The organism is Nostoc sp. CmiVER01 (genome assembly GCF_034531135.2).
Taxonomy (GTDB): domain Bacteria; phylum Cyanobacteriota; class Cyanobacteriia; order Cyanobacteriales; family Nostocaceae; genus Nostoc.
In genome coordinates, this window is the sequence record NZ_JAVRBU020000008.1 from 1 (window position 1) to 57,671 (window position 57,671).

Annotated in this window: 52 protein-coding genes and 1 tRNA gene (1 of these 53 running past the window's edge); 32 read left to right on the forward strand and 21 right to left on the reverse strand. The window is 41.3% G+C overall.

The window, feature by feature from the left end:
* Positions 1-582, forward strand: a 582-nt coding sequence (locus RMZ43_RS14545; protein ID WP_428850731.1) for a tetratricopeptide repeat protein, incomplete at its 5' end; no start/stop codon positions are given.
* A 497-nt stretch (positions 583-1,079) separates the two neighbouring features.
* Here RMZ43_RS14545 and RMZ43_RS14550 read toward each other — a convergent pair.
* Entirely contained in the window at positions 1,080-1,733 is a 654-nt protein-coding gene (locus RMZ43_RS14550; RefSeq protein WP_322653354.1) for a (2Fe-2S) ferredoxin domain-containing protein, read from the reverse strand.
* Between the two features lie 60 nt (positions 1,734-1,793).
* The gene (locus tag RMZ43_RS14555) at positions 1,794-2,048 is read right to left on the reverse strand and encodes an Asr1405/Asl0597 family protein (protein ID WP_322650364.1); all 255 of its coding nucleotides are present in this window, start codon (positions 2,046-2,048) and stop codon (positions 1,794-1,796) included.
* A gap of 489 nt (positions 2,049-2,537) precedes the next feature.
* Here RMZ43_RS14555 and RMZ43_RS14560 point away from each other — a divergent pair, with 489 nt between their 5' ends.
* The 7 genes from RMZ43_RS14560 (at position 2,538) to nblB (ending at position 11,490) form a co-directional block, all read left to right on the forward strand.
* The gene (locus tag RMZ43_RS14560; protein WP_100898647.1) at positions 2,538-3,092 is read left to right on the forward strand and encodes a Dps family protein; all 555 of its coding nucleotides are present in this window, start codon (positions 2,538-2,540) and stop codon (positions 3,090-3,092) included.
* Between the two features lie 574 nt (positions 3,093-3,666).
* Positions 3,667-6,933: a carbamoyl-phosphate synthase large subunit gene (gene carB, locus RMZ43_RS14565; RefSeq protein ID WP_322653355.1), complete on the forward strand. Its 3,267-nt coding sequence runs from the start codon at positions 3,667-3,669 to the stop codon at positions 6,931-6,933.
* Positions 6,934-7,515: 582 nt separating this feature from the next.
* Complete coding sequence (locus tag RMZ43_RS14570) at positions 7,516-8,472, forward strand: RNA polymerase sigma factor, RpoD/SigA family (protein WP_322650366.1); 957 nt, start codon at positions 7,516-7,518, stop codon at positions 8,470-8,472.
* A gap of 252 nt (positions 8,473-8,724) precedes the next feature.
* On the forward strand, positions 8,725-9,069 hold the full coding sequence (locus tag RMZ43_RS14575) for a DUF760 domain-containing protein (protein WP_322650367.1): 345 nt from the start codon (positions 8,725-8,727) through the stop codon (positions 9,067-9,069).
* 587 nt (positions 9,070-9,656) lie between these two features.
* Complete coding sequence (gene mutT / locus RMZ43_RS14580) at positions 9,657-10,079, forward strand: 8-oxo-dGTP diphosphatase MutT (protein WP_322653356.1); 423 nt, start codon at positions 9,657-9,659, stop codon at positions 10,077-10,079.
* Positions 10,080-10,255: 176 nt separating this feature from the next.
* A complete protein-coding gene (locus RMZ43_RS14585) occupies positions 10,256-10,720 on the forward strand; it encodes a CBS domain-containing protein (protein WP_322650369.1) in 465 nt (154 codons plus the stop codon).
* Positions 10,721-10,824: 104 nt separating this feature from the next.
* Positions 10,825-11,490 (forward strand): phycobilisome degradation protein NblB, encoded by a 666-nt coding sequence (gene nblB / locus RMZ43_RS14590; RefSeq protein WP_322653357.1) that lies wholly within the window; start codon positions 10,825-10,827, stop codon positions 11,488-11,490.
* A gap of 159 nt (positions 11,491-11,649) precedes the next feature.
* Here nblB and RMZ43_RS14595 read toward each other — a convergent pair whose 3' ends face one another.
* Both RMZ43_RS14595 and RMZ43_RS14600 read right to left on the reverse strand, forming a co-directional pair.
* Positions 11,650-12,309 (reverse strand): PEP-CTERM sorting domain-containing protein, encoded by a 660-nt coding sequence (locus RMZ43_RS14595; RefSeq protein ID WP_322653358.1) that lies wholly within the window; start codon positions 12,307-12,309, stop codon positions 11,650-11,652.
* A 557-nt stretch (positions 12,310-12,866) separates the two neighbouring features.
* Positions 12,867-13,385, reverse strand: a complete 519-nt coding sequence (locus RMZ43_RS14600) for a DUF456 domain-containing protein (RefSeq protein ID WP_322653359.1) — start codon at positions 13,383-13,385, stop codon at positions 12,867-12,869.
* A 248-nt stretch (positions 13,386-13,633) separates the two neighbouring features.
* Between RMZ43_RS14600 and RMZ43_RS14605 the strand changes: the two genes are divergently transcribed.
* Positions 13,634-14,545: a M48 family metallopeptidase gene (locus RMZ43_RS14605; protein ID WP_322653360.1), complete on the forward strand. Its 912-nt coding sequence runs from the start codon at positions 13,634-13,636 to the stop codon at positions 14,543-14,545.
* Positions 14,546-14,602: 57 nt separating this feature from the next.
* On the opposite strand, the gene RMZ43_RS14610 is transcribed toward RMZ43_RS14605, so the two are convergent.
* Both RMZ43_RS14610 and rpaB read right to left on the reverse strand, forming a co-directional pair.
* Positions 14,603-15,235, reverse strand: coding sequence for a cofactor assembly of complex C subunit B (locus RMZ43_RS14610; RefSeq protein WP_322653361.1), 633 nt, complete (start codon positions 15,233-15,235; stop codon positions 14,603-14,605).
* Between the two features lie 100 nt (positions 15,236-15,335).
* Complete coding sequence (gene rpaB / locus RMZ43_RS14615) at positions 15,336-16,064, reverse strand: response regulator transcription factor RpaB (RefSeq protein WP_100898636.1); 729 nt, start codon at positions 16,062-16,064, stop codon at positions 15,336-15,338.
* Between the two features lie 172 nt (positions 16,065-16,236).
* Between rpaB and radA the strand changes: the two genes are divergently transcribed.
* From radA to RMZ43_RS14640, 5 genes are all read left to right on the forward strand, one after another.
* Entirely contained in the window at positions 16,237-17,760 is a 1,524-nt protein-coding gene (gene radA / locus RMZ43_RS14620; protein ID WP_322650375.1) for a DNA repair protein RadA, read from the forward strand.
* Positions 17,761-17,884: 124 nt separating this feature from the next.
* Positions 17,885-18,613 carry a Uma2 family endonuclease gene (locus RMZ43_RS14625; protein ID WP_322653362.1) on the forward strand — a complete coding sequence of 243 codons (729 nt, stop codon included), beginning with the start codon at positions 17,885-17,887 and terminating at the stop codon, positions 18,611-18,613.
* A 223-nt stretch (positions 18,614-18,836) separates the two neighbouring features.
* Complete coding sequence (locus RMZ43_RS14630) at positions 18,837-18,986, forward strand: HNH endonuclease (RefSeq protein ID WP_322653510.1); 150 nt, start codon at positions 18,837-18,839, stop codon at positions 18,984-18,986.
* A gap of 44 nt (positions 18,987-19,030) precedes the next feature.
* Positions 19,031-19,864 carry a Uma2 family endonuclease gene (locus RMZ43_RS14635; protein ID WP_322653363.1) on the forward strand — a complete coding sequence of 278 codons (834 nt, stop codon included), beginning with the start codon at positions 19,031-19,033 and terminating at the stop codon, positions 19,862-19,864.
* Positions 19,865-20,446: 582 nt separating this feature from the next.
* Positions 20,447-21,697, forward strand: a complete 1,251-nt coding sequence (locus RMZ43_RS14640) for a serine/threonine-protein kinase (protein WP_322653364.1) — start codon at positions 20,447-20,449, stop codon at positions 21,695-21,697.
* A 154-nt stretch (positions 21,698-21,851) separates the two neighbouring features.
* On the opposite strand, the gene RMZ43_RS14645 is transcribed toward RMZ43_RS14640, so the two are convergent.
* Positions 21,852-22,760: a c-type heme family protein gene (locus RMZ43_RS14645; protein ID WP_322650378.1), complete on the reverse strand. Its 909-nt coding sequence runs from the start codon at positions 22,758-22,760 to the stop codon at positions 21,852-21,854.
* 288 nt (positions 22,761-23,048) lie between these two features.
* Between RMZ43_RS14645 and RMZ43_RS14650 the strand changes: the two genes are divergently transcribed.
* Positions 23,049-24,941, forward strand: a complete 1,893-nt coding sequence (locus RMZ43_RS14650) for a serine/threonine-protein kinase (protein ID WP_322653365.1) — start codon at positions 23,049-23,051, stop codon at positions 24,939-24,941.
* Between the two features lie 176 nt (positions 24,942-25,117).
* Positions 25,118-26,011 (forward strand): SDH family Clp fold serine proteinase, encoded by an 894-nt coding sequence (locus RMZ43_RS14655; RefSeq protein ID WP_322650380.1) that lies wholly within the window; start codon positions 25,118-25,120, stop codon positions 26,009-26,011.
* 29 nt (positions 26,012-26,040) lie between these two features.
* Here the strand turns inward: RMZ43_RS14655 and RMZ43_RS14660 are convergent, their stop codons facing one another.
* Positions 26,041-26,754 (reverse strand): peptidoglycan-binding domain-containing protein, encoded by a 714-nt coding sequence (locus tag RMZ43_RS14660; RefSeq protein ID WP_428850732.1) that lies wholly within the window; start codon positions 26,752-26,754, stop codon positions 26,041-26,043.
* Positions 26,755-27,179: 425 nt separating this feature from the next.
* Here RMZ43_RS14660 and RMZ43_RS14665 point away from each other — a divergent pair, with 425 nt between their 5' ends.
* The 7 genes from RMZ43_RS14665 to RMZ43_RS14695 all read left to right on the forward strand — a co-directional run bounded on the left by RMZ43_RS14665 (position 27,180) and on the right by RMZ43_RS14695 (position 35,974).
* Positions 27,180-28,598 carry a hypothetical protein gene (locus RMZ43_RS14665; RefSeq protein ID WP_322653367.1) on the forward strand — a complete coding sequence of 473 codons (1,419 nt, stop codon included), beginning with the start codon at positions 27,180-27,182 and terminating at the stop codon, positions 28,596-28,598.
* A 257-nt stretch (positions 28,599-28,855) separates the two neighbouring features.
* Complete coding sequence (gene rimP, locus RMZ43_RS14670) at positions 28,856-29,317, forward strand: ribosome maturation factor RimP (RefSeq protein WP_322650383.1); 462 nt, start codon at positions 28,856-28,858, stop codon at positions 29,315-29,317.
* A 185-nt stretch (positions 29,318-29,502) separates the two neighbouring features.
* A complete protein-coding gene (nusA, locus tag RMZ43_RS14675; RefSeq protein WP_322650384.1) occupies positions 29,503-30,786 on the forward strand; it encodes a transcription termination factor NusA in 1,284 nt (427 codons plus the stop codon).
* 148 nt (positions 30,787-30,934) lie between these two features.
* Complete coding sequence (locus RMZ43_RS14680) at positions 30,935-31,204, forward strand: YlxR family protein (protein WP_229482756.1); 270 nt, start codon at positions 30,935-30,937, stop codon at positions 31,202-31,204.
* 482 nt (positions 31,205-31,686) lie between these two features.
* The gene (gene infB, locus RMZ43_RS14685) at positions 31,687-34,845 is read left to right on the forward strand and encodes a translation initiation factor IF-2 (RefSeq protein ID WP_322653368.1); all 3,159 of its coding nucleotides are present in this window, start codon (positions 31,687-31,689) and stop codon (positions 34,843-34,845) included.
* Between the two features lie 104 nt (positions 34,846-34,949).
* The gene (locus tag RMZ43_RS14690) at positions 34,950-35,570 is read left to right on the forward strand and encodes a low-complexity tail membrane protein (protein WP_322653369.1); all 621 of its coding nucleotides are present in this window, start codon (positions 34,950-34,952) and stop codon (positions 35,568-35,570) included.
* Positions 35,571-35,776: 206 nt separating this feature from the next.
* Positions 35,777-35,974 (forward strand): hypothetical protein, encoded by a 198-nt coding sequence (locus RMZ43_RS14695; RefSeq protein ID WP_012412012.1) that lies wholly within the window; start codon positions 35,777-35,779, stop codon positions 35,972-35,974.
* On the opposite strand, the gene RMZ43_RS14700 is transcribed toward RMZ43_RS14695, so the two are convergent.
* Positions 35,971-36,507: an alpha/beta hydrolase gene (locus tag RMZ43_RS14700; RefSeq protein WP_322653370.1), complete on the reverse strand. Its 537-nt coding sequence runs from the start codon at positions 36,505-36,507 to the stop codon at positions 35,971-35,973. The two genes, RMZ43_RS14695 and RMZ43_RS14700, sit on opposite strands and share 4 nt — an antisense overlap.
* 472 nt (positions 36,508-36,979) lie before the next feature.
* On the opposite strand from RMZ43_RS14700, the gene RMZ43_RS14705 reads away from it, so the two are divergent.
* A complete protein-coding gene (locus tag RMZ43_RS14705; protein ID WP_322653371.1) occupies positions 36,980-38,674 on the forward strand; it encodes a DUF1565 domain-containing protein in 1,695 nt (564 codons plus the stop codon).
* 434 nt (positions 38,675-39,108) lie between these two features.
* Here RMZ43_RS14705 and RMZ43_RS14710 read toward each other — a convergent pair whose 3' ends face one another.
* Positions 39,109-39,402, reverse strand: coding sequence for a DUF3493 domain-containing protein (locus RMZ43_RS14710; RefSeq protein ID WP_322650389.1), 294 nt, complete (start codon positions 39,400-39,402; stop codon positions 39,109-39,111).
* A gap of 33 nt (positions 39,403-39,435) precedes the next feature.
* Here RMZ43_RS14710 and RMZ43_RS14715 point away from each other — a divergent pair.
* A tRNA-Thr gene (locus RMZ43_RS14715) sits at positions 39,436-39,507 on the forward strand.
* Between the two features lie 261 nt (positions 39,508-39,768).
* Here RMZ43_RS14715 and RMZ43_RS14720 read toward each other — a convergent pair.
* On the reverse strand, positions 39,769-40,206 hold the full coding sequence (locus RMZ43_RS14720) for a hypothetical protein (RefSeq protein WP_322650390.1): 438 nt from the start codon (positions 40,204-40,206) through the stop codon (positions 39,769-39,771).
* Between the two features lie 452 nt (positions 40,207-40,658).
* On the opposite strand from RMZ43_RS14720, the gene RMZ43_RS14725 reads away from it, so the two are divergent.
* The 4 genes from RMZ43_RS14725 (at position 40,659) to RMZ43_RS14740 (ending at position 42,075) form a co-directional block, all read left to right on the forward strand.
* Positions 40,659-40,889: a hypothetical protein gene (locus tag RMZ43_RS14725; protein WP_322653372.1), complete on the forward strand. Its 231-nt coding sequence runs from the start codon at positions 40,659-40,661 to the stop codon at positions 40,887-40,889.
* The gene (vapC, locus tag RMZ43_RS14730; protein WP_322650392.1) at positions 40,886-41,287 is read left to right on the forward strand and encodes a type II toxin-antitoxin system tRNA(fMet)-specific endonuclease VapC; all 402 of its coding nucleotides are present in this window, start codon (positions 40,886-40,888) and stop codon (positions 41,285-41,287) included. Before RMZ43_RS14725 ends, vapC begins: the two co-directional genes overlap by 4 nt.
* A gap of 109 nt (positions 41,288-41,396) precedes the next feature.
* Complete coding sequence (locus RMZ43_RS14735) at positions 41,397-41,825, forward strand: DUF433 domain-containing protein (RefSeq protein ID WP_322653373.1); 429 nt, start codon at positions 41,397-41,399, stop codon at positions 41,823-41,825.
* Complete coding sequence (locus RMZ43_RS14740) at positions 41,818-42,075, forward strand: DUF5615 family PIN-like protein (protein ID WP_322653374.1); 258 nt, start codon at positions 41,818-41,820, stop codon at positions 42,073-42,075. The genes RMZ43_RS14735 and RMZ43_RS14740 overlap by 8 nt, the downstream gene beginning before the upstream one ends.
* 432 nt (positions 42,076-42,507) lie before the next feature.
* Here the strand turns inward: RMZ43_RS14740 and RMZ43_RS14745 are convergent, their stop codons facing one another.
* On the reverse strand, positions 42,508-42,717 hold the full coding sequence (locus tag RMZ43_RS14745; RefSeq protein WP_322653375.1) for a hypothetical protein: 210 nt from the start codon (positions 42,715-42,717) through the stop codon (positions 42,508-42,510).
* Entirely contained in the window at positions 42,704-42,973 is a 270-nt protein-coding gene (locus RMZ43_RS14750; RefSeq protein WP_322653376.1) for a DUF2281 domain-containing protein, read from the reverse strand. The genes RMZ43_RS14745 and RMZ43_RS14750 overlap by 14 nt, the downstream gene beginning before the upstream one ends.
* A 296-nt stretch (positions 42,974-43,269) precedes the next feature.
* Here RMZ43_RS14750 and RMZ43_RS14755 point away from each other — a divergent pair, with 296 nt between their 5' ends.
* Positions 43,270-46,026 (forward strand): CHAT domain-containing protein, encoded by a 2,757-nt coding sequence (locus RMZ43_RS14755; protein ID WP_322653377.1) that lies wholly within the window; start codon positions 43,270-43,272, stop codon positions 46,024-46,026.
* On the opposite strand, the gene RMZ43_RS14760 is transcribed toward RMZ43_RS14755, so the two are convergent.
* The 6 genes from RMZ43_RS14760 to RMZ43_RS14785 form a co-directional block, all read right to left on the reverse strand.
* Positions 46,023-46,391, reverse strand: a complete 369-nt coding sequence (locus tag RMZ43_RS14760) for a hypothetical protein (protein ID WP_322653378.1) — start codon at positions 46,389-46,391, stop codon at positions 46,023-46,025. The genes RMZ43_RS14755 and RMZ43_RS14760 overlap by 4 nt on opposite strands.
* A 240-nt stretch (positions 46,392-46,631) precedes the next feature.
* On the reverse strand, positions 46,632-47,675 hold the full coding sequence (locus RMZ43_RS14765) for a M42 family metallopeptidase (RefSeq protein ID WP_322653511.1): 1,044 nt from the start codon (positions 47,673-47,675) through the stop codon (positions 46,632-46,634).
* A 13-nt stretch (positions 47,676-47,688) separates the two neighbouring features.
* Positions 47,689-48,756, reverse strand: coding sequence for an SGNH/GDSL hydrolase family protein (locus RMZ43_RS14770; RefSeq protein WP_322653379.1), 1,068 nt, complete (start codon positions 48,754-48,756; stop codon positions 47,689-47,691).
* A gap of 315 nt (positions 48,757-49,071) precedes the next feature.
* Positions 49,072-50,463 carry an S-layer homology domain-containing protein gene (locus RMZ43_RS14775; RefSeq protein WP_322653380.1) on the reverse strand — a complete coding sequence of 464 codons (1,392 nt, stop codon included), beginning with the start codon at positions 50,461-50,463 and terminating at the stop codon, positions 49,072-49,074.
* Positions 50,464-50,872: 409 nt separating this feature from the next.
* The gene (locus RMZ43_RS14780) at positions 50,873-52,438 is read right to left on the reverse strand and encodes a glucosaminidase domain-containing protein (RefSeq protein WP_322653381.1); all 1,566 of its coding nucleotides are present in this window, start codon (positions 52,436-52,438) and stop codon (positions 50,873-50,875) included.
* A gap of 155 nt (positions 52,439-52,593) precedes the next feature.
* Positions 52,594-53,352 (reverse strand): N-acetylmuramoyl-L-alanine amidase, encoded by a 759-nt coding sequence (locus RMZ43_RS14785; protein WP_322653382.1) that lies wholly within the window; start codon positions 53,350-53,352, stop codon positions 52,594-52,596.
* A 1,143-nt stretch (positions 53,353-54,495) separates the two neighbouring features.
* Between RMZ43_RS14785 and RMZ43_RS14790 the strand changes: the two genes are divergently transcribed.
* A complete protein-coding gene (locus RMZ43_RS14790; RefSeq protein ID WP_322653383.1) occupies positions 54,496-55,473 on the forward strand; it encodes a bestrophin family protein in 978 nt (325 codons plus the stop codon).
* Positions 55,474-55,569: 96 nt separating this feature from the next.
* On the opposite strand, the gene RMZ43_RS14795 is transcribed toward RMZ43_RS14790, so the two are convergent.
* On the reverse strand, positions 55,570-56,187 hold the full coding sequence (locus tag RMZ43_RS14795; protein WP_322653384.1) for a hypothetical protein: 618 nt from the start codon (positions 56,185-56,187) through the stop codon (positions 55,570-55,572).
* 267 nt (positions 56,188-56,454) lie between these two features.
* Positions 56,455-57,399: a DNA polymerase III subunit delta' gene (locus RMZ43_RS14800; protein ID WP_322653512.1), complete on the reverse strand. Its 945-nt coding sequence runs from the start codon at positions 57,397-57,399 to the stop codon at positions 56,455-56,457.
* Between the two features lie 247 nt (positions 57,400-57,646).
* Here RMZ43_RS14800 and RMZ43_RS14805 point away from each other — a divergent pair, with 247 nt between their 5' ends.
* On the forward strand, positions 57,647-57,671 hold the start of the coding sequence (locus RMZ43_RS14805) for a DUF411 domain-containing protein (protein ID WP_322653385.1). Its footprint extends 557 nt past the window's final position; 25 of the gene's 582 nt are visible here — the first part of the coding sequence; its start codon is at positions 57,647-57,649; its stop codon lies beyond the right edge, outside the window.

The following is a 57,671-nucleotide window of genomic DNA, read 5'->3' on the forward strand; positions in this document are numbered from 1 at the left end:
GAAGCACTACAAGATTTTGACCGCGCCATTGAACTTAACCCCAAAGATGACTGGGCGATCGCATGTCGCGGTGAAACTTATCGCTCAATGAAGCGTTATCCAGAAGCCCTACAAGATTTTGACCGTGCGATTGAACTTAACCCCAAATATGAGTGGGCGATCACAAATCGCGGTGAAACTTACCTGATGCTAAAGCTATATAATGAGGCTCTTATAGATTTCAACCGTGCTATTGACTTAGATTCTGACAATTGGAAATTGTACGATCGCGCTTTAACCTACCAAGCCCTTAACCAACTAGACAAAGCACGATCTGACCTAGCGCTTGCCATCAAGCTTGCTAAACAGGATTACGAAAAAGATTCTAAAGACTGGCGTAATGCCTTTAACTTAGCCCTTTACTATTTAGCTGCTCAATATACTCAACCAGCAGAGCAGTTATATCGCTATGTTTTATCTCAAGGTGCTTCCTTAGAGCGTACCCATGAAGCTATCCAAGACCTAAATGACTTTTTAACCGTGTTTCCTAATCATGTGCAGGCTACATCCATGCGACAGTTGTTGCAGTCTTCTCTAACTTAGGTTGTGTAATTTCCAACCTACCCGCCAGAAAACCCACAAGTCCCAACAACCGCCTGAGAATCAATTCCCTCTCTCACACCTAAAATCTTCTAAAAAAAACTAGAAAAGGGTTTCAGTCTACTTGAGTGGACTTGCGCTATGAGCCTGAGATTTTAATCTCTGGCGAACGCACGGGTAAGCACAAAATCCCAGCTAACTTGCCTTCAGGAGAATGGCGGCTAAACCCAATTGCATACAAATAGCGATTTTAGCCAACCCATGACAAACTGCTTTGCATCGGCGTAGCCCAACCCAGGCATCGCTAAATCCAATTGCATACAAATATTAAGCGATCGCTACTACTACTTTGTCTTGCTCATGACAAATCGTAGGCGATCGCTTAATTTGAAACTCTTACAAATACTGGGCTAAAGCCGAATGCCGAGTATTAATGGAACACACTCAATGAAGATATTATGAAGCTTTCTCATTCAAATGTCAAGATTTCGCTAAGTTTTTCAGCAAAACTTAGCATTAAATATCGCCGCTTCTTTTAAATTCTTAGGCTGCGTTTCTAAACTCTTGTCACCAAAATGCTTATCCATCAAGGCCGGAACCTGTGTAGCTTGAATTCGGCTATGGCGCGTTTTGTCGGGCATAACTAAGTTTGGCCCAGCTTTACAATTCTTCATACAACCAGTGCCCTTGATTGTAACTTGGTCTTCTAAACCGCGATCGCTTAAAGCCGCCTCCAACGCCTGACAAACTGCTTTACCACCGCGTTTCATACAATCAGACTTTTGACACACCAAAATCGTGGCTTTAGTTTTAGCTGGTTTTACCTTGGCATTATCAATAGATGGGGGTTCTTGCACTGCGGTAGCCGTCTGAATCACCATCTGAGAAGGCGCCGCCATCACCCGTTCAGCCTTCAGAGTAACAGTGCCATTCTTCAAATCATGTTTTTTGTAACCAACAACTTGCAGCCAAGTACCTGGTGGTAAGCGCAAGTCAAAAGCAGCCCGTAAATTTTTAGCAAGTTTAATATAAGACTCACCTTCATGAGTCCCCAGAATTAAGCCTTTAAGCTTATAGCCATCTTTAATAACAAAATCTATAAATCTGCCCTCAAGGCAAAATTCTGATACTTCAATACTGTGAGATGCACCCATTTTTTAACCTCCTTTTAATTAATCTAAGCTGTCAAGCGAGATATTCTCAGTAGCTAAAGATTAGAACTGTTGGTAGCGACTTTTCCAGCAATGCTCAAGAGTCCAAATCTGGTCTTGACGAGAGGCTGTTAATCGCCGTATCACACTCCAAAGTTGAATAACTGTCATAGGAGAGTCAATTTCAACTTGCAATGGCTGGTTAGCCGTACAACTACAGGGAATGTCTAACTCCTTTAGGCGTTGATAGACTTGCCAGCGATCTGCCCAATTCACCTCTACAAGGTGGCTGCTTTGTATTTCTGTAAACGATTTCAAGAGAATTGCCCTCAAACTGCAACAAACTTGCAGTAACTACTGCGAGTTAACTCCCTGCTTTTTAAAAGTCTGAGGAGTTTAGCCTCTTTAAACCAGCATACCTTAAGTGCAAACAATTCTCAGTAATTTTAGAAAAAAAAATCAAATTTTTACAGCCATCCCATATTAAAAAGGGAAGAGGTAGAGAGACGGGGAGCAGTGAGCAGAGGGGAAAGAGGTAATTTTAATTTTTTATTCTCTCCCTTGCTTCTTCACTACTCCCTGCTCTTCTTAGCAAAGATGCACATTTAAGCTAGGATGTCAATGATAATGAGAAAATTATGCAACTTGGTGAGCGTACCATCATCCAGCCGACAATAAACTTGAGATTTTTAGTAAGCAAAAATACAAAATATTGACATGGCGAATTGGCTTGCTCTTATTATTAAAATGTTAATATGTTAAGAATAAGCAGTTAAAATCTATAACTGTTAAAAAGAGAGGAACGCAATGTCTGAAACACAAACTTTGTTACGGAATTTTGGTAATGTATATGACAACCCTGTGTTGTTGGATCACAGCGTAACTGCTCCAGTGACAGAAGGATTCAATGTTGTATTAGCTAGTTTCCAGGCACTATATTTGCAGTACCAAAAGCATCATTTTGTAGTTGAAGGCTCAGAATTTTACTCTCTGCATGAGTTTTTTAACGAAAGCTACAACCAAGTACAAGACCACGTTCATGAAATTGGAGAACGTTTGGATGGACTAGGTGGTGTGCCAGTAGCAACCTTCAGCAAACTAGCAGAATTAACCTGTTTTGAACAAGAATCTGAAGGTGTATATTCATCTCGCCAAATGGTGGAAAATGACCTAGCTGCCGAACAAGCAATCATTGGCGTAATTCGCCGTCAAGCTGCTCAGGCAGAGAGTTTAGGCGATCGGGGTACACGCTATCTGTACGAAAAGATTTTGTTGAAAACTGAGGAACGTGCATATCATTTATCTCACTTCCTCGCTAAAGACAGCTTAACTTTAGGGTTTGTCCAAGCTGCTCAAAGCTAAAACTCTCATAAGCTAGATTTATCTACCTAGACTGAAAGAAAAAGTTAGCAGCACTAACTCTTAAAATATTATAAAAAATGGCAGAGATTGGTATTGGTATCTCTCTGCCATTTTTAATTTAAGTAAACATATTTTCATAATATTTAACATTGCAAATATTTAGCAATTAGATAGTTAATAACTATTTTTAGTTAAGAAATTTATTTATATTTAATAAGTTAGATAGGTATATGCCAGAATCAATAACTATCTGTTGCAAAATCTAATCAAATTAGATAATAAAGATTCGCAAAAACTTTAAAAATTTTAGCATCGCAATTAAATAAAATTAGAAATACAAAATAATTGTTAGGCATTGGGCATGAGAAAGAGGACTTGGGGACAAGGAGAATTGGGGATAAGGGGAAAGAATTGTTGGAAGCTCTAAACTTTTGTCACCTTGTCCCCTCTGCTCTCTTGCTCCCTACTCCCCTTTGTCATCAAACTTAGAAAACTTAATAATAAAAAGCACGAGAGGGGGTAAAGACCCTTAAAATAATCAGGATTTGTATTCTCGTATTCCAAGGCAACTACTATGCCCCGCCGTGATGACCTCCGGAAGATTCTACTGTTAGGCTCTGGCCCAATTGTGATTGGACAAGCCTGTGAGTTTGACTACTCTGGCACTCAAGCCTGTAAAGCGCTGCGAGAAGAAGGCTATGAAGTGGTTTTGGTCAACTCCAACCCTGCAACGATTATGACCGACCCGGAAACGGCCGATCGCACTTACATTGAGCCGTTGACACCAGAATTGGTCGAAAAAGTCATTGAGAAAGAACGCCCTGATGCTCTCCTACCAACGATGGGAGGACAAACCGCCCTCAACATCGCCGTTGCTTTAGCCAAAAATGGTGTGTTGGAAAAGTACAGCGTTGAGTTAATCGGCGCTAAACTACCAGCCATCGAAAAAGCCGAAGATCGAAAACTTTTTGGTGAAGCAATGGCAAGAATTGGGGTAGCTGTGTGTCCCAGTGGTACAGCCGAATCTTTAGAAGAAGCCAAAGCTGTTGCCCGCCAAATTGGTACTTATCCCCTAATTATTCGTCCAGCTTTCACAATGGGTGGAAGTGGCGGCGGTATTGCTTACAACCAAGAAGAATTTGAAGAAATGGCACAGGTAGGTATAGATGCCAGCCCTGTTTCACAAATTCTCATTGACCAGTCTTTACTCGGCTGGAAAGAATATGAACTCGAAGTGATGCGTGATTTGGCAGATAACGTGGTGATTATCTGTTCCATTGAAAACCTTGACCCGATGGGCATTCACACCGGAGACTCAATTACAGTCGCTCCCGCGCAAACCCTTACTGATAAAGAATATCAAAGGCTGCGGGATATGGCAATCAAAATCATCCGCGAGATCGGTGTAGAAACTGGCGGTTCTAACATCCAGTTTGCTGTTAATCCGGTTAATGGGGATGTGGTTGTAATTGAAATGAACCCCCGCGTTTCCCGCAGTTCGGCTTTATCTTCTAAAGCAACAGGTTTCCCCATCGCCAAAATGGCCGCAAAATTGGCTGTGGGCTACACCTTGGATGAAATTAAAAATGACATCACCAAGAAAACTCCGGCGTCCTTTGAGCCGACAATTGACTATGTGGTGACAAAAATCCCTCGCTTCGCCTTTGAAAAGTTCCCTGGTTCTGACGCAGTGCTGACAACCCAAATGAAGTCAGTTGGGGAAGCAATGGCGATTGGGCGCACATTCAACGAATCCTTCCAAAAAGCGCTGCGATCGCTCGAAACCGGACGCGCTGGTTGGGGTTGCGACAAAGCCGAAAAATTACCCAGTGGTGAACAAATCCGCGCCCAACTGCGAACACCTAACCCCGATCGCATTTTCTCCGTGCGCCATGCTTTACAACTAGGAATTACTGCTGAGGAAATCTACGAACTAACTGGTATTGACCCTTGGTTTCTAGATAAATTTCAACAACTATTAGATATCGAGAAATTCCTGAAGCGAACACCTTTACAGCAATTGACAAAAGAGCAACTTTATGAAGTCAAACGGGACGGATATAGCGATCGCCAGATTGCTTATGCCACCAAAACCACCGAAGATGAAGTTCGCGCTTACCGCAAGTCATTAGGGATTGTCCCAGTTTATAAAACAGTGGATACCTGCGCTGCTGAGTTTGAAGCGTTTACTCCCTACTATTATTCTACCTACGAAGAAGAAACAGAGGTATTGCCAGCAACCAAGCCAAAAGTATTGATTTTGGGTGGTGGCCCCAACCGCATCGGACAGGGAATTGAGTTTGATTATTGTTGTTGTCACGCCGCTTATGCTTTGAAGAAAGCGGGGTATGAGACGATTATGGTCAACTCTAACCCAGAGACGGTTTCGACCGACTACGATACCAGCGATCGCCTTTACTTTGAGCCGTTAACAAAAGAAGATGTTATTAACATCATTGAAACTGAAAATCCAGTGGGTGTAATAATCCAGTTTGGCGGACAAACACCGCTAAAGTTGGCTTTACCATTACAAGAATTTCTTAGAAATGACACCTCAGAACTGCTTACCAAAATTTGGGGTACATCGCCAGATTCCATCGACATGGCAGAAAACCGGGAGCGGTTTGAAAAGATTCTCCAACAGTTGAATATTTCCCAACCGCCTAATGGTATTGCTCGGAGTTACGAAGATGCGCTAATTGTCGCTAAACGGATTGGCTATCCGGTGGTGGTGCGTCCCAGCTATGTGTTAGGGGGACGGGCGATGGAAATCGTATATTCTGATGCTGAGTTGGAACGCTACATGAGCTTTGCGGTACTCATAGAACCAGAACATCCGATTTTGATTGATAAGTTTTTGGAAAATGCGATCGAAGTCGATGTAGATGCGATCGCCGATCATACTGGACAGGTAGTGATTGGCGGCATCATGGAACACATTGAGCAAGCAGGGATTCACTCAGGAGATTCCGCTTGTTCCTTACCTTCGATTTCCCTATCACCAGCAGTTCTCAATCAAATTCGCACATGGACGGTGCAGCTAGCACAAGCGCTGTCAGTCGTGGGGTTGATGAATATCCAATTTGCCGTTGTCGGCGCAAGCAGTTATTCTCCGCAAGTTTACATTTTGGAAGCCAACCCCCGTGCCTCGCGTACAGTCCCATTTGTTTCTAAAGCAACGGGCATACAGTTGGCGAAACTAGCGTCTTTAATTATGTCTGGTAAAACCTTGGAGGAGTTACACTTCACCGAAGAAGTCATTCCCACACATATTGCTGTAAAAGAAGCAGTATTACCCTTTAATAAATTCCCAGGAACTGATACAATATTGGGCCCAGAAATGCGATCCACTGGTGAGGTGATGGGGATTGACAGCGACTTTGGCCGGGCCTTTGCCAAAGCAGAAATGGGTGCTGGGGAGCGTTTACCACTAAGTGGAACTGTATTTGTATCAATGAGCGATCGCGATAAAGCTGCTGCCAGTGGTGTGGTGAAGGAGTTTATCGATTTGGGCTTTACAGTGATGGCTACCCTTGGTACACGGCGAGTTCTTCTCGAACAGGGGTTAAATATTGAATTAGTGTTAAAACTCCATGAAGGCCGTCCCCACGTCCTTGATGCAATCAAGAACCAGAAAATCCAACTTATTATCAACACACCTTCAGGAGAAGAAGCCCATACTGATGCTAGGTTAATCCGCCGCACAGCATTAGGTTACAAAATTCCCATCATTACGACAATTGCCGGCGCGAAAGCTACCGTCGCTGCCATCCGGTCTTTACAAAATACAACTTTGGATGTAAAAACCATTCAAGAGTATTGTCCGATTGCGAGGAAGTAGGGAGTAGGGAGTGGGGAGTAGGGAGCAGGGGAGCAGAGGGGACAAGGGGACAAAAGTTTAGAGCTTCCAACAAGTCTTTCCCCTTATCCCCAAGTCCTCTTTCCCATGCCCAATTTCCACAAAAATTAAGTAATTGTTATAAGAGAATGACTATAGTTCTCATTAGAGATACCTTAACAAATATGAGGAAAATTATTTGAACCTGAGAATTTCTTAAATTTACTTCAAGTCAGCCTAGAGAGAAAGGGCGACTTTGCATGAACTGGAACAACCAGGAAATTTAATGTCGCCATATAGCCAAAATATTCTCATAAATGTTACAATTGTTAATACGGCTCCAATAGAAAAATGTTTAAAAAGCGATCTTTTATCTAACTGTAGATACTTGTGCAAACTAGGAAATAGCTGTAACTTTTAGCAGTTAAGAAGCCTAAATTTGATTATTATGAGCAGCCGAGTTTCTCGGATGCGTAAGTTGTAAACCATAGCATAGGTTCCCAGCCTAACTGGGTAGTACCCTAAAAAAGCATCTATCCCTTAATGACCCTACCGCCAAACCCATCATTACCAAAGAGTAGCGCCATGAAGACCGCTCAGACAGCCACAGACCTCGTGCGGACTTACCTGCGTGAGATTGGCCGTGTGCCACTCTTAACACACGAGGAAGAGATTTTCTATGGTAAACAGGTGCAACGTTCTTGCACTTTGCATGAATCAAGAGAATCTCTTGCCACCCAGTTAGGTCGTCAACCGACTTTAGAAGAATGGGCTAAAGCGACAGAGCTAGAACCAGCAGAGTTGAATGAAGCGATCGCTGATGGTGAGATTGCCAAGCGTAAGATGGTAGAAGCCAATTTACGGCTGGTAGTCTCCGTTGCTAAAAAGTACATAAAGCGCAACGTCGATTTACTGGACTTGATCCAAGAAGGTAGCATTGGTATGCAACGGGGTGTAGAAAAGTTTGACCCTACCAAAGGGTATAGATTTTCTACTTATGCCTATTGGTGGATTCGGCAAGCTATTACTCGTGCTATAGCCGAAAAAGCTCGTACCATTCGGCTGCCTATCCATATCACTGAAAAATTAAATAAAATTAAAAAGGCCCAGCGCCAATTGTCTCAAAAGTTGGGACGCGCTCCCACAGCCGGAGAGCTAGCTGAAGAATTAGAATTGACTCCCAAACAAGTGCGAGAGTATCTAGAAAAGGCGCGTTTGCCTCTTTCCTTAGATTTGCGCTTGGGTGATAATTACGACACAGAACTTGGAGAAATGCTGGAAGATCCAGGAGCATCTCCAGAAGAGTTTGTCATGCAATCTTCCTTATCTTATGACTTAGATCGTCTGATGGGTGACCTCACGCCACAACAGAAGGAAGTAATCACGCTACGCTTTGGCTTAACTGATGGGCAAGCCCTGACGCTGGCTAGAATTGGTGAAATCCTGAACATCAGCCGAGAACGAGTCCGGCAAATTGAGCGGGAAGCTTTAACCAAACTTCGCAAGTCTAAAGCCAACATGGGTGAATATTTGGCAAGTTAGAAGTAGATACGCGATTAATCGCGTCTGTGCAAGAGTGAGGAGTTACTTAAAAACTCCTCACTTTTTACTTTCTTTATAAGGGTGAGAAAATACGCTGACTTTGGTACGGTTACGCCTACTTCCAGTCTTAAGCTTGGCTGTTACATTAGTTGACAGGAAGACAAAAGAGCTAGCTAAGTCTAATCCAAAACAGGCATTTAATATTCAAATCGCAAGCACCGCAGCTAGCAGTGGTAGTTAAGGAGCTAAAAAATGAATAACTCATCCAATCGTGTCTCAGAATTTTTCAATAGCGAATCAGAAACTAGCGATTTACTATGGCAGTATGTTAAATCCTTGAGTCCAGAAACAGTTACCCAACTATCTAAACCCAAGTCTGCTGAAGTCTTTCAGGTAATGGAACGGAATATTATAGGACTATTGGGTAATCTACCTTCTGAAAACTTTGGCGTTACTGTAACTACCAGTAGAGAAAGTCTGGGTCGGCTTCTAGCTTCTGCTATGATTAGTGGTTATTTCTTACGTAACGCTGAACAGAGAATGGATTTTGAAATCGCCTTACAAGGAACTGAAACCAACAGCAACGAAATTGACTAGAAATATAGTAAATTCAATATTCTTGTTGGGTTTATAGCTATTCAGAATCATGGCGATACGAATTTAAAATAAACCTCTGCGAAATCTTTGCTCCTAATTCCCAATCAAGAATCAGCTAAATCTTTTTAAAATATCCAAAACAGTGACAAATTAAAGTTGAATTTAAACGTATAGGCGCTTTGCAAAACCGCATATTAGGAGTACAAAGATTAGCTCAGAGGTTTAGAAGATGATTGTCTGTGAACTTGTGTAGTTTGGTAATCAGTTGAATTAGAGGTGTATTTCTAAATGATTAATACACACGCCTAGGTAAACTAACTACGATAAATGATATTCGCAATAAATTCAAACTCGGCATAGTAGTCTAAACTCTGCCGAGTTTTATTATGAGTCAAGAGCATATTTTTAATCAAGAATTAAAAGTGGAAAATTAGGAACTTTATTGTAAATTAAAAAGTTTAAGGCCTTAACTGTTATATGTAGCATTAATTCCCCTGCGATCTTGCTAGAGTCGGGATTTAAATTCTTGTCAGAAATGTCTAAAATGTTTGAATTTTGAATCGTTAACTTTGTCTATCTACCCATATATGAGTAAAATCAACTCTCTCCTACCCCATAAAATCATTGGTGTTGCAGTAATTTGGAACGAGCAAGAGCAAATTTTAATTGATCGCCGTCGTCCAGAAGGAGCAATGGGTGGTTTGTGGGAATTTCCTGGCGGTAAAATTGAGGCTGGTGAAACTATCAGCGAGTGTATTCAACGAGAAATTTCCGAAGAACTGGGAATAGTAATTGAAGTAGGAGAGCATCTGATTACTATTGACCACACATATACAGACTTGCGCGTTACCCTCACAGTACATCATTGCCGCCATCTTACAGGTGTTCCCCAACCTTTGGAATCTGATGAAATTCGCTGGGTAAGTTTGGAAGAATTGGAGGAGTTTACTTTTCCTAAAGCAAATATTCAAATTATTGCTGCTTTAAAGGGGATGGGGAGTGGAGGATGAAGAGGATGAGGGAGAAATCAATTCAAAATTCAAAATTCAAAATTCAAAAATTTATTTCTGCCCCATGCCCCATGCCCCATGCCCAATACCGTAACAATCTATTAATTGCATCAGGTTGAGTGCCGCAATTTTCTACAATAAGCGGAGGGACTTTGATTAAAAGTGTAAATAAATAAATGCCTAAAACCGTTGCCGATGTAATGAGCCGCGATCCTATTGTTGTCCGGGTGGAAACTCCACTGAATGAAGCTATCCAAATTCTCGCAGAACGCCACATCAGTGGACTACCTGTTGTGGATGATGTCGGTAAATTGGTGGGTATTATATCAGAAACTGATTTGATGTGGCAAGAAACTGGTGTTACTCCACCTGCGTACATCATGTTTCTTGATAGCGTTATCTATTTAAAAAATCCTGCTACTTATGAACGTGATTTGCACAAGGCTTTAGGGCAAACCGTTGGTGAGGTGATGAGTAAAAACCCGATCGCTATTTCCCCTGATAAAACTCTAAGGGAAGCCGCTACAATCATGCACGATCGCAGCGTTCACCGCTTGCCAGTACTTGACGACACGGATCAAGTAATTGGTATTCTTACTCGTGGTGATATTATTCGGGCAATGGCAGCAAGTCAAGATTAGTCAAAAATAGAGACGCGATCAATCGCGTCTGTACAAAAGTCAAAAGTAGAGACGCGATTAATCGCCTCTGTCTTTTTTACACCTTTGAAAATCAGGATAACTAAATGAGTATTACTCCGGAATCTGTTAAGCAATTGCTCAGTTCTGAGAATTTAGGCGATCGCTTACGTGCAGTAAATCAAATCCGCGAACTGGAACCTGCGATCGGCTTTGAATTAATTCAAAGTGCTATTGGCGATAGCAATTCCCGTGTTCGTTACTCGGCGGTGAGTCAAATGGATACACTCGGAACACAAGATTTACAGTTATCCTTAGATATCTTACGCGATCGCTTACTTCATGACTCCGAAGTAGATGTACAAGCAGCAGCAGCAGACTGTTTGGGCGCTTTGAAGTTACATGAAGCTTTTGAAGACTTGCAACACCTTTACCATACAACCGATGAATGGTTAATACAATTCAGTATCATTGCTACATTAGGAGAGTTAGGCGATCCACGAGCCTTTGAACTACTCAAAGAGGCACTCTCATCAGAAAACGAATTAGTCCAAACTGCTGCTATTAGTTCTTTGGGTGACTTGGGAGATTTACAAGCAGTTCCTTTGTTGGCTCCCTATGCAACCAATCCAGATTGGCAAATTCGTTACAGAGTTGTACAAGCCTTGACTCGTTTGGGTAGTGCAGAAGCCAAATCTATATTAGAAACTTTGGCTAATGATGAAGTAGATGCGATCGCAACTGAAGCGAAACAATCTTTGCAATCAGTTTAAATCTATTTCAGGTTAAATAAATTCACCTTTAAATAGATTTGTGTGACAAAAGAAAAAATCCAACTTGGTTGAAAAATTTTGCATTCCAACCAAATCGAATTGATAAATTAGAGTTACTTTTAGCAACTAAAAGTAACTTTTTTATATTTAGAATTAGGTCTATTGAAGGAAACTTTTGCGTCGGCGAGACATAGCCATTACTGCACCTACTGCACCCAAGCCTAATAATGCGGCTGGTTCGGGAACTGTACTTACTGCAAGACCTGTAAAGGTTGCATCAAACGTTTTACCACTATTGTAAGTTCCTTCTGCATCAGTATCTTGAGTAACAAAAGTGATGTATCCCTCTGCATTGGTTTTGTTACCAAATCCATCGTCAAAGAATCCAAGGTAATTCACTCTTACATTTGTTCCTGCACTCTGTATAGAGAATGTCGGGGTATTGAAAGATGTCAAACTAAATGTATTTGCTCCATCTGTGAGAGTGCCAGGGGTTGCAAATACACCTAAGTCAAGAAAAAGAGAACCAGATGCCAAAGGGTTAGTAGTAACGTTAAATATGCTAGCTGCGTTGAATGCTGTAAAATCTCCACTTCGTAATGATAGTGAGGCTAAACCAGGGCTAGGGTCAAATTTTAAGAATGTTTTTGACACTGTAACCGTAGTAGCAGGAAACCCAGCACCGCCGTAATTAAAACCACCATTGAGTGCAGCAGCTTGTGCAGAACCAGCAGAGGTAAACAACCCAGCAGTAGCTAAAGGGAGTGCAGCAGTAACTGCTAGAGTTGCATTTAGTAATCTAGATTTAAAATTAATCATTATCGTTTTAGACTTGTAGTAATAACTTTAAATCAAAGCAATTGCTTTACTTTTAATCTCAGTAATTTATAGAAAATACTGTCAGTGAAAGCGAAACTTGCGTGATATATTTCTTATCTCCATAAAATCACATAGACTTAGAGCCTGCAATATTTACTGAGTGGTCTTCATCACATCTTTAAAGCATTACTATCCTTCATGAAATTTTAATTTTTTATATATGCGTACTTCGTATATTTCAGGCTTTGTAAGCTTTAGATTGTGTGGCGATCGCTCTGGCTTTAAGAAAGGCTGTTTACATAGTCTCAACAAAATACTAATTTTATATACTTAGAATTACCCAACCATATTTTAGATAAATGGAGTATGCAGTGTATCTTCTATAATCTCTCTAGTTACAAATACTTAGTTAAACGATTCCTCTTGTAGAATAAACGAGAGGAACCTCTGGGCTTGTTTATTATGGATAGTCTTTTTTATCAAATTGCATGTTTTGAATAAACAGCTAATTGCTAGCTATTTATTACTCTTCTCAAATATGCTAGACCTTTGAAATGCTAAGAGCCAAATACCTGCGGCCAAGTTGTCACAACGAAAACTACAACTGCGGCGATCGCTAACAGCCCTTGAATCAAATTTCCAACCAAAGAGCCGACTACAATCCCTATACCCGCTTTCAGCGCCAACCCGAATTCACGTCGGTAAAAATACTCACCGAGAATTGCTCCCAAAAGCGGGCCTAGTAAAATTCCTAACAGTGGGCCACCAAAAGGCAATGTTGGTAATAATCCCAAAAATCCCACTACTAAACCGACAATTGCGCCAATTTGCCCCCACTTGCTAGCTCCAGCTTGTTTTGCTCCCACATAACTAGCTAAAAAATCCACTCCGACACTGAGCAGTAAAACTATAACTGTCACAATTAGGGGAATCTTGATAGCTGCAAAGGAACTACTAACGATTCCCCAGACGATAATTGCAATTAAAATTAAGCTGCTACCAGGAATGGCAGGAACTACAGCACCAATGATACCCACAACCATTACAGCCAGTAATAGCCAATAAATAATTTGCATAGATAGAATTGTAAATTTCTAAATTTCCTACTAGTAGGGGCGTACAGCTTGCTGTGCGTCCCTATTGCATATTGTATCTGGGCAAGATGGTGATAAATACTTAAGACTTTCAACCTGAACGAAATATGATTTATACTCAGGGACAATTCATGAATTCCAAACCCATAACCATAGGCGTAATAAAGGTGCAAGCCGTTCGTACTGAGTAACTGAACTTCCTAAACACTCCAAGATAAAGCTCAAAACCCATGACGAGAAAAATTTTAACTGGACTGAGTTCAGCAACTTACGAACACCCTTTTGATCGTAAAGCCTTGGCTTCTTTGCAAAATATGCCCGGTGTCTCTCTGCTACTTAAAAAAGTTAACGAATACGGCATTGATCGCTTACTCAGGCTGCAAAGCCTTGGTAGTGAAATCAGAATTTCATCCCGTAATTTTCCTCAATTGCATGAAGCATTTGTAGAAACCTGCCAAATTCTTGATGTTGCTCCACTTCCTGAATTGTATCTGTTTCGAGGTACAGGTCACATTCAAAGCTACATTGTTGGGGTAGAAAAACCCCTTGTTGGTATAAATCTAGATGCAATGGAATGGCTTGGCACAGATGAGTTGATTTATATTTTTGGACACGAAATCGCTCGCATCAAGAGTCAGCACATGGTTTATCACCAAATGGCAATTGTTATGCCAAGTTTGAAAAATTTGTTGAACAGTACCACACTGGGGGTTGGTGGCTTAGTAGCTAGTGGCATGGAACTGGCTTTGTATAATTGGCGAATGATGGCTAGGTTCACTGCCGATCGCGCTGCAATGCTTGCTTGTCAAGATATTGATGTAGCAACCACTACACTGATGAAACTCGCAGGTTTGCCAGATGAGTATTTGACTACTGCTGTAATTGAAGATTTTCTTGTCCAAGCCCGTGAGTTTGCATCGAATAATTTTGACAGTATTGATAAAGTTACCAAAATATTAAGCTATACAGAACCCGGACTTTCGTGGGTAGTGATGCGGGCTGGCGAGTTGTTGAAATGGGTTGATTCAGGAGAATATGAGAATGTAATTCAACAGAAAAATTTAGAGACACCGGAAGAAACGGAAGAACAAGGAAAAACACTGGAAGAAAAAGAAGGGTGGAATTTTTTGACTTCTTGGTGATTGAATTTTAGATTTTAGATTGCTGATTTTAGATTAAATTCTAAATTAGCGAATCAGCTAAGAGCCGAGAGTAACGGCTAATTTATCAGCAATCCCAGCAATCCAGTTTTCATCTTGTTTGGTGTAACTGCGAGGAGCATTCGCGCCCAAAATTAGAGCGCCTTGATTACCAATAGGTTGACAAATTACACCTTGAGTGTTTTCTGGTAAATAATCAAATTCAAATCTACCTGGATATACTTTTAGCGCAACTAAATAAATCGGCTTTTGTTTTTCAAGTACCTGTTTTAAAATTACTCCTGGGACAACCTCAGATTTAGTACCCAGAATTCCGCGACGCAACAAAACTTTACCTTGATAATAAACCACCAGCGATCGCGTTACTGTATTGGTCAACAATAAACGAGATGCCCAAGCTAGCTCTGTTTTCACGGCTTCAGGTAAATCTGCTGCTAGTACAAAACCTTCTTCTCCAATTAGTTCTACAGTATCAGGCGATCGCGGCTGAACTTGCTGCCAAATTAAACCCGTTAAAATTAACACCGCACTCAAAATCACGCCAACCACATCACCACGCGATTGAGATTGGGTTAGTTCTGGTGTCAATAAACGGTTAATCAGCAAAAGTACAGCGCCTAGCCCACCTACGACAATGGGTAGACGCCGCAAAACTCGATTGTCATTAGTCATTAGTCAGTAGTCATTTGTCATTTGTCATTGGGAATTAACTTAGTTATTCTTTCTCTCCCTGCCCCCCTGCCCCCTGCTCCCTGCCCTCTACCTCATCTCCTCACTCCTCCCCTGGTTCAATAATTCGCTGGAAAAGATAACCAGTACCCCGTGCTGTCAGAATCAATTCTGGGTTGCTGGGATCATCTTCTAACTTTGCCCGCAAACGGGAGATATGGACATCTACTACGCGGGTATCAACATGGCGCTCTGGTGTGTAACCCCAAACTTCCTGCAAAATTTCTGAACGAGAAAAAGCTTCTCCAGAGCGACTAACTAACAACTCTAGTAAGCTGAACTCCATACCCGTCAATCGAATCCGCTCATCGCCTTTGTAGACTTGTCGCTTATTCGTATCGATTTTAATGTTAGCGACATGAATTACCCCAGAACTGGGAATGCCAGAAGCACCGTTCTTGTCTACTCGCCGCAACACTGAACGAATCCGAGCTTCTAACTCTTTGGGGGAAAATGGTTTAACTACGTAGTCATCAGCACCCAATTCTAGACCGGTGATGCGATCAGCTACATCCCCTAAAGCTGTTAGCATAATAATGGGGACATCTGATTCTTTTCGTAATTCTTGACATACACCATAGCCGTCTAGCTTTGGCATCATTACATCCAAAACTACCAGGTCAGGATCAGTTTTGCGAAAAATATCTAATGCTTCTTCCCCGTCGCCAGCCGTCACTACATCGTAGCCAATCATGGAAAGGCGCGTTTCCAAAATCCGGCGAATGCTGGCTTCGTCGTCTACCACCAAGATTTTTTCTTTATGGCTTTCCAAGTTTCTCAACGCTCCTTCACTAAAAATTTACATGATTAATTTTTAATACCATAATATTAAGATATCATTCCATCAATTAATTTAGAAAAAGCTCTAAATACTACTATCATTATTGGTTTTTAGTTTTTTTTATAATTAAGTAAATATTAAGATTATTTAATAAGATTTAAGAATGCCAAAGCCAAAAACCTTTTTTGTATGTAACGAATGTGGAGCAGAATCGCCCCAATGGTTTGGTAAATGTCCAGCTTGTGGCACTTACAACTCTCTAGAAGAACAAATTTCTATTCAATCCTCAGTAGATGTACCCAGTCGGGGGGGAGTAAGTGGTTGGCAATCAACTCAAACTAATGGCAAATCTCAGGCTAAACCAGCTAAAGCGCGAGCCTCTTTAACATTTAACCAAATTACCGATCGCCAAATTGCCCGGTGGGAATCTGGTTATGGAGAATTGGATCGGGTGCTTGGGGGCGGGGTTGTCCCTGGCTCTATGGTCTTGATTGGTGGCGATCCGGGTATTGGTAAATCGACTTTATTACTGCAAGTATCAAATCAATTAGCACAGAAATATCGCATCCTTTACGTAACTGGTGAAGAATCGGGACAGCAGGTAAAATTACGCGCTTCTCGTTTAGGAGTATCAAAAAGCGTAAATTTAGTTAATGATGAGAATACCACTGTGGTGGTAGATGCGACGCTTCCCATAGACCCTGACAGTATAGGTGCAGATTTATATGTACTGCCAGAAACAGATTTAGAAGAAATTTTACGGGAAATAGACTCCCTAAAGCCAAACGTGGCGGTGATTGATAGTATCCAAACAGTGTTTTTTCCAGCGCTGACTTCTGCACCAGGTTCGGTGGCTCAGGTACGAGAATGTACAGCAGCACTAATGAAGGTGGCGAAGCATGAAGATATCACCATGCTGATTGTAGGACACGTTACCAAAGAAGGAGCGATCGCTGGGCCAAAAGTTTTAGAACATTTAGTAGATACGGTGTTGTATTTTGAAGGCGATCGCTTTGCCTCTCATCGGTTATTACGGACAGTGAAAAACCGTTTTGGTGCAACTCACGAAATCGGCATCTTTGAGATGGTGACAGATGGACTGCGGGAAGTTGCCAACCCCTCAGAGCTATTTTTAGGCAACCGTGATGATCCTGCACCTGGTACTGCCATTGTCGTTGCTTGCGAAGGCACTCGCCCGATAGTTGTAGAATTGCAAGCTTTGGTGAGTCCCACCAGCTATCCCTCACCCCGTCGTGCTGGTACTGGCGTAGATTACAACCGCTTGGTGCAAATTCTCGCTGTCTTAGAAAAACGGGTGGGAATTCCCATGTCGAAATTGGATTCCTACGTTGCTTCTGCGGGTGGGTTGAATGTGGAAGAACCTGCGGTAGATTTGGGAATTGCGATCGCGATTGTTGCCAGTTTCCGCGATCGCATCGTCGATCCCGGTACAGTATTAATCGGTGAAGTTGGATTAGGCGGACAAGTGCGATCGGTTTCTCAAATGGAACTGCGGTTAAAAGAAGCAGCTAAGTTGGGATTTAAACGAGCGATCGTCCCTAAAGGACAAAAATTCCCCGATCTTGATATCGAGATTTTACCAGTTGCCAAAGTAATAGATGCGATTATTGCCGCCATCCCGCATCAAGAATTGACAGCCGACGATTTAGAACCCGATGAAGATTAGTAACTATTGGGTACTGGGAAATTGTTCCCAAATTTGGCAGGGTTCAAAGCAAATTCCATAATTTTTACAAGTAATAAACCTAGTCCCCAGTCACTTTTGCACACTAAAGGACAAACAATTCACCATGACAGCCCTCACCCAAGACTACCAAATCACTTGGGAAAAACTACCCGATGATTACAAACTCCCAGATGATCCGGTGGACAACATCAACCAACCAGCTTTAGCTGCTGCACTCACGGAAAGCCTACAATTAGCCGGAAAAATTTCAACTAACACTCTAACAACAACTAATTACGGTATTTGTGCCACCGTAAACAACAAAATGGTCATAAAAGCCCCTGATTGGGCTTTTATTGCCAAAATTAATGTTAGTAGAGAAGAAGTAACACGCAGTTATACACCTCAATTACAGGGTGACATTCCCTTAATTGTGATGGAATTTATTTCGGATACACAGGAAACAGAATATTCTATCAAAGCGACATATCCCCCAGGAAAATGGTTTTTCTACGAGCGCATTTTAAAAGTGCCAAACTATATCATCTTTGAGCCAAGTAGCGGCAGTATCGAAATGTATCGCTTACAAAACACAGAACAGTACATTTTGCAAGAGCCTGATGAAAATCAACGCTACTGGATAGCAGAAATGAATCTTTACCTTGGGGTGTGGCAAGGTACTCATGAAAACCGTACAGGAAAGTGGTTACGGTGGTGGGATGAACAAGGAAACCTTTTGCCTTGGGGTTCTGAGTTAGCCCAACAGGAACGCGAACGCGCCCAACAAGAACACCAACGCGCCCAACGACTAGCAGCACAATTGCGGGCGGCGGGGATTGAGCCAGAGGTTTGATGAAATGTTTTAGAAAAAATTGAAAGCCAATGATCCCCGGCTTGTTTGACAAGGTTTAACAACTGCGATGTCTACGACGGGCTACGCCTACGCCATAGGTTAATTACGATTGAATATACTGCTTATATTAACCTCGCCTGCCTAAAACTTAAATTCTGCGGCTCATAGCTCAACAATGATGATTGATGCTACTAAATAAATTGTCCGTAAACGCGCAAATTATCTGTGCAAATATAGCCATTCTCCAGAACCCATTTCCACAACAAGATTTACAGTAGACCCTTTGATACCAAAGTCTATTGGTGGTTCTGATGAACTTAATAATTTAGCCTTGGCTTGTCGTCGTTGTAATGAAGATCCAAGGGCAAAGTAATCAATAAAAATAATAACTAAAAAATATCAAACCCAATTTTTATTATGACTTCTTCTCCCCATTACATTCCTCAATCTGACCCGCCGCTTCCTCCTTGGGAAACGCTACCAACAATGTATGATTTACCAAGTGACAACCCAGAGGAACCAGGCTTGCCAGACGATTTTCACTTTTTACAACCCTTACTTTTATACTTAACTTTCCAGCCAATTAACTGGAATCCCGAACTAGTTTACAGTGCTGCTGACCTTAATCTCTATTATGATTTACAGCATCCTTTATGGTATAAGCGCCCAGATTGGTTTGGTGTAGTAGGCGTAGGAAAATTATACAAAGGGCAAGACTTACGCTTAAGTTATGTAACTTGGCAAGAGCCAGCAAATCCTTTCGTGGTTGTTGAGTTATTGTCTCCAGGTACGGAAGACGAAGATTTAGGTACAAGAAGAGAAAGTACAGCAGATAAACCTCCTAGCAAATGGGAAGTTTATGAGCGAATTTTGCGGATTCCTTACTATGTTGTTTTTAGTCGCTACACTAATGAACTTCAGGCTTTTCGGTTAGTTGGCGGTCACTATGAACCGATGAATTTGACTAATGGATACCTACTAATGCCAGAGATAGATTTAAGTTTAGGCTTATGGCAAGGTTCATTTCGAGATATTGAAAGGTTGTGGTTAAGGTGGTTCACCTTAGCAGGAGAATTAATTCCCGCACCTACAGAGGAAGCTGTTGCTGCAAATGAACGAGCTATGATTGCTGAACAAGAAGCTACAGAAGCTAAACAAGAAGCTGCTCAAGCCAAACGAAAAGCAGAACAATTAGCAGAACGTTTGCGTCAATTAGGTGTGAATCCTGATGAACTAAATGAATTATTTTAGCTTCAAGAGTATCTTTTTATACTTAGTATAATTTTATGCTGTTGAGGAATTACTTATACTAAAAAATTTTATAGCCGATGCCGAAGCAGTTATTTAATAACGATATTAGCTCCCATAAAGATTAATTTTTGAGAGCGCTCGCATATTCAGCACTTGAAATACATATAATAATTTTTTCGGCAAGTCTATAGCAACCTCAGTTTCTTTGAGAATCTATCATATAACGCTATATCCTTACTGTTCCAAAGCTCAGTGCCAATTGAGTTATTAGGGATAAAATATGGCTCATCTACGAATCCAAAAGACGATGCCCAAAGCAGTCGCAGAGATTAATGCAGACACTGATTATGTTCTGGCTGCTAAAATACGTAAGTATGAGTAGTATGATCGAACTACCCAGGTAAAAATTGTCTATTTGGTCACACAAGACCGTCGAAAGATTGTAGAAAAGTGTATTTCCTTGTCTTGACACTGATGCTAATCTCAATTTTAGGGATGTTATAAGCCAATATCAGCTAGAGTTTCTGACTTTCAGCAAACTGAATAATTTATCAATAATAAAATCGCAAGGAGTGCGATGAGATGTCACAGTCCCCTATGACAAGACCAGAAATAGCTGCTGGAACTCTAATCGATAACCGTTATATTATCCAAAAACTTCTGGGACAGGGAGGATTGGGGCGAACTTACTTGGCCTTTGACACTCGGCGGTTTAATGAAGCTTGTGTTCTCAAGGAGTTTGCACCCATTGGCACAGGGGAGAGTGGACTGGAACAATATCGCAACTTATTTAAAAGAGAGGCAAAAATTCTTCATCAATTGCAACATCCTCAAATTCCCAAATTTTTAGCTTGCTTTGAAGGAGATGGTCGGTTATTCCTGGTGCAAGAGTATGTTGATGGTAAAACATATTCTAGGGTGCTGGGAGAACTTCAACGTCAAGGCAGAAACTTTTCCCAAGAGGAAGTTATAGAATGGCTAAAAAATCTGCTGCCTGTTTTGGAATATGTTCACCAGCACAACATCATCCATCGAGATATTTCGCCTGATAACATCATGTTACCTGATGGTAAGGATTTGCCAGTGCTGATTGATTTCGGGGTAGGCAAGCAAATTGCTGACATGAATGAGAGCAGAAGTTCTAACAACCAGGTGACTTTTGTTGGCAAAATGTCCCTTGTCGGCAAAGTGGGGTATGCTCCCCGCGAACAGATTAGCTTGGGTTTATGTTCCCCCTCTAGTGACCTTTATGCTTTGGGAGTAACAGCTATTGTATTACTCACAGGTAGAGATCCATCCTTACTAATGGATCAGTACTCCTTAGAATGGAACTGGCGTTATTATACATATATTACTGATGAGTTCGCTCAAGTACTTGATCGAATGTTGGCAGATAGACCTAACAAGCGATACCAAACAGCTAATGAAGTTCTTATAGATTTAGAGCGCATTGGAGAACCAGAACTGGTAATGTCTCCTGCAATCATGCTTGATGATTTGCCCGCTACCGTATTTAATCCTGAATTTCAACCTATGTCGGCAATATCGCCGTCATATAACCAACCTGGAGAAACAGTTTTTAGTTCACCTACTTCACCGGCTATTTCGCAAATTGGGCGAATCAAAGAACAGCAACTTTCGCTCCAACCAGCATTTATCAAACATTGTCACCAAGAGTTAGCTTACCATATAGGGCCAATGGCAAATCTAGTCATAGAAGAAATATTAGATCAAAACCCTTACATTTCACCCGACCAATTTATTGAACTCATAGCTAGAGAAATTCCTGACTTTCAAGCAGCTTTTGAATTCAAAAAAAGTATATTCTCGTAAAGAGCAATTTAGCGCAGCCAGTTTTGTAGTTGAATCTAAATCTACGCTGCATAACTTGAATGGCAAATTATGAATTACGTTAGCGGTAGCGTTCGCGCAGCGTCTCGTAGAGAGGAACGAGCGTCCGCAGGAGCGTCACAAATTACGGATTATTCTAGTCCCCTATACCTCCCTGAGTGCGTTTGATTCTTTTCATTGCCATTTCTAAACTTAACTGCATCCGTTTAAAGGCTTTAGCTAAATTACCAATTTCATCATTAGACATTTGCTCGAATTCAACATCCATGTGTCCAGTACTAACTTCTTCGGCAATGCGAGTCATGCGTTTGAGAGGCATCACAACTTGTCGATTCAAGAAATAGTTTACTAACAGGATAGTAGCTATAAAAATAGTTGATACAATTAAAATAATCAGTAAGGAAGACTGATGGGCTTTGTTGATGACGTTATTTGCTGGTACTGTAATAATCTGAGCGCCGACAATTTCATTCAGCTTCCACCCAAATCCATTAGCTGTACCATAAAGGTTAATCATACTTGGAGGTGCAGCTTCGGGTACACTATGACAGACTAAACAACTTTGTTCAGTAATTGGTAACGGACGAGCAATATAAAAGATATCTCCACCAGGAATTGAGCGAAATCCACTCACTTCTTTTAGGTCTGATTTATTTCTGAACCTTTCTACAATTTCCGTCTCAAAACCGTCAGCCTTATCCCGAAGATTTGTCGGATTGAGAGTTGCTTCTTTGTAAAAGAAGTCGCGGTAATCTGGTGTTTTCCGTAAAATCTCAAATACCTCCCGTGCTGAGTATGCAGGTACACTTTGCGGCAAAAACTCAGTTGCCAATTTATCAGCTAGTTCTGGATTAACTTGAGTATTGGTATATTTACGAATAGAACTCATGGTTTGCATGAGCATAAGACCTGTTGAGCTAATATCTTGTTTAGCATTCTCCCTAAGCAGAGAAGAAAGAGCAAATCCACTCAAGCTTAGACCGAATGTCAGAATTATCAGTAGGAGAATTGTAAACTTTTGTTTCAGCTTCAGATTCTTTAGCATAATTTTACATTACCTACAAGTCAAATTATTATGACCAAATATCGCTAAAGTCATCGTTTACTTTAGCATGAACAATTAAATAAAATTTTGGTGTAAAAGTATAGTTTAGCTAAAAATATTAGGGTATACCCAACTCTATATTAGTGATTATTGAGGTTAATGAAAATGTTGTCTAAGTAAGTAATGCAAAAAGCTACAACAGCAAAACAAAATTGAATTTCCAAAAATTCGTGTTGGCTGTTCTGATACCGTGCCAAAATAAATACCAGGAATTGTCAAATATTACTAATGGTGTGGAATGCAGGAAAGTCTTTATTCGGTGGACGGTACATTATTGAAAGCCAACTAGGTGAAGGCGGAATTGGCATTACTTATCTTGCCAGAAATCAACGGAATCAACTGCGAGTGATTAAAACTCTCAAAGAAGAAATCCTAAATCACCCCGCCTGGATACTCCACCGAAACAAGTTACGGCAAGACTTCCGTGATGAAGCAGTACGGCTGGCTGTGTGTCACCATCTTCATATAGTACAGATAGAAACCATCTTTGATGAGGGAAATTTGCCCTGCATGGTGATGGATTATATCGAAGGCGAAGACTTAGGACAGCGCCTAAGACGGATGGGAGTGCTATCAGAAGCAGAAGCGCTACTATACATCAGGCAAATTGGCGACGCTTTGACGATAATTCACTCTAAAGGGCTACTGCATCGGGATCTCAAACCACGTAATATTATGATCCGCATTGATAAATCAGAAGCAGTACTGATAGATTTTGGCATCGCTAGAGAATTTATTCCCAATATGATCCAAAGGCATACAGTCTATCGTACTCCTGGTTTTGCCCCACCTGAGCAGTATGAATCAGAAGCGCCACGAGGAGAATACATTGATATATACGCCTTAGCTGCTACTTTGTATAATTTGCTTACCGCAGTTATACCGACGAGTGCAGATGATAGACGTCACAATGTTAATTTAGAACCACCACAATATTTTAATCCTAAAATCAGCGACAAAGTTAATCAGGCTATTATGTGCGGCATGGATTTGGAGTCAACATATCGTCCCCAGTCTGTGCAGGAGTGGTTAGATTTATTGGGTTCTGATACTGGTGGCGATAAAATACCACCAATATCATCTAACTTGGTGATAATGCCTAGACTTAAACCACCTCCACCTGTTGTATTAGATCAACAGAAGTGGCAATGTGTACAGACCCTCAAAGGTCATTCTAGTATGGTTCATGCGATCGCCATTAGCTCAGACGGGCAATTTATTGCTAGCGGTAGTAATGACCATACTATTAAACTTTGGCAACTAGGTACTGGTAAGCTAGTGCGTCAACTAGGTCGTTGGTCTTCTGGTCATTCCAGTATGGTTCATTCCGTCGCCTTTAGCCCAATCTCTTCAAAGCTTTCTTATCAAAAGGAGTCAGGCAAATCTGCGCCAGTTGCAGACCTGAACTCGGAAATCTTAGCTAGCGGTAGTTGGGATAACACCATCAAATTGTGGGATGTCAACACAGGCAAAGAAATTCGTACTCTCACTGGTCATACTAATTGGGTGAATTCCGTTGCCTTTAGTCCTGATGGTAAATTTCTGGCTAGTGGCAGTGTTGACTGCACAATTAAACTGTGGCAAGTACATACAGGCATAGAAATCCAAACTCTTATAGGTCATTCTGACTCAGTTTCGTCAGTTGCCTATTCTCCAACAACGCCTGCAACGAATAGCAAGGATAGACAGCTTGTAGCTAGTGCCAGTACTGATTACACCATTAAATTATGGCAAGTATACACAGGCAGAAACATTTGCACATTATTAGGCCATTCCTTCTTTATTAACTGTATCGCCTTCAGTAAGGATGGGGAAATTATCGCCAGTGGCAGTGGTGACAACACAATTAAACTGTGGGATGTAAATACAGGCAGAGAAATTCGGACTCTCATTGGTCATTCTGATTCAGTTTGGTCAGTTGCCTTTAGCCATGATGGTCAATTTTTCGCTAGTGGCAGTTGGGATAAGACTATCAAACTGTGGCACGTACACACTGGCAAAGAAATCAGCACACTTATAGGGCATTCCAGCTATGTTCGATGCGTCGCCTTTAGTCCCGATGGTCAAATCCTAGTTAGCGGTGGTGATGACGATACTATCAAGATTTGGCGACGGGGATAAGAAATAATTCGTAATTCATAATGACGCTCCTACGTCGCTACCGCTACGCTAACGTAATTCGTAATTTTTTTGTCTAGTGTAGTTCGATAGTTTTAAATCTACAGATAGAAATGCGATCGCCCAAAAATTGTCACAATAATGACGGCAACCGTTATTTTTGAGCAAAAATTAATATTATGGGCTTTGGTATTGGTGATTTATTCTGGATTTTCCTGCTTCTGACTTCTTTGCAACCCCTTTGGCAAAAACGTCAAATAGAATATCGCCGCTTGCGTGCTTTACAACAATTCCAGCAGGAACGTAAAAGTCGGGTAATTTTGCTCATTCATCGTCAAGAGTCTATTAGCTTCCTGGGAATTCCCTTATCTCGCTATATTACTATCGAAGACTCAGAACAAATATTGCGAGCAATTCGCCTCACACCCCCAGATGTGCCAATTGACTTAATTTTGCACACTCCCGGAGGTTTGGTTTTAGCTACTGAACAAATCGCCAGAGCATTAATTCGCCACCAAGCAAAAGTTACAGTCTTTGTACCTCACTATGCTATGAGTGGCGGTACCATGCTTGCCCTTGCCTCTGATGAAATTATTATGGATGCTAACGCTGTCTTAGGGCCAGTTGATCCCCAATTGGGTAACTACCCAGCAGCAAGTATCCTAAAAGTAGTCGAAGATAAACCCATCAGTGAGATTGATGACCAAACTTTAATTATGGCCGACCTCTCACGCAAAGCAATTGGGCAGGTACAGAGGTTTGTACGGACTCTGCTAAAAGATAGTATACCTAAACAAAAAGTTCTACCAGAAAATATCGAATCGATTATCGAAGCCTTGACAACCGGCCGCGTCACCCACGACTATCCCATCACTATAGAAGAAGCAACAGAAATGGGGCTGCCCGTAACTGTCGGACTGCCCCATTCTATTTATGATCTCATGGATTTGTACCCACAGCCACAAGGAGGCCGACCCAGCGTCCAGTACATTCCTATGCCTTACAATGACCCCCGTCCAATTCTACCTATACCCAAGGGCAGACCCTTAGAAGAACCAAATCAAATGATTTAAGGAGGTTTGGGGTAGGAGTTTTCTGGCGATTAGGGTGTAGTCGTTGGTGTAGCTGTTGGTGTAGCTGTTGGTGTAGCTGTTGGTGTAGCTGTTGGTGTAGCTATTGGTGTAGCTGTTGGTGTAGCTGTTGGTGTAGCTGTTGGTGTAGCTGTTGGTGTAGCTGTTGGTGTAGCTGTTGGTTTAGCTGTTGGTTTAGCCGTCGGTCTAGCGGTTGGTTTAGCTGTTGGTTTAGCTGTTGGTGTAGCTGTCGGTGTAGCTGTTGGCTGACTGATAACTGTCTTTGCTTCTTCATTCAGCTTTTGGCGGAGTGCTAAATTAGCAATTCCAGTTTCTTGCAACTGATATTTCTTCTGATACTCCTTCACTACTTCTTCCGTGCGGGAACCATAAAAATGATCTCGCGGCAGGGGAGGATTTGGCTTTACCACTGCATTCAAATTTGTGTGCAAAATCTGAACGATGTTAGCAGCAAATTGTTGGGTTTTTGGCCCTGCTATTCCATCAACTGGTTTTAGCTTATAACCCGTCTGAAATTCACGAATAGCCTTTTTAGTTTGGTCATCCGTCAAAGGGCCATTTGCTAACTTGACGTTATAGCCTAACCCTCGCAACACAGCACGGAATTGCTGGGGGGTATAGCTACGTTGAGAGGCTGCAAAACCTGTATCTGCAATTACGACACTAGCAGTTACCAGGCAAGTAACAGCAAAGTTCACGCTTGATTTTCCAAACCCACACCACATACTTAAAACTCCTTTGAGTTAAATCAGCAGGATTATAAATGTTAACAGCTGCATTTTAAGTTTGTTTAATAACTTTTTTTGCAATTTTTTAATGTTTTTTGAATAATTCGTGATTTATTTTGTCAATTTTGACTTGTTATACAAAAACTAATTTGTGTCATCCATCAAAAGAAGTATCTTGTATTAGCAGAGATACAGCATTATTTAAATCGAATCCACCCATTGAACACTAAATTACAGTAGTGCATACATCTGTCACTTGTGTCAAGCTAGAGCGAGGGTAATTGGAGATGCTGCCTGAAGGGGGTTTATGACCTTCGTTCAAAATTCATTCTGTTAGCGGATAGCTAAGAGCTGACTTCTGTTTCGATAAATGAAAGAGCTTATATTCTAAATACCCAAAAATGTATAATATATGACAAAAAATGAAAAATATAAAATCTTCTAAGCGGCGAAATCTTTGGTTTGAAAGAATTATGGCAATTACTGCCACCGTAAATCTAGGTTTAGTTTTGTTTAATTTAAGTTACGTACCTTGGCGAGATTTCTACTTGCGAAAACTTCCCCAAATTATTCAGATTTATGACCCAATAAAAGGTATTGAACCCCATCGAGATACAAAAAGTTATCTAGAAGCAGTAGACGCATTAGAAGAACAAGTCAGGCAAACAGGGTTAGAGTCTTCTCAGGTAAATAGCAGGCTAATACAAATAAGTCGTCTTAGTAGCGAGATGATTGACAGTAACCCGTTTGCGGGAGTCAATAAGAGTGGGACTCTGGAAAAAATCAAAAAGCGGATGCGATCGCACATTGGTAATGAATCTGCAAAACAGTCCTTTGCCACTTTTTGGAGTCAGCCTTACCTATCACAAAATGGCTGGGATCAACAAATTATTTTTTTTAATGAGAGCATCCGCCCTTTGATTGCCTCTAACTACTTCCGCCAAATCGGTGAAAATGGCGAATTTATTGATAATTTCTGGATTATTGACTTCCCCTTTGTGATTTTATTTAGCGTAGAATTGCTGGGGCGCACCTTCTTAATTAGACGCCGATATCCTGGTCTAAGCTGGGTTGAAGCAGTATTATGGCGTTGGTACGACCTATTTTTAATACTGCCATTTTGGCGGTGGTTGCGAATTTTACCTGTAGTAATCCGCCTCGATCAAGCGCGGTTATTAAATTTACATCCAGTGCGAAAGCAAATTCATCAGGGGATTGTTGCCAACTTTGCCGAAGAACTCACAGAAGTTGTAGTGGTGAGAGTAATTAATCAGGTTCAGGGTTCAATTCAGAAGGGTGAGTTAACGCGCTGGCTACTGCAACAAGAAAATTTACGCCCCTACATAGATATTAATAATGTAAATGAGGTAGAAGCGATCGCAGGTCTTTTAGTAAAGACAATTGTCTACCAAGTGTTACCCGAAATCCAACCTACGATCGTAGCCATTTTGCGCCACAACATCGAAACCGTCTTCCATCAAATCCCCGTTTACCGAGACCTCCAGAACCTCCCTGGCGTGGGACAAGCCCAAACCCAGTTAAGCGAACAACTGGCAACTCAAATCACAACTAATCTTTACAAAACGTTAGTTAGTGCTGTTGAAGACCCTGTGGGCGCAAAACTCACCAGTCAGCTAGTAGAAACCTTTAGCAAAGTTTTAGGATCTCAAATAAAGGAAAAACACGTACTTTCAGAAATTCAGAGTTTACTTTTTGACTTCTTAGAGGAAATCAAAATCAACTACGTCCAGCGTTTGTCCCAAGAAGACATAGACCAAATTATCGAGCAAACCAGACAATTACGAACACAAGTATCAGTTCCAGCAATAGTGAAAAGATGAGGCAGGGAGCAGGGGAAGCAGAGGAGGCAGGGGAGCAGAGGGGACAAGGGGACAAGGTGACAAAAGTTTAGAACTTCCAATAAGTCTTTCCCCTTGTCCCCAAGTCCTCTTTCCAATGCCCAATGACCAATGACTATTCAATAAATGCGCTAAACTACGAATTAGGCGAATCATAATTGATTCGTCACAAGACTTCTTGGAAGATATACCTATCGCAGGAAGTGGGTCAGTACCCACTTTTTTTATTGAATTTTCTCATGGTTCATCCTTTAGTTCCACAAATTATTGATTTGGCGACACCAGTAGCAGAAGAACTGGGATTGGAAGTGGTTGGCGTGGTTTTTCATACTAACCAAAGTCCACCAGTTTTGCGGGTAGACATTCGCAATCCTGAGCAAGACACCGGGTTAAATGATTGTGAAAGGATGAGCCGTGCTTTAGAAGCCTCCTTAGATACTGCCCAAATCGTTCCAGATGCATACGTCTTGGAAGTCTCTAGTCCTGGGATTTCGCGGCAACTGGTAACAGACAGGGAGTTTATTTCCTTTAAAGGATTTCCTGTCATCATCTCCACTTCGCCACCCTACGACGGACAACCAGAGTGGACTGGTCAGTTAATTCGCCGGGATGAGACAGCACTTTACTTAAACCAAAAAGGTCGTGTAGTCGAAATTCCCCGTTCCCTAATTACTAAGGTGCAGCTAGACGAGCGCCGATAAACAAGTGATTAGAGGCTAGGGACTAGGGACTAAGGGATTGGAGGAGCATAGGAGCATAGGAGCAGAGGGTAAGTTGCTGCAAGTCTTTTGCCATTGCACCCAATGCCCCATGCCCAATACCCCATGCCCAATGCCCCATGCCCAGTCCCTAGTTCCTAGTACCTAATTTTTAAAGGAGATTGCTTATGTCAATGGTTACTTTACCTGGATTAAAAGAATTAATTGAAAGTATAAGCCGCGAGCGGAATTTACCTCGTCTTGCAGTTCAATCAGCTATAAGAGAAGCACTACTCAAAGGCTACGAACGTTATCGTCGCGCCCAAAATTTAGAACGTAAACAGTTTGACGAAGATTATTTTGAGAATTTTGAAGTAGAACTCGATATTGAAGAAGAAGGATTTCGGGTTCTTTCCACCAAAACCATTGTCGAAGCAGTCAATAACACAGACCACCAGATTTCCCTAGATGAAGTTCAACAAGTAGCTCCCGAAGCGCAGTTAGGGGACTCTGTGGTGCTAGATGTGACCCCCGACCAAGGAGAGTTTGGTCGGATGGCAGCGATGCAAACCAAGCAGGTACTAGCGCAAAAATTACGGGATCAACAACGCCAAATGGTGCAAGAAGAGTTCCAAGATTTAGAAGGAACTGTTCTGCAAGCAAGAGTTTTGCGGTTTGAGCGGCAATCAGTAGTTCTGGCAGTTAGCAGTGGTTTTGGTCAGCCAGAAGTAGAAGCCGAATTACCAAAGCGGGAACAGCTGCCCAACGATAATTATCGGGCAAATGCCACCTTCAAGGTATATCTCAAAAAAGTCTCCCAAGGTCAGCAACGAGGGCCACAGTTGCTTGTGTCTCGCGCTGATGCTGGTTTGGTGGTTTATCTGTTTGCCAACGAAGTTCCAGAAATCGAAGATGAAGTGGTACGGATTGTTGCCGTAGCGAGGGAGGCAAACCCCCCTTCTCGTTATGTCGGCCCCCGGACTAAAATAGCAGTAGATACCCTTGATCGCGATGTAGACCCGGTAGGCGCTTGTATCGGAGCCAGGGGATCGCGAATTCAAGTGGTAGTTAACGAATTACGTGGTGAAAAAATAGATGTAATTCGTTGGTCGCCAGACCCAGCAACATACATCGCCAATGCCTTAAGTCCAGCACGGGTAGATGAAGTACGCCTAATGGACCCAGAATCCCGGCAAACTCACGTACTAGTGGCTGAAGACCAATTGAGTTTAGCCATAGGCAAAGAAGGACAAAATGTCCGTTTGGCAGCCCGTTTGACTGGTTGGAAAATAGACATCAAAGACAAAGCTAAGTATGACTATGCCGGAGAAGATGCTAAATTTCTGGCTGTAAGAACAAAATATCAATCAGAGGAATCAGAGGAAGACGATCTTGAATATGAGGAAGAATTCGAGGATGAAAATCAGGACGGATTAGAAGAGGATAGTTTTGATAATGACGATGATGAATAATTCATTAAATTTGTAAAGTTTTGATACTGTAGATTGTAGTCTCAGTCTCAAGGATTATTTTCTCAAAAGCTACTTGGTATCAGTAAAAAATAGTAGTAATCAACTTATTTTTACATCCAGAATGCTGGACTGAGATCACCCAGAAACGATGAAACCAAATTATCGGCGCTGTATTAGTTGCCGGAAAGTAGGCTCAAAAGATGAGTTTTGGCGGATTGTCCGCGTCTTTCCATCGGGAAAGGTACAATTAGATCAGGGCATGGGGCGTTCTGCCTATATTTGTCCGCAAACGAGTTGCCTACAAGCAGCTCAAAAAAAAAATCGACTAGGGCGATCGCTACATGCATCAGTGCCAGAAACACTGTACCAAAGCTTGTTGCAACGTCTAGCCCAGAGCAATACCCAAAACCAAATTTAATTGGAACAACTTTGTGACGTCATCATCAGAGGAATAGTGCGAAAACCGAAGTCGCGCTTTCATGACACCCTCTGTTGATCGTTAAGGTTAGTGCCAAAATAGTAAATGGGTGTAAAAGGCATTCGGCTCTCCAATAATTAAGAGGGGCGAGGCACGATTCCCAGAACAAGATGTAATCGATTGTGTTGTGGAAGGCTCAGAATCACCAAAACAAGAAACTACAAAATGGCAACCTGGTAGCGCTCAGGCGCAGTTCGGCGTCAGGGGTTCCTATAAAAATCTTTTATTTAAAAAATTTTTATGGGTGTCCCTCAACCATCATTCCTGGTGGGGATGCCATTATTAAACCGAAACATCTCTCTTTCCTGATTGGAGGCACCGGCAAAAACTGAACGGCAGTCTAAAAACAGTAATCCAAGGATGGAGATGTCGCACTCCCAGGCAACCATCCGCTAAAACTGTACATTAAAGGGGAAGAGTGGATGAACAACGGCAAAGTTAGAATCTATGAATTATCAAAGGAATTGAACTTGGATAACAAAGAGCTACTAGCAATTTGCGACCAGCTCGATATTGCGGTCAAAAGTCATAGCAGCACGATTTCAGAATCCGAGGCAGAAAGCATCCGCACGGCTGCGGAAAAACTCGCAGCGACGAATGGCTCCGCCAAAAAAGAACTACGTACAACCAGCCATAAACCAAACTCACCAACAAACGGCGGATCTGCCCGACCTGCTGCACCCCACAAACAGCAAATTTTGGAAATACGCAAACCCAAAATATTGAGAAATACTACCCCCAACGCCCCAGAGGCGTCAGTTGCTACCAATACCCAAGCTGCCTTGTCTGAAGCTAATCCTCCCTCTCCACCACGGCCTTTCGCTACACCAGTCTCACCCACCAAGCCGGCAGCACCAACTCGACCTGTGCCCCGGACTCAATCTGAGACTCAAGAGCAACCTCCTGTAACGAACTTGGAACAAACGCCAAATCAAAATCAGGCGTCGGAAAAAACAGCATCCCAAAAACCAGAAAAAATAGTTCCACCCAGACCGAAAGCGGAAAAACCAATCAAACCGCAATTAGCTGCCCCACCGCCAAGACCTGCGGCAGAAGTTGCCCAGGTGGCAGATGAGCCAGTATCTCAGGCAGACAAACCGATTCTTAAACGCGACCAACGGCAACGACCCGTCGAAGGCGATCGCGAACAAATTAAGCCTAGAGCTAAACTGCCAACTGACCAGTCTCCACCAGGTGCGCCACAAAGAACAAGTCGTCCTACCCCTGCACCCAGCAGACCAGAGCAGAGGGTCAATAGACCAGCTGCACCATCACAACTAGGAGAGGGGCAACGACCCAGGCCAGCCCGCCCTGGTGAAGCAGTAGCAGCCGCAATGCCGATCGCTACTCCACCCAGGCAGATGTCAGGAATAGCGGGCAAATCTCAAGGATTGGGTGATGAGCCAGTGGTCGCACCCGATCTCCTCGATTTGAAACGCCCAACTCCACCTCGCCCGACCAAAGGCGGCAAAAAGTGGGTAGAAGAGGAAATAATTGACGAAGTTAAAGAGAAGGCTAAAGCTGGCGTAAAAGGCAAGCGGATCAAGCCGATATTGGATGATGAGTTTGAAGAAGATTTGCTAGATGATGACGATCTAGACTCACCAGCCACCGTCCAAGTCAGCCTTTCCATTGCCCGTCCTCCGAAACCCAAAGCGACTCGACCTGTACAGATGCCAGGTACAACCCTTGCTAGCGCCCCAACCGCTAGAGGAAGTAGAAAGCCTGGTTCTAAATCTGGTTCTAGCCGTGACCATCACAATAACCGTCGCCAACAACAAGAAGCTGACACCAAGCGCGATCGTCCCGAAAAGGTCACGATCACAGGCCCCTTGACTGTGCAAGAACTGGCTGACGTTTTAGCCGTTCCTGATACAGAGATTGTGAAAATCCTGTTCCTCAAAGGCATGGCGGTGAGTATCACCCAAAATCTGGATATTCCCACAATTACCCTGGTAGGAAAAGAACTAGAAATAGAAGTCGAAACCGTCGAGCGAGAAGCAGAAGCTCGGAAAATTACAGAAATGGTCAGCGCAGAAGACCTAGATTATCTGCACCGCCGTCCGCCAGTCGTGACAATTATGGGTCACGTAGACCACGGTAAAACAACTCTACTCGACTCAATCCGCAAAACCAAAGTGGCTGCTGGCGAAGCTGGTGGGATCACTCAACACATTGGTGCATACCATGTGGATGTGGAACATGAGGGCAAACCACAGCAGATAGTCTTCCTGGATACTCCTGGTCACGAAGCCTTTACAGCAATGCGAGCCAGAGGAGCGAGGGTAACAGACATTGCCGTGTTGGTAGTAGCTGCTGATGATGGCGTCCGTCCCCAAACCATTGAAGCCATTAGCCACGCCCAAGCTGCGGGAGTGCCAATTGTTGTGGCAATCAACAAAATTGACAAAGAAGGGGCACAGCCAGAGCGTGTTAAACAAGAACTCACCCAGTATGGTCTGACCTCAGAAGACTGGGGTGGTGAGACAATCATGGTTCCGGTAAGCGCCATCAGAGGTGAAAACCTAGATACGCTCTTAGAAATGATTCTCTTAGTAGCAGAGGTTGCAGAACTATCTGCCAACCCAGATCGTACCGCTAAAGGAACTGTAATTGAAGCACATCTGGATAAAGCCAAGGGAGCAGTTGCTACCCTGCTAATTCAGAATGGCACCCTGCATGTGGGAGATATCTTAGTAGCTGGCTCGGCTTTCGGTAAAGTCCGGGCGATGGTAGATGACAGAGGCAAGAGAGTAGATATTGCTTCTCCTTCCTTTGCTGTCGAGGTACTAGGTTTAAGTGATGTGCCAGCAGCAGGCGACGAGTTCGAGGTCTTTGAGAACGAAAAAGAAGCCAGAGCGCTTGCTAGCGATCGCGCCGACAGACAACGCCTATCCCGTTTGTTACAGGGACGTGTTACCCTTACAACCTTGTCGGCTCAAGCACAAGAAGGCGAGTTGAAAGAACTCAACTTAATCTTGAAAGGAGACGTACAAGGTTCCGTAGAAGCCATTGTGGGAGCGCTCAAGCAAATCCCGCAAAACGAAGTCCAAATTCGGATGCTCTTGGCTACTGCTGGGGAAATCACCGAGACAGATATCGACTTAGCAGCTGCCAGTAACGCTGTAATTATTGGCTTCAACACCACCTTCGCTAGTGGCGCTAGACAAGCCGCCGATGAAGCAGGTGTAGATGTTCGAGAATACAACGTAATCTACAAACTCCTAGAAGATATCCAAGACGCCTTAGAAGGTCTTTTGGAACCAGAGTTGGTGGAAGAACCCTTGGGCCAAACCGAAGTCCGTGCCGTCTTCCCAGTCGGTCGCGGTGCTGTTGCCGGTTGCTACGTTCAATCTGGCAAGCTAGTTCGCAACTGTAAAGTCAGGGTGCGACGCGGTGGTAAGGTGATCTATGAAGGCGTCCTTGACTCCCTAAAACGGATGAAAGAAGATAGCCGGGAGGTCAACGCCGGTTATGAATGCGGTGTCGGCATAGATAAATTTAATGATTGGGTTGAAGGTGACATCATCGAAGCCTATCAGATGGTTACGAAGCGCCGCACTCTCACCTTAACGAGGTAGTGTTAGGGGTAAAATGGTTAGAAGTTAGGAGTGATAAATTAAGAGTTAGGAGATAAAGCCTGCTAATTCTTAACTCCTAACTCTTAACTCATAATTTTTTATATATGCATTCATTTCGCTCCGAACCTATTTTGTGGATTCACGTCGCAGGATTAGCGACGTTGCCTGTTTTTTTACTTCTCTGCTTATTCTTCCTGTCTGTAGGCGAGCCGTTTTTACCAGTGTGGATGGAGCTATTTTTAGTTGCTGCCATTGGTATTCTGCCTTTGCTATGGATGCAGTTGCGTCGCCCTTTTTATATATTTGCTCTTTTAGGAATAGCCCTAAAGCCAGAAAATCTGACCGAACGACAGCGAAAAATTCTCTGTTTAATTAATACAAAGGTAAATCGTATCCTGGCATTAGTAGCGGCAGTATTGTCAGTTTGTGTGCTGTGGCAGCTTTACCAAATTGCCCCATTAGTAGCAAATTCAGCTAAATTTCTTCCACAATGGCGTAGCGTTGCACTAGTGCTTGCAGGATTAGCGTTTTTGGGCAGCAATCTATTTTTACAAGTACCTGTGAGTGTAATGCGAGTTTTAGTGACTAATGACACAGAATTCGCTGGTATAGAGCCATTATCTTTAGAAAAGATTAAGCAGGATTTTACAATTTTAGGAGTACGGGTTAATCAAATCGTGCCTCGATTGTTGGAATCTTTGTTTAGGATTAATACAGATTCATAGCAGCCCGTAAAGTATATTATTTAACTTTAAAGGGCTAAATATAAATTAGGTACCAGAGGAGCAGAGGAAGATGAAGAAGCAGTTCTTACTGGGGCAAGGGAGAGAATAAAAAATTACATTTTTCCCCTCTGCTCCCTGCTCCCTGCCCCTCTGCCTCTTCCCAATGCCCAATTACCGTTGAAGTTAAAATAAAGGAATGAGAAACTATGGCTCAAATTCCAGCTTCTAGCGATCGCCAATTTTCTGCTGATACTGAAATTTGGTATAGCCTCAAATGTGCGATCTCCACTAGTTCCGGTTTTCAACGTTGGCAACTAGAACGCGATGCTCAATTACACGGAATTCGCTTGGAACAGCAGGTACAACGGTATTTAAGGGAAACTTTAGAAACTTTAGCTTACTAAACACCAAATAAATCTTGTAGGCTTGTTTGCAAGCGGCGAAGTTGACGGTATGCACCCTGCAAGCGTTTTCCATCAACTTCGACTTCATTTGTGGGATAGTTCTTAATAAGTTCGATGAGCGACACCTGCCCGTCTTGACTCGCAGAAAGTACCAAAGCGGCTCGCAAAGCTTGCCGATCTGCTCTGTGAGACGGTGTATAAATAACTTGACTAATTTGATCCAAAATAATATTACCAATTCGGCTATTTAGAACTCTATCTAAAAATACAAGGTTTACCTTCATCGGCTCCTTTAAATACTGACGGATGGCTTTAGGATCTTGTCGCGCCAAAGCCAAATTAACTCGTAGTGAACTTGAAAGTTCACCTGTTTGGGCAAAGGTAGATAGCTCCTCCACTGAAAGTGATTCACGAAAGATACCATAGTTTAACACCACTTGTTCCGCAGCAAAGACAGGAGCGGACAAAAATAGAAGGCAGGTAATGCTTACTAAAAGTAAGGCGCGACGCAGCCCTAAAAATTTAAAACGCATTTATTCTCATTTGCAATAGGTTTGCTTTTCCTATGATGATATTGCAGGAACATTATTTGCAGCATCTGGCTTTAGGGAATACTAAAAAATAAATAATTCACTAGAGAGGATGAGCGCTTAAACAAGCTAGCGAGAGACTTGTTGATAGACATACGCCTCATCCCGAAAATCCCCAGTACAACGGGCGCGAAAATCCAGTTACCATCTCCTCTTTTCTCTGACTCTGTGTTCTCTGTGCCTCTGTAGTTCGTTGTTTTACCCTTCAAAGTTGGCTTAACAGAGTACTGGTAGAATTTTCTGAATAAAAAAATATAACTAATGTATAAGTTCTGTGATCTATCTAAGGAATTTAGCTGAATCAGTGCTAATCATCCAGTATAGTTTTGCATGGGTTTTACAGCAGCTACAAGGCTGCTTGCTATCTTTAACCTTGTTCGACACACTGTAATTCAGCACATCACAGACGAAAAAAATGAAATACCGGGGTTTTCACGTTTCTCCATTGGAGATTTTTCGCCTTTTTTCTAGCAGTCATCTCAGATATACTTTACGCGTGGGAGCCGGATTAACGGCAATGCTTGTTGTCTCTAGTGGGTCAATACTACTACCTGATGAGGTTAATGCTGATGCTACTCACCCAGAAGGTATCGCCCCAATCACAGCGCAAGCTCCTGCAACTGCCGCAGTGATTTACGTTAATCCAGCAACTGGTACAGATAGTGCTGGTGCTGGTACAACCTCAACTGCACCCTACAAAAGCATAAGTTTCGCTCTCAGTCAAGCCCAACCAGGTGCAGTTATTCAATTAGCACCTGGGAACTATAACCAGGAAAGTGGCGAAACCTTCCCGCTCTTACTGAAACCAAGGGTGACACTGCGGGGTGATGAAGCTACTAAAGGTCAGGGGATACTGATTACAGGTGGAGGTTTCTACACTAGTCGCACCTTTGCCAGACAGGACATTACCATGCTCGCCGACCAAGATACCACGATCGCAGGTGTCACCGTCACCAACCCAAATAGCCGGGGTACGGGTGTGTGGGTGGAGTCAACTAATCCGATTATCACAAACAGTACTTTTACTAACAGTGTTAGAGAGGGTGTTTTTGTCACGGGTACAGGCAATCCCAAAATCGAAAGTAATGTCTTTGTACAAAACAAAGGCAACGGGATTTCAATTGCTAGAACTGCCCAAGGAGAAATTCGGAATAACTTATTTCAGGATACTGGTTTTGGTTTAGCGATTGGTGGCACTTCCACACCCCAAATTGTGGAAAATCAAATCATCGAAAACCAAGACGGTCTTTATATTTCCGAATCAGCAAAGCCCGTATTGCGTAAGAATGTCATTCAGAACAATAAACGGGATGGTGTAGTAGCAACTGTCAATGCTCAACCCGACCTTGGCACCAACGAAAATCCTGGTGGAAATCTTATTCGCAATAACACTCGTTATGATGTGAACAACGCCACAAAAACTAGTCAAATTGTCGCTGTTGGCAACGATATCGATCAGAAAAAGATTTTCGGCTCAGTAAATTTCGTTGCTGCAACTGTTAACGTACCGCCTGGAGGGTCTGTCGCATTTAAAGATGTGGCAGCAAATTATTGGGCAAAAACCTACATCGAAGCTTTAGCCTCCCAAAATATTATTGCTGGCTTTCCTGATGGCAGCTTTAAACCCAATGATCCTGTAACCCGCGCTCAATTCGCCACTATTGTCACTAAAGCCCTAACACCACCAACCAAACGCCCAGCAATTAAATTTAAAGATGTAGCAAGCAATTTCTGGGCTAACGCTGCAATTCAATCTGCCTACCAGAGTGAATTTGTTTCTGGTTATCCCGATGGAACCTTTAAGCCACAGCAAAAAATTCCCAGAGTGCAGGCGTTAGTATCTTTAGCTAATGGTTTGGGCTTAACTGCGAGTAATAATCAGAATGTCCTTTCTTTTTACACCGATGCTGCCCAGATTCCTAATTATGCGATCGCTCCTGTTGCTGCGGCAACTGCACGGCAACTAGTCGTAAACTATCCCACAGCGAAGCAACTAAATCCTAATCGTGAAGCGACTAGAGCTGAAGTTGCTGCCTTTGTTTACCAAGCACTTGTCAATGCTGGACGTGCCCAAGCAATTCCTTCATCCTATTTGGTAACAGTTCAGTAAATACCTAGTACCTCTGCGCGTAATTCGTAATTCGTAATTCGCAAGGATTCTAGATATTTGAAAGGGGTAGTTTATTTCCGCCGTGCTGTACTAGTTAGCAAATTGGAAGCGCCAGACTAATAATTGTTAGTCTGGCGCTTCCAAAATTGGAAGCTTTTTAATTTTAGGAGTTTTTAAATATAAAATTTGGGGTCTTTAAATATGGCTGACCCCATTTGAATGTGATTTGTTTTATGGTCAGGGTCTTTATATAGGCTGACCCCGTTTCAACAACTTCTAGTTTCTCAGAAACTTTTGCTTTTTGAGATTTCCTAATAATTTTTTTATTTTTTCTTTTTTGATATTTTCATCTTCATCAAAGCATTAATAAATTTGAAGAATATAAAGATATATAAAAGGAAAGCAATAAAAAATTAACCACTAAAATTTTTCCTTCAGGAATTAGAATTTTTACCCGATTGGGTGCTTCGTTGCCGACGCTGTTCCCAGCGCCAAAGGAAGACCATTAAGGCAACTATTCCTACTTGGAGAGCTAAACTTGGCAAAGCACTCTCAAGATTGCGTCCGGCAAGCACTTGGAAGAAGAAGACGAATGCACCGAGTGAGCCAGAAGCACCGAAAGCGATGTAGAAAAATTGTCGTAAGCCACGATAAGGAGCGGCTATTTCTGCTTTGAGGCTGGCGTATTGTTCAGGGTTAAGGCGATTTTTGCGATTTTGATCTACCATAATTAAATCGTGTTATACTCTTAGATTGTGTACGCCGATGTGGCTCAGTGGTAGAGCAGCTGATTCGTAATCAGCAGGCCGTGGGTTCAAATCCCATCATCGGCTTTGATGAAAGTATTACTTAACACTAAAGTTTGACATAAATCAATTGTACAGTGACTAATTATTTGTCGTAGGTGACAGATTAACAAGCAGTGGGGTTTAAGTCTCCTGCTTCTATCAAGCAGCGCGTTTTGATCCCTAAGCTAAATCCTTGTCACAAAATGTAATTGCGTTAGCGTAGCGGGGCGTTCGCTTTTAGCGTCTCCAAGAGTTGCCCATTGCGAATTGTTTTAACACCCTACTCCGATTTTCAAGCTAGGTGGATTATTGCAGCAAAGGAGTTGTGCCATTACCGTTAGTTGACGCATTGACAATTGCAGCTTGAGTAGGTTGAGTAGTAAGAACCGCTACAACTGGAGTAACTTTTGAAGTAGATTGTTTATTTCGTTTGCGATTAGATCCGCCAGCCTTGGAATACTCTATACTGTTTCTGCCGTAAACAGTTGCAACTCCACTTAGCATTCGTTCAGACATTTCGGAGAGAGCTTTATCCATCTGGGTTACTGTTTTGCGCGATTCTTCCAGATTGGACACCAGTCTATTATTAGCTTCTACCATCGCACGGGTAGTGTTGATTAAGTGGTTGTAGGCTTCAATAGTTAACCCATGTCCCAAATCCAGATTTTCATCAATAGATTTAAGCAAGGCGAGACGAAGTTGTGCTTTGTCAACAGCAGCAGAACCACGAGTTTTTAAAGACATGAGATATCCTTTTTTAATAATTCCTTTTTCAAGATAGTGGAGTATCCTTTTGCCTGAGATGGGTAGTTTTGTGGATTTATTTAATTAAAAGTTCAACGAAATAATTACGAGGTTGCCTGTATTTTTACTCACTTTTCATATCGATTTGTTGTTTGAGAATAAATGTAATCAGCAACAGTAATCACAAAATTAATAAATTAGTACCCCGAAATAACAAATGAGTACCCTGAAATAACAAATGAGTACTCCGAAATAACAAATGAGTACTCCGAAATAACAAATGAGTACTCCGAAATAACAAATGAGTACTCCGAAATAACAAATGAGTACTCCGAAATAACAAATGAGTACTCCGAAATAACAAATGCGTTGGCGTAGCCCAAGCCAGGCATAGCTAGATTAACTTTTGACTATGAAAGTAAAATGAACTTATCCACCACCTGAGCTACATCATGATTGTCCCAGAACTCGAACAACAACTCCTTCAGCTTTCACCTGACGATAAATTGTACATTATCCAACTCCTGGCACAAAGCCTGACTACATACAAGAACAATACTCAACCTGTGCAAACAAGCAAAATATCAGAATATCCTCTGCCTCAATTTTATGGATGTATCCAAGATGAAACCTTCTTCCGTCATCCCCAAGGACAACAACCAGAACGCGAAACAATCCTGTGAAATTCCTGCTCGATACTAACACCTGCATTATCTATATGCGTGGTAAAAATTCCACTTTAAAACAGAAACTAGAATCCACTGCGACTAAAGATATTGCCGTTTGCTCAATCGTCAAAGCTGAACTATTTTATGGCGCAATGAAAAGTGCCAATCCACAACGGAATCTTACTTTACAACAACAATTTTTAGCCCAATTTAGATCGCTACCCTTTGATGATTTAGCAGCAATGACATTTGGGACAATTCGCTCTCAACTAGAAGCATTAGGTACTCCCATTGGCGCGTATGACTTACAAATTGCCGCTATCGCCCTGACAAATAACTTAACCCTTGTCACCCATAACACTAGAGAATTCCAACGCATTAAAAACTTGTTGATTGAGGATTGGGAGATATAGCGATCGCCAAAATAATAACTGCGTTGGCGTAGCCCAACCCAGGCATTGCCAAAATCACAAACGATAAATTGAAACTGCTACAGGGCGATCGCTTAAAATAAAGCAAGTAATGAAAAGTCAATTCATTGAGCTTCAGCAAATGCCTTCCTACTTGGTCAATTTACCTGTTCAACTACAGCAAGAGATAGAGCAATGGGCAACTAGCCAAGGAATTTCCCTCGATCAATTTATTTTGTGGGCAGTAGCAGAAAAAGTTGCCTCCCTTCGCCATCAACTGAATGACCCCTCCTTTCCCTTGATTAGCTATCGCATTGGAAGCAGTGGCCAAAAAGTTCCCGTTGTTAGTGGTACAGGAATTAGAGTGCAAACTCTAGCGATTGCTGCTCATCAGTGGGGCTGGTCTTGCGGGCAAATTGTTCAACAGTATGGTATTACTGAAGCTCAGATCAATGACGCACTGGGTTTTTACACTGCCCATCGTACCGAGATTGATGAAGCGATCGCTACAGAACAAGCGATTGAAACTGCTGGTGTCTAAACTCCTGCTCCATTTAGATGCAGACACTTCCATTAAAGCATTGCATACGGCTCTAGTTGCTCGTGGTCATGATGTGACTCGCACTCTCAATGAATGGATGCCGAAAATGCTAGCTAGCGATGAAATGCAACTGCTGAAAGCCACAGATAACAAACGGTGTATTTTTACCTTCAACATCAAAGATTTCTTGTCCTTGGTTATTCAGTATCCGCAGCATAGAGACATTATTTTAGCCGCACAAAATAGTTAGAATTTGCCTGACCCCACTCAAGCATTGGATCGCTTGCTATCAGAAACTCAAGCAGAGACTGGCCTGGGCAAATACATTGGTTGAATCAATGGCGATGAGAATAGCATATCAATTGAAAAATAGAATTTTGCGATCGCTAAAATCGCAAGCAATTGCAGTCACAAAATCGATAAATGCGTTGGCGTAGCCCAACCCAGGCATCGTAAAAACTATAAATGCGTTAGCGTAGCCCAACCCAGACATCGCCTAAATCACAATTGCGTTGATGTAGCTCACACTATTTTGTAGGCTTGATATCTGCGGCGATTACTCTATTAATTGAATTAGATATTGACTAAGATTATGTAATAGTTTTTTATGCCTTTCTGTTGATATTGTGCCAATTATACTGTTACGAGTAATGACACCTAAAAAACTTAATCTAATAATAGATTAACGAACTAAACCACTGGATTGAAAATCATCATCATTAGGTGAAATGATTTCGTCAAAATTAGGAATATATTGTTTTAATTGTGTACTAATCCCACATATCAAAAAGTCTTGATATTTTGGCATTTCTCTCAAAATCAGCGTAGGACGGTTTTTTATTTCTCCATTTGCTTGAGGAATAGGAGTTAGTATGATATTACCTTCTTTCATAATTAGGGTTATATTCTTTAATTGATTCTATAGCATATTCAGGTTCATCTTCTGCATAACATTGATTTAAGTTATTTAAAGAGAAAGATTGCCAATTTTCTCTTTGTTCTGTATTGGTTTCTAAAACGGTTACATCTTCGACTTGTGGAAGTGTTGAAGATTTAGTGATTAAATATTCGGCATAATGTAAAAGTTCAATTTTCAGGGAACTGGGCAAATTTTCTATGATTTTCCATAGGGCTGTTTCGGTACTCATAATTACTCCTTTTGGAATTTAGAAGGATTAATATTACTTATTATTTTGATTGTAAGATACAAGATCGCAATCGCACTATTTTGTAAGAGTGATGTCTGCGACGAGGAAGGCGATAAGCCTAACGGCATAGCTTCTCTACGAGACGCTTCGCGAACGCTTACCGCAAAATCAGTATATTGTCTGTTCACAAGTAAAAAACGCTCATCCCCGAGGTTCTTTCATTGTCAGAAACACATCATTTGTGATGAAACTCTACGCTTTTCTGGAATTTAGGGTGTTGGTGTTGAATTTATCTCATGATAAAGTTGCATCTCACACCCTTACCCATGAATGAGCAGCGTCAGCAAGCTTATCTCAACCTTATTCGCAGCCTGTTAGATTCGCCCAGTGGTGAAGAATCAGAGATTTTGGCAGCAAACCAAGAGTTACTTGATGCTGGCTTTGTGCAGAAGGTAGAAGAAGTAGCACAGATGTGTTCCCAAAACGGAGATGAGAATACAGCGAATTGGTTGCAAAGTTTGGCAATGCAACTAGGGGAAGCGTTGAATCTAGATAATAAAGTCGATTTGCAATCTCTCAGTGAGGAGGAGATACAGACATATTACCAATTCTTGATGGAGGTACTACAAGCAACCGCAGACAGTATAGCTAATTCCCAGGTTGTTTACCCCTTGCTGGCAAAGAATACAGACAAACTCGACGGAGTGTTAACAGAAATATTGCGCCGTTGGGGGACAATTACACTTGGGGAAGCGAAAGCAGATGAGGCGGAAAACCTAGCAGAAGATATTTTCAATTTTAGCTCTCTAATTCAGCAATTCCCCTTGGGTAACAAAGCCAGCAATATGGAAATTGCCATCGCTGGCTATGAAGTCGTGCTAAAAGTCTTCACCAGGGAAGCTTTGCCTATTGATTGGGCAGCAACGCAAAATAATCTCGCAAATGCCTACAGGGAGAGAATTAAAGGAGACAGAGCAGATAATATTGAAAATGCCATCGCTGCTATTACTGCTGCTTTAACTGTCAGAACCAGAGAAGCTTTGCCTGAAGATTGGGCAATGACGCAAAATAGTCTCGCTGTTGTGTACGGGGAGAGAATTAAAGGAGACAGGGCAGATAACATCGAAAATGCGATTGCTGCTTCTACTGCTGCTTTAACTGTCTACACCAGAGAAGCTTTGCCTCAACAATGGGCAATGACGCAAAATAATCTCGCAATTGTCTACAGCGACAGAATCAAAGGAGACAAGGCAGAGAATATCGAAAATGCGATTGCTGCTTCTACTGCTGCTTTAACTGTCTACACCAGAGAAGCTTTACCTCAAGAATGGGCAGAAACTTTGTGGATGCGGGGAATTGCTCATCAAGATACAAACAAGTTTGACTTAGCATACAATGATTTTAAGTCTGCCATTATTACTGTAGAATCTTTACGAGAAGAAATAGTATCTGGAGAAGAAAGCAAGCGTAAACAAGCGGAACACTTTAACCAAGTTTATAGCCGCATGGTAGAAGTTTGCACAGAATTAAATAAGATTACCGAAGCAATTGAATATGTTGAACGTAGTAAAACCCGCAATTTAGTTGAACAAATTCTTGAACGTGACTCTAAAACCATCTTCCCTCCAGAAGTATTCACTCAATTAGAAAAATATAGGGATGAAATAGCCGTAGGACAATATCAAATCCAAAATGGCAAAGCTGAAAATCCAAAAGTCCTTGCACAACATCTACAACAATTACGACAACAGCGAAATGAATTGCAAAACCGCTACTTACCTGTTGGTTACGGTTTCAACTTTGAATCATTCCAGGCTACTTTGGATGAGCGTACAGCTATTATCGAGTGGTATATTCTCAACGATAAAATTCTGGCGTTTATTATCAAACCTAAAGGAGAAGTCGCTGTTTGGCAATCTCAACTCGAAGACCGAAAAGCTTTTGAAAATTGGGTAAATCAATATTTGCAGAATTACTACAATCAACAAGACCAGTGGCACAAGAGCTTAGGGGAAGAACTTAAACAATTAGCCTCCATTCTGCACATTGATGAAATATTAAACCAGATACCAAAGCACTGCAATCAACTCATCCTAATTCCCCATCGGTTCCTGCATTTATTACCTCTTCATGCACTCCCAGTCAATCACAATGCTGAAAATTCGCGCTGTCTTCTGGATTTATTTCCTAATGGTGTGAGTTATGCACCTAGTTGTCAACTACTGCAACAGGTACAACAGCGCAAACGTCCTGATTTTCAATCTCTATTTGCAATTCAAAACCCTACAGGCGATTTAAACTATACAGATTTAGAAGTACAAGTTATTCAAAGCCACTTTAATCCTGCCAACGTTCTGAAAAAAACAGCAGCGACACTCACAGCAATCGATAATTCCGACTTAAATACTTACCATTGCGCCCACTTTAGCTGCCACGGGTATTTTAACTTAACAAATCCCGGTAAATCAGCCCTAATTTTGGCAGATGCGCCTATCGCAGACACACCAACAAAACCCGACTCCGAACGTTATCTAAATGTGCGAGCAGGGGAAACTAACGATTTAGATAAATGCCTTACCTTAGATAAAATCTTCACTCTCAAATTAGATAAATGTCGCCTCGTCACCCTTTCCGCGTGCGAAACTGGATTGATTGATTTTCAAAATATTAGTGACGAATATATAGGTTTACCTAGCGGTTTTCTATTAGCAGGTAGTCCCAGTGTCGTTAGTTCTCTCTGGAAAGTAGATGACTTATCCACCAGCTTTTTAATGATTAAATTCTACAAAAACTTAGTCAAACTTAATAACCTGGAAGCAGGAGATATTGCCATAGCCCTGAAACAAGCTCAAAACTGGCTGCGAAATCTGACTATTAAAGAACTAGACAGATTTTTGGAGGAACACAAACCCCAAATTGAAAAAGTCCTTGCTCAACTAAGAGTAGGACAACGCATCAGGTTTCAAGAATCTTTGAAACAAATTAAGCAACGTCAACCCCTACCGTTTGCAAATCCCTACTACTGGGCTGGATTTACAGCTTCTGGGCTTTAAACACTAGATTCCGGTACGTTACAAAACTTTCTCGCACCTAGTTTAAACACCAATATGCTAAGTGCAGTCGCAGTACCCAGAGGAATGCCTGCACTAACAGCCAATGGTTCTACAATTGGAGCAATTAATCCAGATTTCAAAAATTCTCTGACTTCCTCTTGACAAATGAATTGACGGCATTTTTCAAGCAAATCATTTAACGATCTATCTGCTTCCTGTGCAGTTTCCCGCATAACCAACAGTGGAACAGCATCGTCTAAATAGCCTTCACACTCTTCTATGGCATCTAAAGCTACTAAAGCCTGGGGAAGATCCGCCAACTGGCTGCGAAACTGACTAATTTCCTCTGCTGTAAGAGTAATCATTTAATAGTTTTAACTGGTAAATACACGAAGCATTTAGAAATTATACATTTAATGCCGAATTTAGAGATATGGCGCTGACATTACATCAACAGTAAGAGTAATTTTGGTGTGCGATGTCTACGATGGTCACTGAGCTTGCCGAAGTGCGGGCTACGCCTACGCGCATTTTCAACAACCAGAAAAATTCACGCTATTTCGGGTTAATATGCGATCGCTGTTTCTAATAAAAGCCTGAAATTATCACTCAAATTCAGTTTCGCAGAAAGCTTTTAACAAATCAATACAATTAGCGATCGCTCCTAAATGAGCAATTTCATATCCATGTGTATTTTGTGTAGGAAATGCCAAACAAGCAGCACGTCCAACATGTCCAAATTTCATGGCAATTGAAGCATCACTACCAAACCCACTCAGAGTTGTTAACTGCACCGGCATATCCAACTGTTTAGCACTATGGCGTAGTTGTCCATTTAACCCTTCATCATATATCCCATAAGCATCTTGAGATAAAAGTACAGGGCTTTCGCCATCTTTAACAGGATATTCTTCAGATAATGGACAAATTTCTAAAGCAATTAAAGCATCCAAAGGCTGATTTTGAGTGAAAAATAGCGCCCCAATTGCTCCCACTTCTTCTTTTGCCGAAGCTACTAAATAAACATCAACTACTGGCTGCTTCAGGTTTTCAGCCAAAGCTAGCAAAATCGCCACAGAGGCTTTGTTATCCAAAGTGTAACCAGCAATATGATTCTTTAACCTAATTGGACGCTTGCGATGCTTGCCGATTACCATTCTAGTTCCAGGTCGAATGCCAGCTGCTTCCAATTCAGCCGTAGTCCGTTTCGTTTCAATCCAGGCATTTTCCCACTTAACAGTAGTATCTTCCTGCTGCACTTTCTGAGGCGATTCATGAGAAACGTGGCGGGAACCAAAGCTGAGAATACCGTTAATGGTTTCGTTATCTCCGAGTAAATCTACAACGCCTTCGCCGTAAACCCACGGGAAAGAACCGCCGAGTTTGCTGACTTTGACACGACCTTCATCACCAATCTTCTTGACAATTGCGCCAATTTCGTCTTTGTGTGCCGTGATAGCGATCGCTCTGTCTGGACTTTTGCCTGGAATCTTGGCAATAATATTATCGGCGCGATCGCACCAAACTTCCACACCCAGCGCCGTAAATCGTTGCATCAACAACTGGTTAATCTCAGCTTCTGCACCACTAGGAGAATGGTGCATGACTAATTCTTCAATAACTTGAAATAAGCGATCGTAATCCCACATCAATACAGTTAGTTCAATTTTCAACTGTTATATGAGACAATTGTGCATCAAAAACCTGCTCTGCTGACCTTTTTTGTTGACGCTTTAGCACTCCTACCGCACCAAAAGCACCAAGGGCTAAAATCCCCAAGTTTATCGCAGGTTCCGGGACAGACTTAGCCTCAATTGCCGCCAGTGCAGCATCTGCAACTAACTTATGAGCATTTGTTGTTGGATGTACAGAGTCAAAGAACAAATAATCGTTTGGTTGAGGGCATACACTGATAATTGTCTGAAAATTCCCTACTACACAAGGGGCAGTCACATTTTGAAACCCAAATTTCCCAGGATTTGCTTCTACTTGATTAAATAGGGAAAACACATCTACAGAGATCAGATTCAAATCCGAGTTACTGCTAAATTTGCTTAGTTCCTCTGCTAATCTCTTGTTATGGTCATTTGTCAAACCAGTCAAGTTGCTAGATAAACCTGTAGCGAGTGCAAGTGGAATCTTGCCCAAATCAGGCAAGTTAAAGACTAAAATATTTTTTGCGCCAGATGAAGCAAGTAACCCTACTGCATCTGATAAATTCTGGACTGTTTGAGCCGCATTGGTAGCTTGACCAAACACATAATCATTTGCACCTCCCCATACAGCATAAAGAGCATTTGGATCAAGCTTCTGATTAGCTTGTAGAATCGGTTGCGTTAATAAGCCAACTTGCTCTAATACTCCTGGTAACGGCGCACTAGGAACAACAGCATTACCCTGGCCAGAACTAGCGCCGCCCACAGCAAAATTAATACCTTGATTGGGAATAGTAGGATTTGAAATTAAATATGGGGTAGGATTTAATCCTAGCTGATTTCCCAGGTAGTCTACCCACACCTGATCGTTAGAAAAACGCCCTTGAAAGTACGGTGGATTTTGCGGAATGGCTGTTTTTGGAGCGACTAAACCATTAGTAGCAGTGAAAACATTGCCAGTATCAGAAAGACTGTCGCCAAATACATAAAATTTGGTAAAACTCGCAGCACTTGCTTTGAGCGGTAACATGAAAGATAAGAGAACAAATCCTACCGCTATAGCTTGTTTTTTCATCTTCGTTTTACCAGTGGTATTTTTAATTTGTTTAAAAGTAATGAAAAGGCAATATTCTGACAACTTGTCATTTGACTTACTTCAAAACTAAGTACGTCTATTAAGTAATTTACGTTATTTTACTTAACTATGCCTCAAAATTTCATCAAACCCGGGTAAAAACGCTGAAAATACTTAGATTTACATTTTATTGATAAAAAATAGCTGTATTATAAAGAAATGGCAAAATTTACATTCAAAGGTGAGAATTTCCCACTTGTATGATATGTACAGCATAATCGCAACAGAATAGTCTAGCTCATCGTAGGCATCGCTTTAACTTCGCTTTAATTTCAAAACCTCAGCAGCCGATATACCCTCACCCTGACTGCCGAAATACCACAAAGCCATAGCAGCCTCAGCACGAGTTACTGGTTTTTTGGGTTGAAACAGAGTTGTATAACCAAACACCCGCCGAATATTTGATTGTTCGGCATTTTGGTAATCAGCCAACACTGCTTTTAAAGCCTTGGGGTCAATTCGCGCCGCATCTTGAAAACCCCAGGTCTGTTTGACTGCATCTAAGTTAGCAGAGGGTAAAGCTTGGCGAGTATCTAGAGGTAATTTCCACAGCAGCAACTGTTCTCGCGTCAGAGGTGCATCAGGACGAAACAAGACTACTGTAGAATCTCCAGACAAAGGACTGGGAATTAACCCAGCCTCGGCTAATCCTTGAATAGCTGGAAAATCAGGGTCTTTTGCAGACACATCACTAAAAGCTGGTTGAGTAGTTTCTGATGCCAAGCGAATTTGTTTAGCTGGATTGCTGGCATACATAGCATTATTAGCAGCAATGAGCCAACGAGCATATTCCCGGTGTGTAATGATTTTAGCGGGTTCAAACTGTTTACTTGTAGTAGTATTGCTCTTAGTTGCTTCTGGTTCTATAGACAAAACACCTAATGCAGCCAAGTCTTGGATATGTTGCCGCCATTCTTGCGGGACTTTATTTAGATCGTTGAATTCCTGAGATTCAGCTGTGGCTGTAGAAGTTGTTTGGTTATTAACTGTACTTTGTGACTGTGCTGCCAAGTTGGTAGGTGGTACGGGGCCAATGAACTGGGAATCTCCTGATTGAGGGACGGCGTTAGTTGTTTCGGTAGGATTTGTAGTTGTGGTAGATTGTGCCGTTGCAGTACTATTCGGTACGTAGTCAATTAGTAATTCGGTGGCTGTTTGGGGTTGATCAGGTGTAGCGTTAGTAACTGATTTAGGCTGAATAGAAACCTTCAACAGCAAATCGTTACGACGTGCCTCAAACACACCTCCTGCATCATCTGTTGGCTGTTGTAAAATCTGCCAGTTATTTGTTTTAAACTGGCTACTATAAAAGCTAGCAATAAAGTTACTGGGGTCAGAACTCAGCCAACGAGTTGAGATTCTATTTTCTGAACCGCTAGCAGGTGTCACTTCCTGTAGTTTGGCATTGGAATATAAGGGGATATCTTTGGGAAAATCAGATGGTAACTGAACTGTTGATTCGTTCTGCTGTGCTTGTGATTGGTTACTCTGAGATTCTCCAAAGACAACTGGATTGCTTTGCAGTTTCGGATCTGCCGCCAAAGATTCCTCAAGGTTTTTGGCAACTGGACTGTTAGCACAGGCTGTTAACGAAGTCAGTAGAACAGCCCAAATTAGAAATACAGCTGGACGTTTGCAAGGAAGCACAGGAAATCACAAATTGAGTTTCAATTCCTACCCTAGCGCAGACTGTTCATTAAATGGGAATGGAGAATGGAAAATGGAATATTGAAACAAACCCATTCCCTCTGCCTCTACGCTTCTTTAAGTCTTAAATATCACCAATGGACAATATTAATTCACTATGTCCTCTTGGTAAATGTCTCTTTTGGTGAAGATAATGATATCTATTTGTTTTAGCTAAAAATGAGTAAACGGTAGCAAAAGCTACCGTATTGTCTTTGTATTACAGCCATTAGGTTTGATAATTCCCATGCTTATTTATAGAGTTCCCTAAAATTCTGGCAAACTAACATTTTGCGGAAAAAAATATGAATCAATCTGAAATACCTGGTAGATAAGAGTTTTGTGATTTAATGCATCAGTTTACTAAAAATTAGCTTTTCACTGGTGGGTTAATTTCAAAATGAATATGATTATCGTGACCACTCAGAGGAACACAAAGTCTTTCTCTAATTAGCTGTTGATCGTTGAAAAACACTGTTCGTACCAACTTTTGCTTACCAATGGACTTGAGAATAGCTCGTGCAGCATCTTGATCGTATTCAGAACTCGACCAAACGATGCCACCAAAATTTCCATTTTTTTGAGGTAAGTAAACATCGCACATCATACCAGTTTCATGTCCATGATGGTCGGGAGTGTCGCCTCCATAAGGAAGACTAACATCGTTAATTGCGAATGGAGCAGCTGTAGGGTGAGTATTACGATAACTGTTTTGATAATCTTGAGCAATTTTTTGAATAACATTAGCTAACCAGTGTGTTCCAAAATCGTGTTTATCTTGGATGTCTTCTAGTTCACCGTTAACGAAACCATTATCACGATCGCTTTTTGGCATCAACTCCCATCGTGGTGCGTTAGCTGCTTGCAACCATCGATGAGTGATTCCCCCAACATCAACTCTACCATCACCGTTAACAGTACTGCTACCAGCAATAATTGACTGAAATAGTTTGATTGCGTCAAATAGTCCTCTGTCTCTGTCTGCACTGTTAGGATTACCTACCCATGTGTAGCCTAGCTCATGCAATCGCGCTTTAATAGCTTTAACATCATCAGCTTTATTGACTCCGCCAATTCCCACACTACCAGCGAGTTTAATTACCTTTGCTCCTGGTAAACTTGATGCTGTAGGTTGTTGAGTGTTCTCATCGTCCTTGTGATCGAAAGGAACAACAACTTTAATGCGGATCTCTAAAGTTTGCTCATCAATGGCAATTATCATGCGGCGATCGCCTGCTTGTTTAAAAACGAAATCAAATTGCCATTTGCCGTCCTGATTAATTGTTACACTTGCGACTGGAAATTGATTGTCGATTATAATCGACAAAACTTTGCCACCATCAACTAAACGTGCTACGCCTTCAACCCTGAAATTTTGCCCTAATTCAACTTCTTTTGGCGCACGAATTAACTGTAATTGTTCAACTGAAGCGGAAATGGTAACTCCACCTGCATTAACCAGTAACTTTTGCGCCTCTGGAAGTAAATCCACAACTTTACTCACATATTTAGGATCGGACGAATAGCCTTTAGCTTTGAGAAAGCCAAGGAAGTTTTCTGGCGTATTCGTATAATCTTCTAAGCCTTTATAGGGGGTACGAGTTAAAAACTTCCAATAACCAATAATAAAAGCATCTATATCTGTAAATTTACAGAACTCAACTTCTTCTAGCTCAGAAGGGACTCTGATTTTCAAAGGTTCAGCAAATCCTTTCATGTCAGGAAATCGCCATTTTAATCCAGCAAAATTGTAAGCATTGACAGCAAGATCGCTTTTCCCTCTAGCAGACTCTAATAACCATTGTGCCAGGGTAACTTCTTTTAAAATTTGCCGATTAATATTGGTTATTTTTCCACTTTCAATGCCAACTTTTATAAATACTGCCGCTAAATCTTTGTTAGAGTAATTGTTGATTAAATCATCTATTAATGACATATATTTTTCTATTAAAAAGCTTTTGATATACCCAAGTCTTTATAAAATTTGAGAGTTTTTTGATCAATGAATTAGATTGGAAAATCCAGGAGTCAAAAGTTAGAATACACAATTTAATTCTGACTCCTGACTGCTGGATTCTGTTTGAGAAATAGCTAATCTTTTTCTATAACTTTACTGTATCCAGCAAAAACAAAATGCTCGTTTCGGTTTACTTTAGTTTTATCAGGCCATTTAACCCAATAATGATTTTCCTCAAAACGGACATCTAAAACAGGGTAACTCCCTGGCTCAATATCGAATAAAGCTTCTTTTGGTAGCTCTGATGCCTGTTCTGTAGAAGGCTTTAAAACTGTTTTTGTTGTAACTTGCAAAATGTAACTTTTATCAGGTTTAGCTTCATCTTTTGACTCACCAATTAATCCATCTTTAATTGCTTCAGCCATTTTTTCGGCATCAAAGCGATCCATATCTGTTTTAGAATCACAGAAGCAGCACTCAATTAAAATGGCTGGCATTTGTGTATTCTTTAGAACAAAGAAACCTGTATTTTTTACCCCTCTACTATGAAAACCAAGTTTAACAATCTCTTTAAGAACTGATTGAGCAATACCTTGTGATGCATTACTAATGGCAAAAACTTCTGTGCCATTGGCTATACCGTTAAATTTATTAAAATGAATCGAAATATAGACATTAACGTTATTGGCATTCGCCTTATTAGTTCGTTGTCTCAGAGAATCGGTTACACTGCTAGCGCTTGTAGGAGTGCAATCAATAGCGCTATGGCCTGCTGCTTTGAGTTTTTGTATCAATTGTGTCCCAACTGCTTTAGTTAAAGCATCTTCTTGTTTTATACCTGTTGCCCCTGTATCTGGAGGGCAATTATGCCCCATATCAATACCAAATTTCATAGAGTTGATGTCCTTTTTATAACTGAGAGGTACGGTTTAACTTAACTATACTGTATTAATTATTAGCCCAAGTGCGTAGGGGTAGCCTGCACTTCTCTACGAGAACGGCTGCGCTCAGTGACCGTCGTAGACATCGCTCTGTCAGTGACATAAAATGAGTTGTTACTGTAAAAAAATGTAATATTTGACGCAAAAATCCCATTAAAAACAGAAATCTCATAAGTTCAACCTATAAATAAACCAGGCTAACCCATGACGGCACAAAAGTCACTGAATCTAGCCGATACTCTTTTATGCTCTACTTTTTGGCAAAGAGTCAATGACGTTCAATCTGTAGTTTGGTTAGAAAGTTTGCTAAGAAGCACCTATGCGGAAATTGCGGTGCAGATAAGTTATTAACATGACTACATCAAACAAGTCGGTTTTCAGTTGTGGCGATCGCTTTCTTAAGTACTTGGTGAAGAGGTGTGTAAAAAAATATCCAATCTGTTTGGTGTCGCAGTTGGACGTTTTAGACTAATATTCTCATGAAGGTTAGCGATCGCCACCATACCTACTTATCTAGTAATTAAAGATTGTTGTCAGAAATTTGATGAATCTCGTATTTTAATCTCTAAATCTCCATCACTGCATCTTGATGCAATCTTTTAATTTGCCTCTCAATTTATAATGCTATTTCTACCATAATAGAACTTAATTCTTGATTGAAGTTGTGGGCTCTCAAGCTCAAGACAAATAAAGCATAAATTAACAACTGAATCGTCAGTGCTCTATTTGTGAAAGATTTTAGACATAACAATTTTTAGAATATTTCCTTACTTTATGCCCTGTAAATGATAAAAAGTGAGTATTTACTTAAATAAAGCTAAATTTAGCCTGATTATTGCATAAAACAGTTAAATACCACGAATTTTAACCAATATAGCCATAAAAACAAGTTTATGGTGAAGAATTAAAATACAGTCATAGATTTCCCTATCTAAAGATGGTTCACAGAAATAAATTTAAATGTTAATTTATGTTAATTATAGTTGCACAACTGTCGCTATCTGGAAGCATACATTTTTCACCTATGCTGCTTAAGCAAGATTTTAGCTAAAAAAATTAGTTTGCTAATTGATCTAATCATAAAATCTTACAAATATGAAACGACTTAACTATTTTCAAATTAATTCTAAAAACACTTTAATAGAAAAGTATCACCTTTACAAAGGCGAAAAATTGAATTGGTTTCAAGTAACTCTTCGCCTTGAAAGGTCAATTATTTCTATCATTCTTCCTTGGGTAATTTTGTGTACTGTTTATGGTATTTTTGTATCATTTTTATATCATTTAGGATTACCAATAGCATTCGCAGATTCAAACAGTATTATTACTAATGCTGTTTTAAGTTTTAATATCGGTTTCACATTACTATTAGTTTTTCGGACAAACACAGCCCATGATAGATTTTGGGAAGGTCGTCAGCTCTGGGGATCTTTAGTTAATACATCTCGTAACTTAACTCGTGGAATTTGGATAATAGTTAAAGAAAAGACACCGCAAGATAAAGTAGAAAAAGAGGCAATACTTCGGTTAGTAACTGCTTTTGCATTTGCAATGAAGTTACATCTAAGATCATCACCTTTAGACACTCAGTTAGCATCGTTAATATCTAAAAAACAATATTTTCAACTACAAAATACTAATCATCCTCCCCTACAAATTGCTTACTGGATAGGAGATTATTTGCAGTATCAACATGACCGAAATTGTCTCAATGTCTATCAACTGACTACTCTACATAACTGTGTAGATGATTTAGTAGATATTTTAGGTGGTTGTGAACGTATTTTAAAAACGCCACTGCCTTTGATATATACTATTAAACTCAGACAATTATTATTAATTTTTTGTCTGATATTACCTTTGGAAATTGTTAGCTTGTTGAATTGGTGGACTGGTATAGCAATGGCTTTTGTAAGTTTTACCTTATTAAGTATTGAACAAATTGGTTCAGAAATTGAAGAACCTTTTGGGTTTGATCCCAATGATTTACCTTTAAATACGATTTGCAATACCATCTCAAACAATGTTGAAGAATTAATTAGACTATCTTCTAATAATGTTCGTTCTTCCTAAATTTATAAATAAGTTTTATCAGAGAAAATTTATCCTTACTTAAGAATAGATAATCCTTGGATTAAAATGCGTAGGCATAGTCGTTGGAGACATCGCTTAATAAATGTTTCGCCAAGCTTTCACTGTTCCTTTGCCAATTTCGCTATCAACAGTTTGACCTCCTTCCAAGATTAGTCTGATGTTTAAGTTTTCATCTGGAGCATTTTTCAAAGCAGTGGCTAATTCTTGACTGATAGCAAATGTGCCAGTTGAACCGTCTAATTGAAAAACTTTTTCTCTGATCTTAAGTAAAAGTTTATCAACTTTCTTGGTAGTGACAAACCTAAGAAGTTCAGGTCTAGGATACACACGGCCCGCGGTGTAGAAAGGAGAGCTTGCTTCACCTGAATTGACAGTTACGAGAACTCGAATACTCGAAGGAGTCCACAAACTAATAACTTGTGTTGAACCCTCACGAAACAAATAGCCACCTAATGAATTGCGGTCGAAAACCCCAAGAAACTCCCCTTCAAAAGGGTCAACGATTCTCACAGCTTTTGACCAAGGCACATCCATATCGGGGGACAGTCCTGCTGATTTGACTACTGGTAAATCACTTGATGCTTTGGCAAGGCTAGCTACCTTTTGAACAGTAAAAGCAGGACAAACTTGAGGTGATACAGCCAAGATAGTCCCTAAAAAAAGAACTGGAATTGTCTGCGGTAAGTTCATCATTAGTCAGGGGTACAATCTTCAAAAAGAATAATCGGACAGTGTTTATTTGTCATCCCCCACAGGACTTTTATTTGCTATGAAGCTTTGACAATTTAGCAAATTCAAGTTTTTGGGGCAATTTCTTAACTCGCTGCATCCTCTATGAGACGCTTTGCGTAGCTTACTATTAATAATACACAAGTACTAATAGTTACGGCTACTTAAGTAATATCATTTAATATTGCTAAAAGGCTTGAGGTTTTCATGTAAAAGTTAGTAGATGGAATTTTATTTTTGACATATAGATAAAAGTAGACATTCCCAAACTAGCCGTGGTTGAGCGTAAGAAAGTAAGTATTTACGAGATTGTTCCAGCTGATTGATGATGCTGGGTTGATGCCACTGCTGCCAGTAGAATTGCTGAAGATAATCAACTAACCACAGTTGGGCTTCTGCATCTAAATCCTTATCAATTTTCTTGGCTAATTCTAAGGCTTGGCGGTAAGAAGCAGGAGCTTTTTTTAAGTCTTTGAGTAACTCAGAGGGAATAGCTTGTAATTGCTCGTAAGATGCGATCGCACTTCCGGCACTGCCAGCTGCTATGCTCAATACTGCCTGATTGGACAAAATTTCTTGATGACCAGTTTGTGTGAGTACAACAGCCAAAGACTGTGCATCTAAGCGATAAAAAGGAATGCGTTGACAGCGTGACACCAAAGTTGGCAAAACAGACTCAGGTGTAGACGCAATTAAAATTAACGTCGCCTGTCCCGGTTCTTCTAAAGTTTTAAGTAAAGCATTCGCTGCTGCTTCTGCCATTGTTTGGGCTTCTTCTAGCACTACTACATTTCTTGGGGCTTCCAAGGGTGGACGACTGAGAAACTCGGTAATTTCCCGAATTTGCTCTAGGCGAATTACAGGTGGTGCTTTCCGCTTAAGTCCTTTTTCAGCCGCTTCTGCTGCTGTTAATCGTTGTCCCTGGTATTGGTACGTCGGTTGCACCCACAACAAAGCTGGATGGTTCCCTTGACGCAAACGGTTTTGTAAAGCCGCAGTGACTCCCATCTCACTAGAAAATAGCAATTCCACAAAACACCTAGCTGCTAAACTTCTTCCTACACCATCTGGCCCCACAAATAGATACGCTGGAGCAACCCGATTTTGAAGGGCAGCCTGAGTGAGTAATTCTATGGCTTGCTGTTGTCCTACAAGTGGTGCAAATGGATTAATAATTCAGTACCTTCACCAAAACAAGAATATATAAAATAGAAGGCTGATGTAGTAAAGTTGTTGTCTTCTATAAGCACAACTTAAAAGCTACAAAATGCCAATATTTGACATACTAGCACTGTTACAATGATTTTTACCGCGTAAGAATTGTAGCCTTTTTAAAAGCAAAATAGGCGCATAGATACGCAAAGTTTTTTTGAAGGAAATTTGTTACAACAAATTTATGTAATCTTTTACTTAGGAAGTTTTAATGTCGTACAAACAATTTATTCATT

Excerpts from the sequence above, each read along its gene's own strand:
- RMZ43_RS14695 (WP_012412012.1), top strand. The coding sequence starts at position 35,777 with ATGGCTCAAATTCCAGCTTCTAGCGATCGCCAATTTTCTGCTGATACT.
- RMZ43_RS14680 (WP_229482756.1), top strand. The coding sequence starts at position 30,935 with ATGAAACCAAATTATCGGCGCTGTATTAGTTGCCGGAAAGTAGGCTCA.
- RMZ43_RS14780 (WP_322653381.1), bottom strand. The coding sequence starts at position 52,438 with ATGTCATTAATAGATGATTTAATCAACAATTACTCTAACAAAGATTTA.
- RMZ43_RS14790 (WP_322653383.1), top strand. The coding sequence starts at position 54,496 with ATGAAACGACTTAACTATTTTCAAATTAATTCTAAAAACACTTTAATA.
- RMZ43_RS14605 (WP_322653360.1), top strand. The coding sequence starts at position 13,634 with ATGACGAGAAAAATTTTAACTGGACTGAGTTCAGCAACTTACGAACAC.
- RMZ43_RS14705 (WP_322653371.1), top strand. The coding sequence starts at position 36,980 with ATGAAATACCGGGGTTTTCACGTTTCTCCATTGGAGATTTTTCGCCTT.
- RMZ43_RS14640 (WP_322653364.1), top strand. The coding sequence starts at position 20,447 with ATGTCACAGTCCCCTATGACAAGACCAGAAATAGCTGCTGGAACTCTA.
- RMZ43_RS14690 (WP_322653369.1), top strand. The coding sequence starts at position 34,950 with ATGCATTCATTTCGCTCCGAACCTATTTTGTGGATTCACGTCGCAGGA.
- RMZ43_RS14575 (WP_322650367.1), top strand. The coding sequence starts at position 8,725 with ATGAATAACTCATCCAATCGTGTCTCAGAATTTTTCAATAGCGAATCA.
- RMZ43_RS14725 (WP_322653372.1), top strand. The coding sequence starts at position 40,659 with ATGATTGTCCCAGAACTCGAACAACAACTCCTTCAGCTTTCACCTGAC.
- RMZ43_RS14655 (WP_322650380.1), top strand. The coding sequence starts at position 25,118 with ATGGGCTTTGGTATTGGTGATTTATTCTGGATTTTCCTGCTTCTGACT.
- RMZ43_RS14760 (WP_322653378.1), bottom strand. The coding sequence starts at position 46,391 with ATGATTACTCTTACAGCAGAGGAAATTAGTCAGTTTCGCAGCCAGTTG.
- RMZ43_RS14755 (WP_322653377.1), top strand. The coding sequence starts at position 43,270 with ATGATAAAGTTGCATCTCACACCCTTACCCATGAATGAGCAGCGTCAG.
- RMZ43_RS14710 (WP_322650389.1), bottom strand. The coding sequence starts at position 39,402 with ATGGTAGATCAAAATCGCAAAAATCGCCTTAACCCTGAACAATACGCC.
- RMZ43_RS14560 (WP_100898647.1), top strand. The coding sequence starts at position 2,538 with ATGTCTGAAACACAAACTTTGTTACGGAATTTTGGTAATGTATATGAC.
- RMZ43_RS14595 (WP_322653358.1), bottom strand. The coding sequence starts at position 12,309 with ATGATTAATTTTAAATCTAGATTACTAAATGCAACTCTAGCAGTTACT.
- RMZ43_RS14650 (WP_322653365.1), top strand. The coding sequence starts at position 23,049 with ATGGTGTGGAATGCAGGAAAGTCTTTATTCGGTGGACGGTACATTATT.
- RMZ43_RS14665 (WP_322653367.1), top strand. The coding sequence starts at position 27,180 with ATGAAAAATATAAAATCTTCTAAGCGGCGAAATCTTTGGTTTGAAAGA.
- RMZ43_RS14745 (WP_322653375.1), bottom strand. The coding sequence starts at position 42,717 with ATGAAAGAAGGTAATATCATACTAACTCCTATTCCTCAAGCAAATGGA.
- RMZ43_RS14570 (WP_322650366.1), top strand. The coding sequence starts at position 7,516 with ATGAAGACCGCTCAGACAGCCACAGACCTCGTGCGGACTTACCTGCGT.
- RMZ43_RS14645 (WP_322650378.1), bottom strand. The coding sequence starts at position 22,760 with ATGCTAAAGAATCTGAAGCTGAAACAAAAGTTTACAATTCTCCTACTG.
- RMZ43_RS14625 (WP_322653362.1), top strand. The coding sequence starts at position 17,885 with ATGACAGCCCTCACCCAAGACTACCAAATCACTTGGGAAAAACTACCC.
- RMZ43_RS14735 (WP_322653373.1), top strand. The coding sequence starts at position 41,397 with ATGAAAAGTCAATTCATTGAGCTTCAGCAAATGCCTTCCTACTTGGTC.
- nblB (WP_322653357.1), top strand. The coding sequence starts at position 10,825 with ATGAGTATTACTCCGGAATCTGTTAAGCAATTGCTCAGTTCTGAGAAT.
- RMZ43_RS14770 (WP_322653379.1), bottom strand. The coding sequence starts at position 48,756 with ATGAAAAAACAAGCTATAGCGGTAGGATTTGTTCTCTTATCTTTCATG.
- RMZ43_RS14610 (WP_322653361.1), bottom strand. The coding sequence starts at position 15,235 with ATGACTAATGACAATCGAGTTTTGCGGCGTCTACCCATTGTCGTAGGT.
- mutT (WP_322653356.1), top strand. The coding sequence starts at position 9,657 with ATGAGTAAAATCAACTCTCTCCTACCCCATAAAATCATTGGTGTTGCA.
- RMZ43_RS14795 (WP_322653384.1), bottom strand. The coding sequence starts at position 56,187 with ATGATGAACTTACCGCAGACAATTCCAGTTCTTTTTTTAGGGACTATC.
- RMZ43_RS14660 (WP_428850732.1), bottom strand. The coding sequence starts at position 26,754 with ATGTGGTGTGGGTTTGGAAAATCAAGCGTGAACTTTGCTGTTACTTGC.
- rimP (WP_322650383.1), top strand. The coding sequence starts at position 28,856 with ATGGTTCATCCTTTAGTTCCACAAATTATTGATTTGGCGACACCAGTA.
- nusA (WP_322650384.1), top strand. The coding sequence starts at position 29,503 with ATGTCAATGGTTACTTTACCTGGATTAAAAGAATTAATTGAAAGTATA.
- RMZ43_RS14585 (WP_322650369.1), top strand. The coding sequence starts at position 10,256 with ATGCCTAAAACCGTTGCCGATGTAATGAGCCGCGATCCTATTGTTGTC.
- infB (WP_322653368.1), top strand. The coding sequence starts at position 31,687 with ATGAACAACGGCAAAGTTAGAATCTATGAATTATCAAAGGAATTGAAC.
- RMZ43_RS14700 (WP_322653370.1), bottom strand. The coding sequence starts at position 36,507 with ATGCGTTTTAAATTTTTAGGGCTGCGTCGCGCCTTACTTTTAGTAAGC.
- RMZ43_RS14785 (WP_322653382.1), bottom strand. The coding sequence starts at position 53,352 with ATGAAATTTGGTATTGATATGGGGCATAATTGCCCTCCAGATACAGGG.
- RMZ43_RS14720 (WP_322650390.1), bottom strand. The coding sequence starts at position 40,206 with ATGTCTTTAAAAACTCGTGGTTCTGCTGCTGTTGACAAAGCACAACTT.
- RMZ43_RS14765 (WP_322653511.1), bottom strand. The coding sequence starts at position 47,675 with ATGTGGGATTACGATCGCTTATTTCAAGTTATTGAAGAATTAGTCATG.
- RMZ43_RS14750 (WP_322653376.1), bottom strand. The coding sequence starts at position 42,973 with ATGAGTACCGAAACAGCCCTATGGAAAATCATAGAAAATTTGCCCAGT.
- carB (WP_322653355.1), top strand. The coding sequence starts at position 3,667 with ATGCCCCGCCGTGATGACCTCCGGAAGATTCTACTGTTAGGCTCTGGC.
- radA (WP_322650375.1), top strand. The coding sequence starts at position 16,237 with ATGCCAAAGCCAAAAACCTTTTTTGTATGTAACGAATGTGGAGCAGAA.
- RMZ43_RS14550 (WP_322653354.1), bottom strand. The coding sequence starts at position 1,733 with ATGGGTGCATCTCACAGTATTGAAGTATCAGAATTTTGCCTTGAGGGC.
- RMZ43_RS14600 (WP_322653359.1), bottom strand. The coding sequence starts at position 13,385 with ATGCAAATTATTTATTGGCTATTACTGGCTGTAATGGTTGTGGGTATC.
- RMZ43_RS14635 (WP_322653363.1), top strand. The coding sequence starts at position 19,031 with ATGACTTCTTCTCCCCATTACATTCCTCAATCTGACCCGCCGCTTCCT.